The 55,368-nt window shown below is 44.8% G+C and carries 50 protein-coding genes; 27 read left to right on the top strand and 23 right to left on the bottom strand.

The annotated features are described in order from the left end of the window. From L9Q40_RS03870 to L9Q40_RS03850, 5 genes are all read left to right on the top strand, one after another. Nucleotides 1-2,073 (top strand): putative bifunctional diguanylate cyclase/phosphodiesterase (locus L9Q40_RS03870; RefSeq protein ID WP_498792132.1); only part of this gene is annotated, 2,073 nt, incomplete at its 5' end. A 212-nt stretch (nucleotides 2,074-2,285) separates the two neighbouring features. Beyond that, complete coding sequence (locus tag L9Q40_RS03865) at nucleotides 2,286-3,479, top strand: glycine C-acetyltransferase (RefSeq protein ID WP_498792130.1); 1,194 nt, start codon at nucleotides 2,286-2,288, stop codon at nucleotides 3,477-3,479. 168 nt (nucleotides 3,480-3,647) lie between these two features. Continuing rightward, nucleotides 3,648-4,679 (top strand): L-threonine 3-dehydrogenase, encoded by a 1,032-nt coding sequence (gene tdh / locus L9Q40_RS03860; RefSeq protein WP_014234946.1) that lies wholly within the window; start codon nucleotides 3,648-3,650, stop codon nucleotides 4,677-4,679. Nucleotides 4,680-5,014: 335 nt separating this feature from the next. Continuing rightward, nucleotides 5,015-5,431 carry a hypothetical protein gene (locus L9Q40_RS03855; RefSeq protein WP_498792127.1) on the top strand — a complete coding sequence of 139 codons (417 nt, stop codon included), beginning with the start codon at nucleotides 5,015-5,017 and terminating at the stop codon, nucleotides 5,429-5,431. Nucleotides 5,432-5,455: 24 nt separating this feature from the next. After that, the gene (locus L9Q40_RS03850; RefSeq protein WP_498792125.1) at nucleotides 5,456-6,100 is read left to right on the top strand and encodes an alginate lyase family protein; all 645 of its coding nucleotides are present in this window, start codon (nucleotides 5,456-5,458) and stop codon (nucleotides 6,098-6,100) included. Nucleotides 6,101-6,301: 201 nt separating this feature from the next. On the opposite strand, the gene L9Q40_RS03845 is transcribed toward L9Q40_RS03850, so the two are convergent. Continuing rightward, nucleotides 6,302-6,502 (bottom strand): hypothetical protein, encoded by a 201-nt coding sequence (locus L9Q40_RS03845; protein ID WP_498792123.1) that lies wholly within the window; start codon nucleotides 6,500-6,502, stop codon nucleotides 6,302-6,304. Between the two features lie 561 nt (nucleotides 6,503-7,063). On the opposite strand from L9Q40_RS03845, the gene L9Q40_RS03840 reads away from it, so the two are divergent. After that, a complete protein-coding gene (locus L9Q40_RS03840) occupies nucleotides 7,064-7,276 on the top strand; it encodes a cold-shock protein (RefSeq protein ID WP_425315146.1) in 213 nt (70 codons plus the stop codon). Between the two features lie 77 nt (nucleotides 7,277-7,353). Here L9Q40_RS03840 and L9Q40_RS03835 read toward each other — a convergent pair whose 3' ends face one another. Then, nucleotides 7,354-7,791: a DUF3859 domain-containing protein gene (locus tag L9Q40_RS03835; RefSeq protein ID WP_024372648.1), complete on the bottom strand. Its 438-nt coding sequence runs from the start codon at nucleotides 7,789-7,791 to the stop codon at nucleotides 7,354-7,356. A 345-nt stretch (nucleotides 7,792-8,136) separates the two neighbouring features. On the opposite strand from L9Q40_RS03835, the gene L9Q40_RS03830 reads away from it, so the two are divergent. Further along, nucleotides 8,137-8,856, top strand: a complete 720-nt coding sequence (locus L9Q40_RS03830; RefSeq protein ID WP_498792121.1) for a carbonic anhydrase — start codon at nucleotides 8,137-8,139, stop codon at nucleotides 8,854-8,856. A 60-nt stretch (nucleotides 8,857-8,916) separates the two neighbouring features. Here L9Q40_RS03830 and L9Q40_RS03825 read toward each other — a convergent pair whose 3' ends face one another. Beyond that, on the bottom strand, nucleotides 8,917-10,020 hold the full coding sequence (locus L9Q40_RS03825) for a mechanosensitive ion channel family protein (RefSeq protein ID WP_020333436.1): 1,104 nt from the start codon (nucleotides 10,018-10,020) through the stop codon (nucleotides 8,917-8,919). 226 nt (nucleotides 10,021-10,246) lie between these two features. Here L9Q40_RS03825 and L9Q40_RS03820 point away from each other — a divergent pair, with 226 nt between their 5' ends. Further along, nucleotides 10,247-10,594 carry a helix-turn-helix domain-containing protein gene (locus L9Q40_RS03820; RefSeq protein ID WP_014234940.1) on the top strand — a complete coding sequence of 116 codons (348 nt, stop codon included), beginning with the start codon at nucleotides 10,247-10,249 and terminating at the stop codon, nucleotides 10,592-10,594. 114 nt (nucleotides 10,595-10,708) lie between these two features. Here L9Q40_RS03820 and lldD read toward each other — a convergent pair whose 3' ends face one another. Together lldD and L9Q40_RS03810 are read right to left on the bottom strand one after the other, a co-directional pair. Further along, nucleotides 10,709-11,851: an FMN-dependent L-lactate dehydrogenase LldD gene (gene lldD, locus L9Q40_RS03815; RefSeq protein WP_498792119.1), complete on the bottom strand. Its 1,143-nt coding sequence runs from the start codon at nucleotides 11,849-11,851 to the stop codon at nucleotides 10,709-10,711. Nucleotides 11,852-12,150: 299 nt separating this feature from the next. Next, a complete protein-coding gene (locus L9Q40_RS03810; RefSeq protein ID WP_498792117.1) occupies nucleotides 12,151-13,842 on the bottom strand; it encodes an L-lactate permease in 1,692 nt (563 codons plus the stop codon). 163 nt (nucleotides 13,843-14,005) lie between these two features. Here L9Q40_RS03810 and L9Q40_RS03805 point away from each other — a divergent pair, with 163 nt between their 5' ends. After that, the gene (locus L9Q40_RS03805) at nucleotides 14,006-14,905 is read left to right on the top strand and encodes a LysR family transcriptional regulator (RefSeq protein WP_014234937.1); all 900 of its coding nucleotides are present in this window, start codon (nucleotides 14,006-14,008) and stop codon (nucleotides 14,903-14,905) included. Between the two features lie 166 nt (nucleotides 14,906-15,071). Beyond that, on the top strand, nucleotides 15,072-17,105 hold the full coding sequence (locus L9Q40_RS03800) for a prolyl oligopeptidase family serine peptidase (RefSeq protein ID WP_498792115.1): 2,034 nt from the start codon (nucleotides 15,072-15,074) through the stop codon (nucleotides 17,103-17,105). Nucleotides 17,106-17,335: 230 nt separating this feature from the next. On the opposite strand, the gene L9Q40_RS03795 is transcribed toward L9Q40_RS03800, so the two are convergent. Beyond that, complete coding sequence (locus L9Q40_RS03795) at nucleotides 17,336-17,833, bottom strand: hypothetical protein (protein ID WP_498792113.1); 498 nt, start codon at nucleotides 17,831-17,833, stop codon at nucleotides 17,336-17,338. Nucleotides 17,834-18,028: 195 nt separating this feature from the next. Between L9Q40_RS03795 and L9Q40_RS03790 the strand changes: the two genes are divergently transcribed. Further along, the gene (locus L9Q40_RS03790) at nucleotides 18,029-20,389 is read left to right on the top strand and encodes a Lon protease family protein (RefSeq protein ID WP_498792111.1); all 2,361 of its coding nucleotides are present in this window, start codon (nucleotides 18,029-18,031) and stop codon (nucleotides 20,387-20,389) included. Between the two features lie 115 nt (nucleotides 20,390-20,504). Here the strand turns inward: L9Q40_RS03790 and L9Q40_RS03785 are convergent, their stop codons facing one another. Further along, nucleotides 20,505-21,239 carry a flagellar brake protein gene (locus tag L9Q40_RS03785; protein WP_243978782.1) on the bottom strand — a complete coding sequence of 245 codons (735 nt, stop codon included), beginning with the start codon at nucleotides 21,237-21,239 and terminating at the stop codon, nucleotides 20,505-20,507. Nucleotides 21,240-21,368: 129 nt separating this feature from the next. Between L9Q40_RS03785 and L9Q40_RS03780 the strand changes: the two genes are divergently transcribed. Together L9Q40_RS03780 and L9Q40_RS03775 are read left to right on the top strand one after the other, a co-directional pair. Next, on the top strand, nucleotides 21,369-21,644 hold the full coding sequence (locus L9Q40_RS03780) for a GNAT family N-acetyltransferase (protein ID WP_020333428.1): 276 nt from the start codon (nucleotides 21,369-21,371) through the stop codon (nucleotides 21,642-21,644). Nucleotides 21,645-21,652: 8 nt separating this feature from the next. After that, nucleotides 21,653-22,630, top strand: a complete 978-nt coding sequence (locus tag L9Q40_RS03775) for a phosphotransferase (protein WP_498792109.1) — start codon at nucleotides 21,653-21,655, stop codon at nucleotides 22,628-22,630. 26 nt (nucleotides 22,631-22,656) lie between these two features. Here L9Q40_RS03775 and L9Q40_RS03770 read toward each other — a convergent pair whose 3' ends face one another. Beyond that, entirely contained in the window at nucleotides 22,657-23,157 is a 501-nt protein-coding gene (locus tag L9Q40_RS03770) for a GNAT family N-acetyltransferase (RefSeq protein ID WP_498792107.1), read from the bottom strand. A gap of 388 nt (nucleotides 23,158-23,545) precedes the next feature. Here L9Q40_RS03770 and napG point away from each other — a divergent pair, with 388 nt between their 5' ends. From napG to L9Q40_RS03755, 3 genes are all read left to right on the top strand, one after another. Next, nucleotides 23,546-24,316, top strand: coding sequence for a ferredoxin-type protein NapG (napG, locus tag L9Q40_RS03765; protein ID WP_014234929.1), 771 nt, complete (start codon nucleotides 23,546-23,548; stop codon nucleotides 24,314-24,316). Continuing rightward, nucleotides 24,316-25,170 (top strand): quinol dehydrogenase ferredoxin subunit NapH, encoded by an 855-nt coding sequence (gene napH, locus L9Q40_RS03760; RefSeq protein WP_065298112.1) that lies wholly within the window; start codon nucleotides 24,316-24,318, stop codon nucleotides 25,168-25,170. Before napG ends, napH begins: the two co-directional genes overlap by 1 nt. A gap of 357 nt (nucleotides 25,171-25,527) precedes the next feature. Further along, nucleotides 25,528-26,709: an MFS transporter gene (locus L9Q40_RS03755; protein WP_239946720.1), complete on the top strand. Its 1,182-nt coding sequence runs from the start codon at nucleotides 25,528-25,530 to the stop codon at nucleotides 26,707-26,709. A 106-nt stretch (nucleotides 26,710-26,815) separates the two neighbouring features. Here the strand turns inward: L9Q40_RS03755 and L9Q40_RS03750 are convergent, their stop codons facing one another. From L9Q40_RS03750 to deoD, 7 genes are all read right to left on the bottom strand, one after another. Then, nucleotides 26,816-27,364: an ECF-type riboflavin transporter substrate-binding protein gene (locus tag L9Q40_RS03750; protein ID WP_014234926.1), complete on the bottom strand. Its 549-nt coding sequence runs from the start codon at nucleotides 27,362-27,364 to the stop codon at nucleotides 26,816-26,818. A 226-nt stretch (nucleotides 27,365-27,590) separates the two neighbouring features. Continuing rightward, on the bottom strand, nucleotides 27,591-28,724 hold the full coding sequence (locus tag L9Q40_RS03745; protein WP_014234925.1) for an HlyD family secretion protein: 1,134 nt from the start codon (nucleotides 28,722-28,724) through the stop codon (nucleotides 27,591-27,593). Further along, nucleotides 28,724-29,101 carry a DUF3302 domain-containing protein gene (locus tag L9Q40_RS03740; RefSeq protein WP_498792103.1) on the bottom strand — a complete coding sequence of 126 codons (378 nt, stop codon included), beginning with the start codon at nucleotides 29,099-29,101 and terminating at the stop codon, nucleotides 28,724-28,726. The genes L9Q40_RS03745 and L9Q40_RS03740 overlap by 1 nt, the downstream gene beginning before the upstream one ends. A 404-nt stretch (nucleotides 29,102-29,505) precedes the next feature. Then, nucleotides 29,506-31,089 carry a GGDEF domain-containing protein gene (locus L9Q40_RS03735; protein ID WP_498792101.1) on the bottom strand — a complete coding sequence of 528 codons (1,584 nt, stop codon included), beginning with the start codon at nucleotides 31,087-31,089 and terminating at the stop codon, nucleotides 29,506-29,508. Next, nucleotides 31,073-32,557, bottom strand: coding sequence for a hypothetical protein (locus L9Q40_RS03730; RefSeq protein ID WP_498792099.1), 1,485 nt, complete (start codon nucleotides 32,555-32,557; stop codon nucleotides 31,073-31,075). Before L9Q40_RS03730 ends, L9Q40_RS03735 begins: the two co-directional genes overlap by 17 nt. A 147-nt stretch (nucleotides 32,558-32,704) precedes the next feature. Continuing rightward, nucleotides 32,705-34,174: a transposase gene (locus L9Q40_RS03725; RefSeq protein ID WP_498792097.1), complete on the bottom strand. Its 1,470-nt coding sequence runs from the start codon at nucleotides 34,172-34,174 to the stop codon at nucleotides 32,705-32,707. A 61-nt stretch (nucleotides 34,175-34,235) separates the two neighbouring features. Continuing rightward, nucleotides 34,236-34,946: a purine-nucleoside phosphorylase gene (gene deoD, locus L9Q40_RS03720; protein ID WP_014234920.1), complete on the bottom strand. Its 711-nt coding sequence runs from the start codon at nucleotides 34,944-34,946 to the stop codon at nucleotides 34,236-34,238. A gap of 398 nt (nucleotides 34,947-35,344) precedes the next feature. Here deoD and L9Q40_RS03715 point away from each other — a divergent pair, with 398 nt between their 5' ends. From L9Q40_RS03715 to L9Q40_RS03700, 4 genes are read left to right on the top strand one after another with little or no spacing between them, the layout of a single operon-like run. Continuing rightward, nucleotides 35,345-36,295, top strand: coding sequence for a YbgA family protein (locus tag L9Q40_RS03715; RefSeq protein ID WP_020333419.1), 951 nt, complete (start codon nucleotides 35,345-35,347; stop codon nucleotides 36,293-36,295). Continuing rightward, the gene (locus L9Q40_RS03710; RefSeq protein WP_498792095.1) at nucleotides 36,285-37,100 is read left to right on the top strand and encodes a MerR family transcriptional regulator; all 816 of its coding nucleotides are present in this window, start codon (nucleotides 36,285-36,287) and stop codon (nucleotides 37,098-37,100) included. Before L9Q40_RS03715 ends, L9Q40_RS03710 begins: the two co-directional genes overlap by 11 nt. A gap of 9 nt (nucleotides 37,101-37,109) precedes the next feature. Further along, on the top strand, nucleotides 37,110-38,525 hold the full coding sequence (gene phrB / locus L9Q40_RS03705; RefSeq protein WP_498792093.1) for a deoxyribodipyrimidine photo-lyase: 1,416 nt from the start codon (nucleotides 37,110-37,112) through the stop codon (nucleotides 38,523-38,525). Between the two features lie 6 nt (nucleotides 38,526-38,531). Beyond that, nucleotides 38,532-39,458 carry a L,D-transpeptidase family protein gene (locus L9Q40_RS03700; protein ID WP_498792091.1) on the top strand — a complete coding sequence of 309 codons (927 nt, stop codon included), beginning with the start codon at nucleotides 38,532-38,534 and terminating at the stop codon, nucleotides 39,456-39,458. Between the two features lie 21 nt (nucleotides 39,459-39,479). On the opposite strand, the gene L9Q40_RS03695 is transcribed toward L9Q40_RS03700, so the two are convergent. Then, nucleotides 39,480-39,728, bottom strand: coding sequence for an Lpp/OprI family alanine-zipper lipoprotein (locus L9Q40_RS03695; protein WP_264908456.1), 249 nt, complete (start codon nucleotides 39,726-39,728; stop codon nucleotides 39,480-39,482). 545 nt (nucleotides 39,729-40,273) lie between these two features. On the opposite strand from L9Q40_RS03695, the gene L9Q40_RS03690 reads away from it, so the two are divergent. Further along, complete coding sequence (locus tag L9Q40_RS03690; protein WP_014234914.1) at nucleotides 40,274-41,617, top strand: DEAD/DEAH box helicase; 1,344 nt, start codon at nucleotides 40,274-40,276, stop codon at nucleotides 41,615-41,617. A gap of 88 nt (nucleotides 41,618-41,705) precedes the next feature. Here the strand turns inward: L9Q40_RS03690 and L9Q40_RS03685 are convergent, their stop codons facing one another. Next, nucleotides 41,706-43,349: a methyl-accepting chemotaxis protein gene (locus L9Q40_RS03685; protein WP_498792088.1), complete on the bottom strand. Its 1,644-nt coding sequence runs from the start codon at nucleotides 43,347-43,349 to the stop codon at nucleotides 41,706-41,708. Nucleotides 43,350-43,697: 348 nt separating this feature from the next. Between L9Q40_RS03685 and L9Q40_RS03680 the strand changes: the two genes are divergently transcribed. The 4 genes from L9Q40_RS03680 (at nucleotide 43,698) to pstB (ending at nucleotide 47,248) form a co-directional block, all read left to right on the top strand. Next, nucleotides 43,698-44,519 carry a phosphate ABC transporter substrate-binding protein gene (locus L9Q40_RS03680; protein WP_263839092.1) on the top strand — a complete coding sequence of 274 codons (822 nt, stop codon included), beginning with the start codon at nucleotides 43,698-43,700 and terminating at the stop codon, nucleotides 44,517-44,519. 100 nt (nucleotides 44,520-44,619) lie between these two features. Further along, complete coding sequence (pstC, locus tag L9Q40_RS03675) at nucleotides 44,620-45,552, top strand: phosphate ABC transporter permease subunit PstC (protein WP_014234911.1); 933 nt, start codon at nucleotides 44,620-44,622, stop codon at nucleotides 45,550-45,552. 22 nt (nucleotides 45,553-45,574) lie between these two features. Beyond that, the gene (pstA, locus tag L9Q40_RS03670; RefSeq protein ID WP_014234910.1) at nucleotides 45,575-46,438 is read left to right on the top strand and encodes a phosphate ABC transporter permease PstA; all 864 of its coding nucleotides are present in this window, start codon (nucleotides 45,575-45,577) and stop codon (nucleotides 46,436-46,438) included. A 60-nt stretch (nucleotides 46,439-46,498) separates the two neighbouring features. Next, nucleotides 46,499-47,248, top strand: coding sequence for a phosphate ABC transporter ATP-binding protein PstB (gene pstB / locus L9Q40_RS03665; RefSeq protein ID WP_014234909.1), 750 nt, complete (start codon nucleotides 46,499-46,501; stop codon nucleotides 47,246-47,248). 75 nt (nucleotides 47,249-47,323) lie between these two features. On the opposite strand, the gene L9Q40_RS03660 is transcribed toward pstB, so the two are convergent. From L9Q40_RS03660 to L9Q40_RS03635, 6 genes are read right to left on the bottom strand one after another with little or no spacing between them, the layout of a single operon-like run. Further along, nucleotides 47,324-48,958: a BatD family protein gene (locus L9Q40_RS03660; protein WP_498792084.1), complete on the bottom strand. Its 1,635-nt coding sequence runs from the start codon at nucleotides 48,956-48,958 to the stop codon at nucleotides 47,324-47,326. A gap of 7 nt (nucleotides 48,959-48,965) precedes the next feature. After that, nucleotides 48,966-50,843 (bottom strand): vWA domain-containing protein, encoded by a 1,878-nt coding sequence (locus tag L9Q40_RS03655; protein WP_498792082.1) that lies wholly within the window; start codon nucleotides 50,841-50,843, stop codon nucleotides 48,966-48,968. Next, nucleotides 50,836-51,840: a vWA domain-containing protein gene (locus L9Q40_RS03650; RefSeq protein WP_498792080.1), complete on the bottom strand. Its 1,005-nt coding sequence runs from the start codon at nucleotides 51,838-51,840 to the stop codon at nucleotides 50,836-50,838. The genes L9Q40_RS03655 and L9Q40_RS03650 overlap by 8 nt, the downstream gene beginning before the upstream one ends. Then, entirely contained in the window at nucleotides 51,833-52,309 is a 477-nt protein-coding gene (locus L9Q40_RS03645; protein ID WP_498792078.1) for a DUF4381 domain-containing protein, read from the bottom strand. Before L9Q40_RS03645 ends, L9Q40_RS03650 begins: the two co-directional genes overlap by 8 nt. 28 nt (nucleotides 52,310-52,337) lie before the next feature. Further along, nucleotides 52,338-53,264 (bottom strand): DUF58 domain-containing protein, encoded by a 927-nt coding sequence (locus tag L9Q40_RS03640; protein ID WP_498792075.1) that lies wholly within the window; start codon nucleotides 53,262-53,264, stop codon nucleotides 52,338-52,340. Between the two features lie 15 nt (nucleotides 53,265-53,279). Continuing rightward, a complete protein-coding gene (locus L9Q40_RS03635) occupies nucleotides 53,280-54,236 on the bottom strand; it encodes an AAA family ATPase (RefSeq protein ID WP_014234903.1) in 957 nt (318 codons plus the stop codon). 246 nt (nucleotides 54,237-54,482) lie between these two features. Here L9Q40_RS03635 and L9Q40_RS03630 point away from each other — a divergent pair, with 246 nt between their 5' ends. Both L9Q40_RS03630 and L9Q40_RS03625 read left to right on the top strand, forming a co-directional pair. Beyond that, nucleotides 54,483-54,683 (top strand): restriction endonuclease subunit S domain-containing protein, encoded by a 201-nt coding sequence (locus L9Q40_RS03630; protein WP_014234902.1) that lies wholly within the window; start codon nucleotides 54,483-54,485, stop codon nucleotides 54,681-54,683. Nucleotides 54,684-54,866: 183 nt separating this feature from the next. After that, nucleotides 54,867-55,368 (top strand): LuxR C-terminal-related transcriptional regulator (locus L9Q40_RS03625; protein WP_498792072.1); only part of this gene is annotated, 502 nt, incomplete at its 3' end.

Genomic DNA, 55,368 nt, shown 5'->3' with positions numbered 1-55,368 from the left:
TTGGCTTCAGGTATGTCCATGGAGTATGGGTTAGGTGCAAGCCTGATCAATCTGAAACATCGTTTTGACAGTAAAATCTCCAGTAAAAAAATAAATAACACCCATATTTATAACAAGTTAACGCTGGTGGGCGGTGAGGGAACGATTATTATCTCCACAGATCCCCAGAATTTACAGCCGGTTGATGTTCATAAATTGATGATCGATCATGGTCATACAGAGGAGGTCTACGCATCTGACGAGGGTAACGGTACACTCATTCAAGTGGTCAAAAAAGTACAGTTTTCAGGAAAACAAGTCGCTTTTATTGTTGCAGACATCAACACAAGTGTTGTGATTGAGCAATTGACCAATCAAGAACACGAAGATAGCTATAGCCGAATGGTTCTCAATGTTAAAAACGTTGAGATCGTTGTGTGGGATTCAATAACAAAGAATTCTATAGATAATCAACACGAGAGTTCCCTAGAACCTAAAGAACTGACAAGTAAAATATATTTTGAAGTGCCAGTTGAACGCTATCACTTTAAATTGAGAGCCTGGTTTGAGCCTTTAAGTGAAAGTGATGTTCTTACCTCACGATTATTTATTATTGGCTTGAGTATTCTTGCTGTAATGATTGTTAGCGGTCTTTGTTACGCTTTCATCGCGAATAATAATAGAATTGAATTAAAAATAAAGCTTGAAGAAGAGAAAAAGCGTAAGGATATTCTTTCTAAACAAAACCAAAAGCTTACTAATGAAATAGAACGTCGTATCGCATCAGAAAAAGAGCTCGAATTCCAAGCGAAATATGACACCTTAACCAACTTGCCAAATCGTAGTTACGGTTCAGAGCGATTGGCGTTGGAATTGATCCGCGCTGCTCGTAGTGGCTCTAAAGTGTTGGTTATGTTTATCGATTTGGATCATTTTAAACAGATCAATGATTCCATGGGCCACTTTGTTGGTGATGAAATCCTTAAGCTTAGTGCGCAACGTTTACACGGTGTCGCGAGAAAAACCGACTTACTAGCCAGAATAGGCGGTGACGAATTTTTATTAGTGGTGCCTGACTTGCCTGATGGTGACACGGCTAAACGTGTCGCATCTAGTGTACTCACTGCTTTTGATGCGCCGTTGATGTGGAACAACCATGAGTTTTTCCTCACCAGTAGTATTGGAATGTCAGTGTTCCCTGATGATGGAGACACTGCGGAGCAGTTGTTGGCAAGTGCTGATATGGCAATGTATCGCGTTAAGCAAGATGGCCGAGATGCTTTCTGTTTTTATGATCAGAATATGAACCAGGATCTGCAACGCTATCTCGATTTGGAAAGCCGATTGCGTCACGCAATTTCTAATCAATTGTTGGAATTGTATTACCAGCCTATTGTTGAGCTGAAAACAGGCGAGATTGTTGGTGCAGAAGCATTAATGCGCTGGAAAGATGAAAAATACGGATTTGTTAATCCTGAAGAGTTTATCTCCATCGCTGAGAAAAATGGATTGATTCACCAAGTGGGTGAGTTTGCCATCCAGCAAGCTTGTCTGCGAGCAGCGCAGTGGCAATCAATTACACCTTTATTTATGTCGGTCAACTTCTCTAGTGTTCAGTTCCGTTATTGTGAAAAATTACTTGATTTGATAACTCAAAACTTAAGTGAATCGGGGCTCCCAGCCGATAAGTTTGATGTCGAAGTGACCGAAAGTTTACTGTTCAACCATGACCAAGAGTTATTGGACATGCTGAACAACTTGCGTTCATTGGGAACCAAACTGACTATTGATGATTTTGGTACGGGCTATTCGGCACTGAGTTACTTGCAGAAATTCCCATTTGATCGTCTGAAAATCGATCGAGCTTTCATGCAAAACGTGTTTGAAAATGAGTCGGATCAAGAACTGGTCAATGTAATTATCGCGATGGCAAAAGCACTCAATCTCAAAATTGTTGCTGAAGGAATCGAAGAGCGCCGACATGTCGATTATCTCAACAACCTAAACTGTGAGTTTGGACAAGGTTTCTACTATAGCCGCCCAGTACCCGCAGAGGAGTTCGAAGCCTTACTTAAGCAACCAAGCTGGTTGTAAATCCTTTCAATACAATGTTATAGCTAAGCATTGATGGCATTTGTGCTTCAAATTCATCAATGCTTTTCCACCTCAAGGGATAATCCCTCTTCCTGCTTTGAATTACACTACAATTAATTGATAAGTGATCGCCGGTGACGCCCGTCACACAAAGGCTAAACCAAATTCAAAACGAGTGAAAACTCGCCAACGTAATCAAGAAGGAATTGCGAATGTCTTCTGCATTTTACCAACAGATTCAACAGCAAATTGAAGAAGTGAAGGCTGAAGGTCTTTACAAAGCAGAACGTATTATTACGTCTCAACAGCAAGCTGCTGTGAAAATCTCAACCGGTGAAGAAGTACTGAACTTCTGTGCAAATAACTACTTAGGCCTTGCTAACCACCCTGCACTGATTGAAGCAGGTAAAGTGGGTATGGATGAGCATGGTTTTGGTATGGCATCAGTACGCTTTATTTGTGGTACTCAAGACATCCACAAAGAGCTAGAGCAGAAACTGTCTAAGTTCCTGGGTAAAGAAGACACAATTCTTTACACCTCTTGCTTTGACGCAAACGCAGGTCTGTTTGAAACCATTCTTGGTAAAGAAGATGCAGTTATCTCTGACGCACTAAACCATGCGTCTATCATTGATGGTGTTCGCCTGTGTAAAGCAATGCGCTTCCGTTACTCAAACAACAACATGGAAGAGCTAGAGCAACAACTGATTGCAGCAAAAGAGGCGGGTGCTCGCCACATTCTTATCGTAACGGACGGCGTGTTCTCGATGGACGGCGTGGTTGCGAACCTACCAGCTATCTGTGACCTAGCGGAAAAATACGGCGCGTTAACTATGGTTGATGACTCTCACGCGGTTGGCTTTATGGGCAAAACCGGTGCAGGCACGCACGAGCACCACAACGTGGTTGACCGTATCGACATCATCACTGGTACGCTTGGTAAAGCAATGGGCGGCGCTTCAGGCGGCTATACATCAGGTAAAGCAGAAGTGATCGACTGGCTACGTCAGCGTTCTCGTCCGTACCTATTCTCAAACTCGGTTGCACCAGCAATCGTAAATGCCTCTATCCGAGTTCTAGACCTGCTAGAAGAAAGTGGCGACCTACGTGACCGCCTGTGGGAAAACGCAGCGCATTTCCGTGCACGTATGGAAGCGGCTGGCTTCACGATGGGTGGTGCTGATCACGCAATCATCCCAATCATGCTTGGTGACGCGAAAGTTGCGGCTGAGTTCGCTGAGCGTGCACTAGAAAAAGGCATCTACGTAATCGGCTTCTCATTCCCTGTTGTACCAAAAGGTCAGGCGCGTATCCGTACTCAAATGTCAGCGGCGCACTCTCGTGAGCAGTTGGATCGTGCGATTGATGCGTTCATCCAGGTTGGTAAAGACATGGGCATTATTTAAGTTTCTGTATCTCTCTTGTTTCACGTGGGTTTATGACAAAGGCTTGCCCAAATCTCCCTCGGAGAAGGCTCGTTGGGTTAAGCCTTTTTACCCACGCTGTTGAGTGATAATGAAAGTTATAGAGAATTTTTTGTTGCGCACTGAGCGGAGCAATATTTGGTGAATACTATGAAAATTAAAGCATTATCAAAGCTAAAGCCTGAAGAAGGCATCTGGATGACTGAGGTGGAAAAACCTGAGGTTGGCCATAACGACATTCTGATCAAAATTAAGAAAACGGCTATCTGTGGTACAGACGTACACATCTACAACTGGGACGAGTGGTCACAAAAAACCATTCCAGTACCTATGGTTGTGGGTCACGAGTACGTGGGTGAAGTTGTAGCGATTGGTCAGGAAGTTCGTGGCTTTGAAATTGGTGATCGCGTATCTGGCGAAGGTCACATTACTTGTGGTCACTGCCGTAACTGTCGTGGTGGTCGTACACACCTTTGCCGTAATACCATCGGTGTAGGTGTAAACCGTGAAGGTGCATTTGCAGAATATCTGGTTATCCCAGCGTTCAATGCATTTAAGATTCCAGATGAGATTTCTGATGATCTAGCATCGATCTTCGACCCGTTTGGTAACGCGGTACACACCGCACTTTCTTTCGACCTAGTTGGTGAAGATGTGCTGATCACGGGTGCTGGTCCAATCGGCATCATGGCAGCTGCAGTTGCAAAACACGTTGGTGCACGTCACGTAGTCATCACAGACGTCAACGAGTACCGTCTGGAACTTGCTCGTAAGATGGGTGTAACTCGCGCAGTAAACGTAGCAGAAGAGAAGCTAGAAGATGTAATGGCTGAGTTGAACATGACAGAGGGCTTCGATGTTGGCCTTGAAATGTCTGGCAACCCTGCAGCGTTCAACTCAATGCTAACAACCATGAACCACGGTGGTCGTATTGCTCTGCTAGGTATTCCACCATCAGACATGGGTATCGACTGGAACCAAGTGATCTTCAAAGGTCTGGTTATCAAAGGTATCTACGGACGTGAGATGTTCGAAACTTGGTACAAGATGGCAAGCCTGATCCAATCAGGTCTGGATCTGTCGCCAATCATCACACACCACTACAAGATTGATGACTTCCAAGAAGGCTTCGACGTTATGCGTAGTGGTCAGTCTGGTAAAGTTATCCTAGATTGGGAATAATGAAAATTCGGGGAGGGCGTTAGTTATGATGAAGGTTGTCATACTGTTTAAATAAGCGCTTAGAGTATAAAATCTCCACTTTAGTCCTGTAAAATGCCCCAATTATTCCTTGGGGCATTTTTATTTTGTATTGCTGGGCGCAATTGCAAGTATGGCAGAGGATAAGGCATGTGATACCCAACAGGTGGCTATAGATGGCAGCCAAATTTGATTTCCCCTTAAAACTCCAAAGTTCATCGCACAACTTGCATATGAACTGGAATTAATTGAAACGCCTTTTTATTATTTATTTTCCGGATGGTTCTCATCTGAGGAAATAATAACAAGGAGCTTTCATGGCAACTCGTACCCTTACGACTCAACTTGCAACGCTGGCCATTGCCATCACCAGCACTTATGCCGTTGCAGCTGATTACCCTAACCTAATTGTTCATCAAGAAGCGACGAAGAGCCTTCAAGCTGACATCAAAACAAAAGCCCAAAGTTCTTTTCAGGATTGGATTCTGACACCGGCTAATCACGCGTTAGAACTTAAGCCGCAGCATTTTCCTCATGTTGCTTATGAGCGAAAAGATCTCAAAAAAGTAGTGGATGGTATCTATACTCTGACGTTGGCCTGGCATCTTAGTGAAGACGATAAGCAAAAGATAGTCTACCGAGAAAAAGCCAGCGAACTTATTGTCAGTATTGCTAACGCGATAAGTCCTAGTCCACATACCCCAAATGAATCGATTCTACTGCCTGTCTATTAAGCGTATTCAATCATCCGTTCAGAGATGTCTTGGGATGCACAACAAACGGTTAATGGATGGCTTAAGCGCCAAGCGGAATACTTTAAAAATTACAAGCTTACTGGCACATTGATCAAAAATAATTGGGAGAATGTTCGATTAGCAATCCTATTTGATTTGGCAATGCTACTTTCTGACGAGAGTTTGTATCAGTTCTCTGTTGAGGCTTTAAAAGCTTTTGTTGCGGTGAATATCGAGCCAGATGGAAAAACCAATGATTTCATGAATCGTGATGCTATAACTTATCACGCCTACAATCAGCAGTATTACGCACGAGTTTTGCGGACGGTTTATCTGTATAAAGGTGAAGAAGCTGCGCTAGAACTATACAAATATAAAGCTCAAGGCCACGGTAGTATTGAGGATGCATATCAGTTCTGGGTACCTTACTTCAAACAGCCCGCAGAGAAAACGCACATTGAATTTGTTAACACAGGCTGGAAGCCTGATTTGAAGCGCGGTGACGCCAGTAAGCCTTATGATCCAATAGGGACGGTTTATGCTATGGCACATATGATTGCCATGGAAAAAGAAGCCGCTGATTACATTAAAACTGTCATCCCAGATAAAGAACCACATACTCTGAGATTGAGTACTTGGCTGAACTATTCACTTCATTCTGGCCGATAATTTTTCAGCTATACTTATACGAATGTCAGGCTCGCTATTGTGGCGGGCCTTGTTGTTTGTGCACCGAGCATTAACCTGTACGTCTTCGCCGCTTAGATGTTGCTTTGCAGCAAGTTACTCGTTCGGAACCACTGAAATGTTTTTAATCAACCGTTTACATTCCAACGACCGGCTATTTGGTTGCCATTTTTTGCTCAGATGTTACCTCCAATGCGTTTCTTCTAGCTCTTTTTGAGATTTATCTAACAACGCCAATAGCCTTTCCACCTCTTTGTATTTCCCTGCGATGATGGCGCTGCGTAATTCGACCTGTAGAGCCTTTAATTTATCTAAGCCAGTCGGAGGTTTCACAAGACGACGTAAACCATCGGCTTGATCCAAAGATCTGATGTTATTGTTCATTTAAGCTCCCACTTCGATGGAGAACTATATCTCTTTCAGTTTGATGAGAAAAAACTTCTGCTGAACAATTGATACACTCATATTTGAAGTATTTTTTACGGAATACTTTTTCTATGAATGTTCGGCGTATTCGATTAAAAACCGTACTCTTCTTACAAGAAGGGCACATCCCATAAAGTTGCATATAAATTAGCCTTCTGACGAACTGACAAGAAATTTATTCATACTTATCTGAGTATGAAACTTGGTTATATACATTAGATTACTTTGCGTTTTTGTTTTTTGGTGTGATGTGCACCCCATAATTCAATGTTAAATAGGTGGTTAGATAAAGTTGGCAGAGTTAGGTTGAAGGTGGATTTCTGTTGGATTTTTACACAGGTTAGCCTAAATATTTTCTGTAATTTCTTGTCTATTGCCTATATTGAGCTAATGGTTACTTATAGTTTTATTTGTTTTTATTAATTGGCTTACTTTTAATTCAATATAAAACTTTAAAACAAAATGGCTCTTGTAATGGTGATAACAAGGTTAGTCATCCATAGTTCACCAAAGATGAAGATTGAGAATATGAGTACAGGAATAGTTAAGTGGTTCAATGGAGATAAAGGATTTGGCTTTATTACACCAGATGATGGCAGTAAAGATTTGTTCGTCCACCATTCGGAAATTAAAATGAGTGGTTATAAGTCGCTGGCGGATGGCCAGAAAGTAGAATACGAAGTTGGGCAAGGGCAAAAAGGTCCGTGTGCGACTAATGTTAAGCCTCTATAACTGAGTATTGAAGAGTAAGCAGGCTCATTAAGTGTCGCTATGAGTCTGCTTTTAGTGTTTTTTAAGCATAAGTCAGGTTAAAACCCTCGGCTTTTCCAGAACTGTCCTTCGTCACGAGCAACAACGTTGAATGTTTTTTCAGCGATTGTCTTACCTTGCATTTCTAGCGTCATTCGCCATTCACCTAAGTTGCTTTCTAATCCGTTAATCGGACACAGTAGCTGAATGGTATCGCCAAGATAGAAGTGCCAATCATTACTTCGTACATACACTTCTCCATCAAAAGGCGCGAGTACTTTACCCTTTTTATTGATAATGCCCGGATGATGGATGCAAAACTGTAAAAGCTGTCCTTTCGCTTTCTTAATATTGACGGTAAAGCCAAATTCAACCCCTTCATCGGCAGTAACCGTTTGGGTGAACGCTTTAATTTGAGGCAACTCTTTGGCTTTTGCATCCCAGAGGGAATAAATACCGTAGGATGTCATTTCTATAACTGGAGTACGTTTTGCCACTCATTGGTTCTCGCTCATGAATAATGCCGCGATTCTACCAAATACCTGCAGGGCTTCAAGCAAGGGCCTGTATCCCCACAAAAACAGACCACAATATGGTGAGGTTGTGTCTGAATTACTCGACGTCATTCTAAGCCTGATGTGATGGATGAGAAGACATCGATGCTTGTCTTTTTGTGACTTTCTGTGAAACAGAAGCTGGTGGGAGAACTATCAATTACATAACAAGAGGTCTTGCTCCCAAAGTTTATTTGCAATCATAGTTTTCGGACTATTCCGACAGGATCTTCTGAGATTAGTATAGCGAGGTTAAAAATACTTCGCTTGATGGAATAAGGTAAAACTATGAATAAGTCACATACAGCGCTAGGTTTATCTCTAGCATTAGTTGGTACAGCGCATGCTGCAAATTGGGGATATGAAGGAAATCATGGCCCTGAACATTGGGGGGAATTTGCTTCTGAATGTGCTCAGGGTAAAAACCAGAGCCCAATTGATATTCAGTCTACGGTTCAGGCGGAATTGGCCAAGCTGGAATTAGATTACAATGGTAAAGCTATTTCACTGACAAACAATGGCCATACGCTACAAACGAGTTTAGAAGGGGACAACAACCTCCTTGTTGACGGTCAGTCATTTAACCTCAAGCAATTCCACTTCCATACGCCATCAGAAAACCATGTAGATGGTAAATCTTATCCGTTAGAGGCGCATTATGTTCACGCAGATGAGCAAGGTAATCTTGCGGTAGTCGCGGTATTCTTCGAAGAAGGGGATTCAAACCCAGCGTTGACTAAGCTTTTAGATAAAGTCCCAGCAAAAGACAGTAACGTGACGATCAGTGCGCCATTTGATGCCAGCGCTCTGATCCCGAGTGAGAAGGATTACTATCGATTTAATGGCTCTTTGACGACGCCTCCATGCTCGGAAGGGGTGCGTTGGCTAGTGCTTAAAGATCCTCAGACGATTTCAGCAGAACAAATCGCGACATTTGAACAAGCCATGGGGGAAAATAATCGTCCAATTCAGCCATTGAATGCGCGCCTGATTTTAACCAAGCAATAACGGCTGCTAAACCATAATGAAAAAGCCCACTCAATTGAGTGGGCTTTGCTTTATTTAATATTAAAAGCCGTTTTCGTCTTGTTCTGTCTGATTGGCCATTTGAATCGGATCCAACTTAAGCGTTTGAGTTGGAAAGGCAATGTCTGCGTTGTGCTCTTTAATGATAGTGATCACTTGCAGTAAGACATCCTGCTTTACCTCATGGTAGCGCACCCAGTTGACCGTCTTTGTGAAGGTATAGATAAAGAAGTTCAACGATGATGGCCCGAAAGAATCGAAGTTCACGATGAGCGTTTGACGAGCGTCGATGTCTTTGTGAGCCTTAAGCATTTCCTTGATTGCATTGATGAGCTCTGGCACTTTTTCTGCGTCATCATAGCGAAGACCAATTTTTTCATAAATGCGTCGGTTAAGCATTCGCGACGGGTTTTCCACCACAATGCTACTAAAAACCGAGTTGGGAACGTAAAGCGGGCGTTTATCAAACGTGCGAATAATCGTCATGCGCCACCCGATGCGTTCAACTGTGCCCTCGATCTCTCTGTCTGGCGAGCGAACCCAGTCGCCAACTTTGAAGGGACGGTCGAAATAGATCATCAAACCACCAAAGAAGTTAGACAACAAATCTTTCGCGGCTAAACCCACAATTAAACCACCCACACCACCAAAGGTGAGCAGACCTGACAGAGATAGGCCAAACGCCTGCATGATCGTCAGAACGCCCAATGTGGCGAAGAACAAGCGAGCCACTTTCGCGATAGCCTGCACCGTCGTTTCGTCGCGTTTTTGGTGTTCGAGTACGTATTCTTCTACATTGGTGATTAGCCGCATCAAGGTCCAGACCAAGATGCTTATGATCAAAATGAGCTTGAGTGTGCTCAGCCAATCTATCTTATCGTTTAGCTCGCTTTCTAAAATAATGCCGAGAGATACGGTGGCGGGCCAACACCAGATGAGTGTACTCACCGGCGCTTTGAGAGCCTCAAGCAACATGTCATCCCAATGGAATGGTGTTTTCTCTACCAGGATGGCTAAACGTGAGCGAATTAATCGCCAAGCGATCCATGCAATAAAACTGGCGAGAGTGATAAATAGAACACTGCTGTTCCATTCTTCACCGTTGGTAAGAATATAGTTTTGAAGATCGATAAACCACTGTGACATAAGTAACTTTATTTCGAATGAGTCTTGGTGAGAAAGGTAGCAGATATTAAACGCTCACCCCAGAAATTTAACAAATATTGTATAGCACCGGCGTTATTGTCAGTAGAATAAGTAACATTACCTTACAGGGCTTGAACGTTTAATTATAAGTTCTTTGACTTATCGCTAACATTAAGCGGTGGCAAGTGTGAGAGGGTATTGCCACTTAAAATTAGCGGAGGCAGATATGGAATTTAAAGAGCAGGATAGAATTGCGCTCTATAACACTTGGATGTCACAAAAGGCCAAAATGCACATCACTCAAATGGATATGGCGAAGCGCCTCGGCGTGAGCTTGCATGAGTTTTCTGGCTTATTACGTGGTAGTTCACCCCTGACATTGGGTTTTGTAAAACAGCTATGCGAGCAGCTACATGTGCGCCCTAGTCAAGTGATTCCGACTCTAAATGAGCGAGAAATGTCTGCTATAGGTTCTGTACAACTGCAAAGCCGAGTAACGGTGGATGGCGATATTAGCAACGTATTTATCGAAGGCAACCAGGTGGTGATCGAATACGTGCATCAAGTGAGCTAGTTTTCGTAGCCCGGTCTCAATCACTATTTGAACGACGACTACGCTCTCCAGCCCTTAGCTAATTAGCTATAAAAAACGAGCCTTTGATGGCTCGTTTTTTATTGATGTATCGTATTAGCTCGGGATTTTCACTAATGACTCTTGTGAAAGGTCGGCAATCGTTTTAGCACCGGTTAACGTCATCGCTACACGCATTTCTTTGTCGTAAAGGTCAAGCAGGTTCTCTACACCAGTACCACCTTGTGCAGCCAGTGCGTAGACAAAAGAACGACCCAGAAGCGTACAGTCCGCGCCAAGAGCAAGCATGCGAACCACATCCAATCCAGTTCGAATACCAGAGTCAGCAAAAATCTTCAGGTCACCTTTAACCGCGTCTGCGATACTTGGCAGCGCTTTAGCGGTAGAAAGCACACCGTCCAGCTGACGACCACCGTGGTTAGATACGACGATACCATCGGCACCAAAGCGTACCGCGTCTTTTGCGTCTTCTTCATCCAGAATGCCTTTGATTACCATTGGGCCGTCCCAAAAGTCACGAATCCACTCTAGATCTTTCCAAGAAATTGAAGGGTCAAAGTTTGCGCCTAGCCAACCAATGTAATCTTCTAACTTCGTTGGTTCACCACGGTAAGTGGAAATGTTACCCAGGTCATGAGGTTTCCCCAGCATGCCTACATCCAGTGCCCAGCTCGGGTGACGCATCGCCTGAAATACGCGGCGCATTGCAGCATTAGGACCACTCATACCTGAGTGCATGTCGCGGTAGCGTGCACCAGGTACTGGCATATCTACCGTAAACACAAGCGTCGTCACGCCAGCCGCTTTTGCGCGCTCAAGAACGTTTTTCATAAAGCCGCGGTCTTTTAGCACGTATAGCTGAAACCACATTGGGCGTTCAATGGCAGGAGCGACTTCTTCAATCGGACAAACGGAAACCGTAGACATTGTGAAAGGAATGCCTTTTTTCTCTGCTGCTTTTGCTGCCTGCACTTCGCCACGGCGTGCGTACATGCCCGTCAAACCAACAGGAGCAAGTGCGATAGGCATGGCGAGTTTCTCACCAAAGATCTCGGTTTCCAGGCTTAAATCAGCCATATCACGTAGGACGCGTTGACGAAGTGCGACATCACCTAAATCGTCAGTATTGCGCTTCAGAGTACGTTCATCGTAAGAGCCGCCATCAATATAGTGGAATAAAAATGGAGGTAGCTTGGCTTTAGCGGCTGCGCGGTAATCGGTAGAAGCAGATATAATCATAATTGTGTCCTAGCGTTTATTCTAAGCAAAGTTGTGGAGCGTTGTTTCTCATCGCTACGGAGTAGCTGACGACATCAGAATACGGTTTAACAAAGAAGTACAACTATCAGATAGAGTAATTCTAGTAACCAATTTACATAATTGATTGAACAATCAGTCCAATTATTCAATCAGTTATGTAAAGTTATTGAAGGTGACACAGCTACCGGGGGAGATTTGCAGGTTAAATAACCTATGCAGGTAGTGTTGCTAATAGCTGTGTCAAAACCGTGCAGGGCGGCGACACCCTGCGCTTTTGTTTACTTCATCAAGAGATCTGTCATATTGAATCCGTAAATCAGTACCAAACCAATAATGCCCGTCATAACTAGGTAGTAGAACGTTGGGATAACGGTTTTACGTAGCGTCGCACCTTCACGTCCCAGCAGGCCTACTGTTGCTGATGCTGCTACGACGTTGTGAATCGCAATCATGTTACCCGCTGCTGCGCCTACCGCTTGAAGTGAAACGACAATTACACTTGAGATAGACAGCGTTTGAGCGACTTCAAACTGGAATTGGCTGAACATCATGTTTGATACCGTGTTCGAACCCGCGATGAACGCGCCCAGTGCACCAACCGTTGCGCTCAATGCAGGGAAGGCAGAGCCTACAAGGTCTGAGGCGAAGTTTGCGGTCGTTACCGGCATACTCGCAAGGTCGGCACCGTTGATACCTGAGTTAATGAAGATACGTACCATTGGAATGGTGAATACCAGTACGAAGCCAGCACCAATCAGTGTTTTGCTTGATTCGCCGAATGCTTCACGAAGTGGTTTCGCGCTGCCGCTTTGCAGTAGTGCCGCAAGTAGCGCAACAAACACCAGGATGCCACCAGGCAGGTATAGCGGTTGGATTGCAGCACTAACGCCCGCTTCACCAAGAATATTGCTGAAAGATAAGCTGATGCTTTGCAGGAAGCCCTTGAACTCAGCGCTTACACGGCTAGCAACAAGAATCACAGCCAACAATACGTAAGGAACCCAAGCCATTACTAGGCTCATTGGCTTAGCCGATTTTTCTTGAATGTTGATTTTCAGCGAGCCTAACCACTCTGTAGGCCACTTGTCTTCGCTTTCAAAATCCCATTTTGTTTTTGGTACCAGGAAGCCTTTTTTCGCTGCAGTTACCACGATTGCGAGACCAACAAGGCCACCAATCAGAGATGGGAACTCAGCACCTAAGAATACGCCAGTTAATGCGTAAGGAACCGTGAATGCGATACCAGCAAACAGAGCGAATGGCAGGATATCGAGCCCTTCTGTCCAGCTTCTGTTTTTACCGAAGAATCGTGTTAACATCACAGCCATTAACACTGGAATCATAGTACCAACAACCGCGTGGATAACCGCTACGTGAGCAGTAATGTCCTGTAGGTATGCTTCCCATGATGAGCCTTGGGTTACCAATGTCTCGGTAATATTATGTGAATCCAGTCCTTTATTGACACCGACGATGATCGGTGTGCCTACAGCGCCAAATGATACTGGTGTAGACTGAATCATCATGCCCATTAGCACGGCTGCCATTGCAGGGAAGCCAATCGCAACGAGTAAAGGCGCAGCAATCGCCGCTGGCGTACCGAAGCCAGATGCCCCTTCGATGAACGAGCCAAAACACCATGCAATGATGATCGTTTGAACACGGCGGTCGGCAGAGATATCGGTAAAGCCGTTACGGATAGTTGTGATCGCTCCAGTGTGTTTTAAAGTGTTGAGCAAGAAGATGGCGCCAAACACGATCCAGAGAACAGATACGGTAATTCCTAGACCTTGGAATACGGAGGCCAGTACGCGAGTAGCTGACATATCCCAAAACATTAGGGCGATGGCGACGGTAAGACCGAACGCAACAGGCATAGCTTTTTTTGCGGGCCAGTTGAGACCAACCAATAAAATGGCGGCCACAACAATTGGCGAAAATGCCACGAGGGCAAGTAGGGTTTCACTCATTTGTACATCCTTCGTTCGCAGACTTTTTTGAACGGTATGTTTCCGTTGTAGAGGCGACTTTTTGTTGTAATGGTTTTGTTAATTTGGCGTGAATCTACTCCTTTATTTTTTTTAGATATAGGGAAATAATGAAAATAATTAATTCCAAAAGTGACATAATCAAATGAGAGCAGACGACTTAATCCTATTTTCTCAGGTAATGGAACTGGGTAGTTTTAGTAAGGTTGCTGAGGCAAATAACCTTACAAATTCGGTAGTTAGTAAAAGAATTGCCAGATTGGAAGAAGAAATCGGCGCGCAGCTATTATATCGAACAACACGCAAATTGACCCTGACGGAAGCGGGGAAGGTGTTATTACATAGTGCTAAAAATGTGAAGCAAGCCACTCAGGAGGCTATGGATGCAGTTGCAGGCTTTGGAGAGAATGTAAGCGGACATATTAAGATGTCCGTGCCGTCTATTTCTGGGGACTTGATTCTAGCTGATGCAGTTGCCGAATTTTGCAACCTTCATCCCGGGTTAACGGTCGATATGTCGCTCGATAATCGCTTCGTTGATCTCGTGGCTGATGGTTACGATCTGGTGATTCGTACCGGATACCTTGAAGACTCCAGCCTAATTGCACGCCATATTCTCGACTCTCAATGGGTGGTGTGTGCTTCTCCTTCTTATATAGCCAAAAATGGCAAACCAGTAGAACCGATTGATTTGACGCGTCATAACTGTTTTCAATATGCCTATCAAACCACAGGTGCTTCCGATTGGGAGTTTAAGAGTGATGAAGGCAACTACATTGTTAAAGTGTCGGGCAGTTTTTCTACTGATAACGCCACCGCGCTTCGCAAAGCGGCGCTGGGTGGCCATGGTATCGCCTACGTACCAAGGTGCTTGGTGTATCACGATATTCGTAATGGCCAGCTGGTGGATATTTTTCCTGAATTGGTTGGCAAAAAACTGGGCATTTATGCGGTGTATCCATTTACTCGCCAGCCACCCAATAAAGTAAAATTATTAATTGAGCACATCCGTGATCGTTACTTAACGATTTCACACTATTTTTAGTGGCTTGGAGTTCATGTCGTCTTCAAGGCAAATTGCGTGTTAAGTATCAATTTAATAAATGTTTCAATCTTTTAGTTGAAATCAAACGTTAGCGCCCTAAGGTATGTGTTGAGAATTAGTCTCAATTAAAACTAAAACAAAATTAAAGTGGAGTAACACGGACGTTATGCATTATCCAAAAACTCGCAAAGATTCTGTCGTGGACAGCTATTTCGGACACGATATCGCCGATCCTTATCGCTGGTTAGAAGATGATCGCAGTGAAGAAACGGCAAACTGGGTCTCAAGCCAAAACGCAGTGACTTTTGATTTACTGGGTCAGATCCCTTATCGCCAGAAAATTCGCGATCTGGTCGCTAGCAGCCAAAACTATGAGAAATACTCACAGCCATTTGTGCGCGGTGAGTACACCTATTTTTATAAAAATGATGGTTTGCAAAACCAAAGCGTACTTTACCGTCGTAAAGGAGAGGGTGAGGCAGAAGTATTTTTAGATCCTAATACTTTTTCTGAAGAGGGGACCACTTCTCTTGGTGAAGTGAGCTTTTCAAAAGACAACCGTTTAGTCGCGTATTCTATCTCTGAAGGTGGCAGTGACTGGCGAAAGATCTTTGTGATTGATGCGGAAACTAAAACACAGTTGGAGCCTGAAATTGTCGACGCGAAATTTACCTCCATTTCCTGGTTGGGCAGCAAAGGTTTCTACTATTCCAGCTACGATAAGCCAGAAGGCAGTGAACTGTCAGCGCGTACTGAGCAGCATAAACTTTACTATCATGAGCTAGGGACTTCACAAGCTGAAGATAAAGTCGTGTTTGGCGCATTGGACTCTCAGACACATCGCTATGTATTCGCTACGACGACAACGGATGATCGCTACTTAATTATCTCTGGTGCGGAATCAACTTCTGGCAACCGCTTGTTTTATATCGACCTGAACTCAGCAGCACAAGAGATTGTGACGTTACGCGAAACTACACAAGGCGATACGCACCTTATTGATAATCAAGATGCAACTCTGCTGTTTTACACCAACCTCGATGCGCCAAATGGCAAAGTCGTCAGTTACAACACGCAAACCTCACAATGGGTAGAGGTTATTGCAGAGCAAGAGCAGCCGTTAGAAGTGGGTAAAGGCGGTGGCTATCTGTTTGCTACTTACATGGTTGATGTTCTGTCGAAAGTACAGCAGTACAACTACCAAGGTGAATGGATTCGTGATGTTGAATTACCGAGCGAAGGCACGGCATATGGTTTAGCAGGGAAGAAAGAAGAAACTACGCTTTACTACACTTTCACCAATTACGTCACTCCGCCGACGATTTTCTCTTTTGATGTGGAAACTGGTGAATCACAGCTTTATCAAGAATCTAAAGCGCCATTTGATCGCAATGACTATGAGTCGAAGCAGGTTTTCTACACCTCAAAAGACGGTACACAAGTACCGATGATCATCTCCTATAAAAAAGGCACCAAGTTCGACGGTACTGCGCCGACCATGCTTTACGGTTATGGTGGTTTTAATATCAGCCTGACGCCAATGTTCTCTGGTAATGTAGCCAACTGGCTCGAGTTAGGGGGCATTTATGCCGTAGCGAATATGCGAGGCGGTGGTGAATATGGAAAGGCATGGCACAATGCCGGAACCCAGTTGCAAAAGCAGAACGTGTTTGACGACTTTATCGCTGCAGCTGAATATTTGATCGAGAACGACTACACAAGTTCAGAACGCTTGGCGATTCGTGGTGGTTCGAATGGCGGGTTGTTGGTCGGTGCGTGTATGACTCAACGTCCAGAGCTGTTCAAAGTGGCACTGCCTGCTGTGGGAGTGCTTGATATGCTTCGATACCATACATTCACTTCTGGAGAAGGCTGGAAGTACGACTTTGGTACGTCTGCGCAAAGTGAAGAGATGTTCCAGTATCTGCTTGGTTACTCGCCTGTACATAATGTGAAAGAGGGCGTGCAATACCCTGCAACGCTGGTGACCACTGCAGATCACGATGATCGTGTGGTGCCTGCTCACTCCTACAAATTCATTGCCGAACTGCAAGATAAACATCAGGGCGAAAATCCAGTATTGATTCGAATCGATGTGAATGCAGGGCACGGTGCGGGCATGCCGCTCAGTAAACAAATCGATCTGACTACCGATATCTATGCGTTCACCCTATACAATATGGGCATCGAGTCAGTATAACGACCGATGAGTTAGAAGAATAAAAAATGCCGCGACAAAATCGCGGCATTTTTCATGGTTGGGGGAACTCAAGTCATACTGTTAACAGTATATTGAATCAGATTGACTAAGTCTGACTCGTTGAACCAACCAGTCTCGGCGGCCAAACCGAAAGGCAGCTATGCCCATTTTCAGTAATTCAAAAGTTTTCTGGCCAGTTTATGCATCGCTTCGGAACCAGAGGTTGAGGCTTAATTATAGAGACGCATATTAGCTGATTCGCCAGATATCATTGCCTGCAAATGCAAAAATTGTTCGTGTGCATGAGTCACGTGTTGTAATTCAATCATCCATTCCGCGTTACGTTGCGCGGTACAAAATGCTGCCATGTGTGCAAGTAAGTCTTCACTTTGCTGCGCGAGCAGGTGACTTAAGCGCTCAATCAGATCATGGCTTTCCAATTGTAAGAACTGAAATAATGCATACGTTTGGTTGAGTGCTGAAAAAGCTGCACGTTGCGAACCGAGTCTATTGAGAATCTCCGACTGTGCCACGCTAGCATCACGTAGTCCGCTAATAAGACAAATAAATTGGCAGGGTTTGGTTTGTTCGTTTTCTAACGCTGAGTGGATGTGATTGGGTAAATGATTAAGTACATCTTCATATAAACGATGCGCTTCAGGCCAGTGACCCTGTCGTATTAATTGCCCAGCTTTCATGTAGCGCATCCAGCATTGCTCGATATCCATGTCCAACTCCCCAAATTAGATTGAATATGATATTAAATGAAAATGATTATCAATTGCAAGTGTGTGTTGTTGTCATTTTTTGTGGTTTAGTTGTTCATAAAGTGTTCGGTTAGACCGCGATGTAATGTAAATCACTTAAAATTAAACAAATAATCTCTACACTCAATTGAACACAATAAGAAAAAGGAAGCGGATATGGCAATACTAAGGCTAGAACCTAAGCAGTTGTATTCTGTAGCTGATCTAGAGAATATGCCATGTAAGTCTACCAAGGAATTACCTCCTATTGATGAAATCGTGGGGCAGGAGCGCGCTCAAAAGGCAGTTGAGTTTGCGATGTCAATCAAGGAGAAAGGGTACAATATTTACGCAATCGGTCAGAATGGTCTGGGTAAACGTACCATGATTTTGCGTTACTTAAATCGTCATCAACACGATGTAGAAGCGTTATTTGATTGGTGTTATGTCGCGAATTTTGAAGACACTCGCACACCTAAAGTATTGAAATTGCCTTGTGGTATCGGTAATAAGTTACGAGTTGATATTGAAGCCTTAATGGGCAAGTTGCTCAATGCATTACCATTGGCATTTGATAACGAAATGTACTTTAGCCGCGCTGATCGTTTAAAAAACCAACTTGCTAACAAGCAACAAAATGAGTTGGATCGTATTAGCAAAGAAGCGAAAGATAAAGGCATTAGCCTGACGATCACAACACAAGGTGACTACCAGTTCGTTGCGATGAATGGTGATGAGCTGCATACCGAAGAGTCGTTTGATGCACTGAGCAAAAAAGAGCAAGAACAATTCAGTGATGCCATTGATGAGTTGGAAGTGGCGTTGCGCTCTATGGTACGTGAACTCACCGAGTGGGAAGAAACCTTTAGTGATAAGATCAAAAAGCTTAATGATGAAGTGACACTGGATGTCATTACTCACTTCATTAAGACGCTTAAGGTTGATTACTCTGAATATCCAGAGATCAAAACCTATCTTACTGAACTTCAGAAAGACATTGTCGAGAACGCCGATATCTTTCTTGACCAAAGTGGTGAGCAAGGCGAAATAGCGACCGCGTCTTTAGATAAGAAGTTACCTCGCCGCTACAAAGTGAATGTACTGGTCAGTCGTTTTAACAGTGATTTCCCAATTGTTGTCGAAGAGAACCCTAATTATCACTCGCTATTTGGTTCAATTGAAACGGCAACGTTTAAAGGCACCGTGTTTACCGATTTCTCGCTCATCCGGGCAGGTAGTTTGCACAAAGCCAATGGCGGCGTCCTTTTGATGGATGCACAGAAAGTGCTGGAGCAGCCTTATGTATGGGATGGCCTAAAGCGTGCGATTCGATCGCGTCAGTTAAGCTTTACCTCACTAGAGAAAGAAGTAACGTTAACCGGTGCGGTTTCACTCGATCCAGAGCCGATTCCGTTAGATATCAAAATAATCCTGTTTGGTGATTACCGAACTTATCAGTTGTTACAGCACTACGATCCAGAATTTAGCGAGCTATTTCGTGTTACGGCCGATTTCGAAGATGAAATGAGCCGAACGCCTGAGTCTGAGCTGCACTATGCACGCTTTATTTCTAGTGTCGTCCACGATAACAATATGCTGCACTGCGACAAGAAAGCCATTGCCCGTATTATCGAATACAGCTCACGTTTGTCTGGAGACCAGTCCAAGCTGTCGCTGCATTCAGCCAACATTGCTAACTTGCTCCGAGAATCAAACTACGTTGCTCGTCAGGCCAACTCCAACATGATTCGAACCGGGCATGTACAGGAAGCGCTGAAGAATCAAGAAATGCGAGTGAGCCGCTTGCGTGACAGTGTGATGGAGTCTTATGTCAATGGTACTACGCTGATACGCACTGAAGGTTCCGCAGTCGGGCAAGTCAATGCATTGTCGGTGTTGAGTACCAGTGACTATATGTTTGGTGCACCAAACCGCATTACCGCGACCACTTGCTATGGTGACGGTGAGGTGATTGATATTGAACGCAGTGTTGATCTCGGTGGTAGCATTCACTCCAAAGGGGTCATGATCTTATCGGCGTATTTGTCGTCTGTGTTCGGTAAAAATGCACGTGTTCCACTTACGACTACTATCACCTTTGAGCAGTCTTACGGCGGGGTCGATGGAGACAGTGCCAGTATGGCCGAGCTGTGTGCGGTTGCTTCTGCGTTTTCAAAACAGCCAAACCGTCAGGATATCGCCATCACAGGTTCGATGAATCAGTTTGGTGAAGCGCAACCCATTGGCGGTGTAAACGAAAAGATTGAAGGCTTTTATGACGTGTGTGTCATCAAAGGTCGTCATAGCGGTCAAGGGGTAATTATTCCAGCGTCGAATGCTCATAACCTGATGTTGCGATCCGATATCGTCACAGCGGTAGAAAAAGGCGAGTTTCATATTTGGGCGATAGACCATGTCACCGAAGCGATTGAACTGTTTACCGGAAAAGTGGCCGGAGAACCAACAGAAGAAGGCTCTTATCCGATCGATACGATTTTTGGTATCGCTCAAGCTAAGCTTAATGCATTGAGAAAGTAGACCAAATCTCGCGGAAAAGAGATTCAGTATCTGACTGAATCAAAAAACAAAAAGGCACATTCAGTGCCTTTTTCTATTCTTGTGTTGCAAGAAAAACGATGAGACAAATGCTGAACTACTTTAATTTCAGTTTGGTTCCGTCAAATTTGAGATTGCTCAGTAAGCGCTTTGCATTGGATTTGCCTACGTCATCAAATTCCACGCCGTAACGGGAGTAATGAGTCGATTTTTGCAGGTTACAAATGCGGCCGTTGAGTGGGGCTAGCATGCGGCTATCCTCCGGCATAGTTACATCTAACGAAATGAAGTCACCAACCTGTAGCGGACGACTCATTGGAGAGGTCACGAAACGACAGCCACTTCGAGAAATGTCTCTTATCTCACATTCGTTGCGATGTGTTTCGAAGCGTACATGAGCTTTCAAATTGACTTCGTAACGAACTTCTTTCCTAAGCTGATACACTTGCATCGTATTTGGCAGGTTGAGAACCAATAATGGATAAGGTTCACCCAAGCGATGCTGGATTTGCGCTCTAAAAGGAATAATCGCACCTTCACCGCGCTGAGAGTACGCTTTGATGTTGATCCAGAATCCTTCTTGAAAGTAGAACTTGAGATCTTCTTCCGAAATATTTGGTAGCTCTACCAACGCGGTATGGTTGGAGTGACAGCCAATAAAGGTGCTGGTGGTTATAAACTTAGTTCCTACGGGCGTCGTCACGTTTAAAGAAACTTCGCTTCCGTGTTCCACCATTGCCATTGCATCGGTGCTGTTGAGTATTGTCGCCTGACGTTCTGGTTCCCTCTTACTTTGAGAAGGTCGTTTGCCATCTCCGGCACTAATTATCATATTTCTCATTATTATGGTCGAACCTGAAAAGGGACTGATATGAAATGACTGGGCTTCCTAGCGTGGTATTGATTTTATTCAGTGATATAGTTCGATTCAATAAGTTAACCGAAAATAAGGAAGTAAGTTATGCAAAAAGTGACGCACGACAGTGAAAGTGGCATCTTTTGGGTTGAACTTGAGCAAGGCTTTAGCGCTAAAGTTGTGTATCAACTGCAAGATGGCGCAATGCATATTACCTCGACCGTGGTTCCTGAAGAGCTAAGAGGTAAGGGTTGCGGAAAGGTGATGATGGAAGCCGTACTGCCAGAAATTGAATCATTGGGCTACAAAATCGTCCCGGTTTGTCCTTATGTCGGGCACTATATTGATAAAAATAAACAGTGGGCACATCTTTTGGCGTAGGAGGACAAATGATCAACCCTCTCTATGTGAACATTGGCAATGAGCTAGGTCTGGGTAATCTTGCTTCAGTCGAAGTGATTCAGTCACTTTGGGGAGGTTACGGTGAACTGGTGCGAGTGAAGTTCTCCAAGCGTTCAATCATTGTAAAACATGTGACGCTTCCCAAACCATCAGAGCACCCAAGAGGCTGGAATACCGATCGCTCCCATCAACGTAAACTGCACTCTTATCAGGTTGAGGTCAGTTGGTATGAACACTTTAGCCAATCTGTCGACGAACATTGTCGGATACCGAAAGGGTTAAAATGCTTTCAAACGGACAATGAATGGTTGATCGTTATGGAAGATCTCGCCGAGGCGGGGTTCACCAAAGTGATGGCTCAAGCGTCCAAAAAACATTTACGGGCTTGTCTTTCTTGGTTGGCGCATTTTCATGCCCGCTATATCGGGGTTTGCCACGATCAGCTATGGGATATTGGAACGTATTGGCATTTGGCAACGAGGCCAGATGAACTGGACGCGTTAGAAGATAAAGAGTTAAAACAAGCTACTTCGTTAATTGATAGCACACTTACCTGCGCAAAATATCAAACTATTGTTCATGGCGATGCTAAATTAGCCAACTTTTGTTTTGATGACACAGAGTCATTAGTTGCCGCAGTCGATTTTCAATATGTTGGCCATGGCTGTGCGATGAAGGACGTGGCGCTGTTTATGAGCAGTGCGGTCGAGCCAGATGCGTGTTCAGAAATGGAAATTTGGGTTCTTGATATCTACTTCGCAGAACTAAGGTATGCTCTTCAAATCTACCAGCCACAGCTTGATGCACAAGCGGTCGAGCAAGAGTGGCGTCCGTTGTTTCCTGTCGCCTGGGCTGACTTTCAGCGTTTTGTAAAAGGCTGGAGCCCAAAGCATTGGAAAATTAATCCCTACACTGAAGCGCTGACCGCGAGAGCGATTGCTTATCTGAAAGGCCAATCTGAATGAAAAAGCCTCCATGTGGAGGCTGAATTCTAATTCTTACTCGGTCTTATACGTGCCATGTAATAGGTATTGATGAACTCACCATCGCGGAAGGAACCATCAATTGCTTCGCCTTCGATCTCGAAGCCATGCTTTTTGTAAAGGCCGATGGCTGCGTCGTTGTCGGCGTTCACCTCTATTTGAATGCGTCTTACATTTAACCAGTTATCGGCTAACACTGTCACTGTCTCAATCAACTTACTGCCGACACCAAGGCCGTGAAAACGGTCGTGAACACCAATCCCAAAAGAAGCCGTATGTGACGTTCTTGGACGTTGTGAGTGATGAAAGCCGATATTGCCGACCACTTTTCCATCCACTTCAGCGACATAGCTGTAAACGCCAGCGGGCATGTTAGTCAACCTTTCCACCCACATGGCGATAGACGGGTTAGGGAGCTGCAGGGTTTCACGTTGCGCTTTAGGCTGGGAATAGATTTCAACGAGCGCTGCTGCGTCTTCAACCATGGTTGGACGTACGATTATTTCCATGCTTCTCTCCTATGTGCTTGTTTTTCCTTAATCTAACCACTGTTTTGGCTTTTGAATAGTACTTTTTAGACTTTAGTGAATTTATACGTTTAAAATTAGTGGATTATGTTAGTGGTGCTTTGAGTTTATATAGTGTTTTAGGGCTGGGAATACAGACAAGATTGAAAAGGTGTTGGATTTTTATACTGAAACTTTACGCGCTTATAGGCAATTGTGGCGAATTTGCTTTTAGCGGAGAAAGAGGGTTTTCAAACTGTGAAGTGGGTAGCCGCCTAGAGTTGATTTGAATCAAGAGAGGTTGGAGTTACCTCTTATGAGGTATGGGGAAGACGTACGTTTCGGGCTATTTATGCTTAACTTGATAAAGGAGCTTCTTTGAGGAAACGTGATGAAATCTTTCCCGTCAAAAATGTCCCAAAGTCGTCGCCGATTTTTGCGTGATACTGCTCGAACAGCAATGGGCGTTGGTGCTGCAGCCTGTGTATTGGGGCTACAGTCTTTGCAAAGTCAAGCTCGCGAAACCAAAGGGGTCCCAATCCGGCCACCGGGTGCTCTGCCAGAGGGCGACTTTGAATCTGCCTGCATACGCTGTGGGTTGTGCGTACAAGCATGCCCATACGATACGTTAAAGCTTGCTACGTTACTGTCTCCAGTCGCTACTGGCTCACCGTATTTCACTGCACGCGACATACCCTGCGAAATGTGTGATGACATTCCGTGTGTGGTCGCGTGTCCGAGTGGGGCTCTCGATCCTGAATTAACCAACATTGATGATGCCCGCATGGGAACCGCCGTTCTCATCGATCACGAAACGTGCCTTAACTGGCAAGGCTTACGTTGTGATGTTTGCTATCGAGTCTGTCCTCTTATTGACGAGGCGATTACTCTAGAAAAAATTCACAATGACCGCACAGGCTACCACGCCAAGCTAATCCCAACCGTTAATTCTGAGGTCTGTACAGGTTGTGGTAAATGTGAGCAGGCATGTGTACTGGATGTGTCTGCAATTAAGGTTGTGCCTACGGACTTAGCGAAAGGCAAAGTGGGCAGCCATTACAACTTCGGTTGGCAGGAAATAGATAAACCTTTAGAGAACGTGCTTCCAGAAGAGAACCCTGTACCGACAGGTGCACTTGAGTCTCTAAAAGGAGGTAAGTAATGGCTAAAAACTTAGCTCAAGATGCGGGTAAAGAGGCGATAGAAAAGCTTGGCTGGTGGCGAGCACACCGATTCCTAATCTTACGCAGGCTTTGCCAACTTACCATTATCGCGCTGTTTATGGCTGGGCCAACGCTAGGTGTTTTTTCGGGTAATCTTTCCTCTAGCATGTTGCTTGATACGGTTCCCATGAGCGATCCGCTGATCGTATTGCAGGCATTGGCTACTGGGCATGTACCGGAGTTTAATGTCTTGTTAGGGGTAGCCATCGTTATTGTGTTTTATGCGATTCTTGCGCCACGAGCATTTTGCGCATGGGTTTGTCCTTTGAATGTGGTGACAGACTTTGCTGCTTGGCTGCGGCGAAAACTGAATATTAAAGCGAGTTATCGCTGGTCTCCATCATTGCGCTACTGGTTAATTCCAGTTTTGATGTTAGGCAGTGCATTATCAGGCACGATTCTCTGGACATGGATAGACCCAGTGGCCGCGTTGCACCGAGGGCTTGTGTTTGGCATGGGAGCGGGTTGGGTTTTAGTTGGGCTCGTTTTTGTTCTGGATCTACTGCTGGTAGAACATGGGTGGTGTGGTCACCTGTGTCCTTTAGGAGCAACCTACGGTGTCATCGGCAGAAAGAGTATTCTCAGAGTTACTGCTGTACGACGTGAAGCTTGTACCAAATGCATGGATTGTTTTTACGTCTGCCCAGAACCAGAGGTTTTGAGGTTACCGTTAAAAGAAGGGGATCGCCGGGTGATGGATCAAAACTGCATCAGCTGCGGACGTTGTTTGGATGTGTGTCCGGAACACGTCTTTGAATTTAAAAATCGCCTGAGCGTAAAGAATATCGATTAAGCGTTATTTTACTTTTGCAGTAGATATACCCAAATGACTTCAAGATGCGGGATTCAGAGCGTTGTCACTGATACTAGTTCAAGGAAAATAATGCAGCGGAATAGCAAGCTCTTTCCAAGTTATTTGACGCAGAAATTGTGTCAGTGACACGCTCCCGAAGGGCGAGTTGTCTTGACTCACAGCCTTTGTTAACGATTTTTGATTTAGAACCACTAGATCTTCAAATCGTTGCCGCGTCTGAGCGCCAAGTCATTCTCGCTGAACCAAGTATCTCGAGGTTATTTGGGTATAATAATGATATTGCGAATTTGTTACATTTAGGGCTATGATGATGCCTTCATATCTAAAGGATGCATCATGAATACCTCTTCTCAAGGCTGGAGAACACCGCAAAACTTCTTATTGCTCATCTCCATAATCGTGCCAATCGCCTTTTCAACTTGGATGGCGCTGCTCAACAATTTCGTTATTGAAAAAGCAAACTTTGATGGCTCAGACATCGGTTTGTTACAAAGTGTACGTGAAGTGCCGGGCTTTTTGTCGTTTACCGCCGTATTTGTGCTGCTGTTTATTCGCGAGCAACGCTTCATGCTGGTCTCTCTGGCCATGCTGACATTAGGCACGGCAATAACAGGTTATTTTCCCACTCTGTACGGTTTACTTTTTACGACCTTGTTAATGTCCACCGGATTCCATTATTTCGAAACGTTGAAACAGTCTCTCTCGTTACAGTGGCTGTCTAAAGACGAAGCACCAGAAATGCTAGGTAAGTTCATTTCGGTAGGTGCTCTTGCCTCTCTGATTACCTATGGCGCGTTGTGGGTGATGCTAGAGCAACTTAAACTGGATTTTCAAACGGTTTATATGGTGATGGGCGGGATAGGCTTTGTGCTTATCTTGGTAATGGCATTTGCTTTCCCTCAGTTTAAATCCACAGTACCGCAGAACAAGAAGTTGGTATTGCGTAAACGCTATTGGCTCTACTACGCGCTGACGTTTATGAGTGGGGCTCGTCGCCAGATCTTCACCGTTTTTGCAGGATTCTTAATGGTCGAGAAGTTCGGTTATTCAGCGGCGGATATCACCTTACTGTTTTTGATTAACTACTTATTTAATTTCCTGTTTGCTAAACGAATTGGCCGATTTATTGGTGTTGTCGGAGAGCGTAAGGCGTTGATGTTTGAATACGTCGGTTTGATCTTTGTGTTTGTTGGCTACGGATTAGTTCAAACTGCGGAATGGGCAGCAGCGCTATACGTGGTTGATCATCTGTTCTTCGCTTTGGCACTAGCGATTAAAACGTACTTCCAAAAGATAGCTGATCCGGCAGATATGGCATCGACGGCGGGCGTAGCATTCACCATCAACCATATTGCTGCGGTTGTCATTCCAGTTACGTTTGGTGTTATCTGGCTGGTTTCACCTTCAAGTGTTTTCTACATTGGTGCTGGTATGGCGGCAGTGAGTTTGTTGTTTTCGCTCAACATTCCTGCCAAGCCAGAAGAAGGCAATGAAACTCGTGTGCTGAGATGGAGTTAAGATTTATTACGTCATCTGCTCACGATGATCTGATTTAACAATGGGATGCACTGGCATCCCATTTTTGTGTCCGAATAGAACGATATAAAGCTTAGTGCTAGTGTGATTAAGTCTCTGTTAGCTTGTCGCTGCCCTTATTGCGTTTAGCTATAGTTCGGATAATGAAGTAGCCAATAATAGAAATAAGTACCGTGTTGCCAGTGGCGATGATGAGCATCTGCGTTAGGACTTTATTAAAAGGTTCAGCATAAAAGATGGTGTCAAGATAGGCTGAGCAGCCATAGCCCAGAATATTACCAATCAGTGCGAGTACCACGAAAAGTATAACGTCTTGCCTGTCGAAGCCTCCGTCGTCTAAGCGGTGACGAGTTAGGTAGGGGAAGAGTCCCATAATCAGACCGACAACGCCAGAACCCGCCACCCAAGTTAACCATAAGCCCCAACCCGCGAACTGATCCGTGATCCAGTGGCCGATAATGCCCACCAAAAAACCGACAATAGGTCCGAATAACACCGAGTACACGGCTAATATCGCCATGGCTGGTTTTAGGGTTGTGTTAGCAAAGACAGGGACGCCAAACATAGGAAGGCCGCCGATACCGTAGAGTAAAGCGCCGCTAGCGATAACGATGAGAGTTTTGCCGAAAAGATTCATAGATAGCCTCTGCTTAATAGTCAGCGTTGAATATCGTTCACTTACATTACTTTGAATTATCGATAATTTTGCTGTTTATTACAGCTTAGCAGTAACCCAATTGATTGGGCTTTGGACGAGGTCGGTTTGAAAACAGTGTGTGATAAAACTCACGTATACGAAGGGTGCAGAAATAAAAAAGGAGCGGATATCCGCCCCTTTGTGAGTATGTAGCAAAGTCCATGTATTAATGGTCTAAGTACAGATAGTTTTGCCAGCTCTTCATGCGGATAAGTACTTTACGCATGATAGAAACATGGTGGAAGCTGTCTGAATAAACCGCGACTTCAACAGCTGTACCCATCGGAAGATGGAACTCACTCAAGTCATCGGTAATTTTGAGTTTGACAAACACTCGTCCACTCGTACGAAGTGCGTCTGTGCCCAACAGAGACCCACGTGCCTGGAATTGGCTTTCACCGATTGCTGGGATAACTTCAACCACTTCACCACGGAATACTCGGCCTGGGATCGCACGGAACATGAATTCAGCTTCAAAGCCGGGCTCTAGTCGTTGTAGTGAGTTTTGTCTGAAGGCCGCTGTGTAGAACTGGTTGGCTTCTGTATGAACAAAGGTCATTGCCGGAGCCAGTGGTAGAGGTACCGCCATCACGCCAGGACGTAAAGCAAGTTGGGTCACGTAGCCGTCGGTCGGAGCACGAACCACCGTTTGATCTAAATTGAACTCAGCTTTGCGTAATTCGGCAAGCAATTGAGCAACTTGGGTATTCTCTCCGCCTACTTCTGAATCTAGCGCAATTTGGGCTTGTTCTCTTTGTTGCAATGCGACTTCTAGCGTGGCTTCTGCCGCTTTGTAAGCCTGACGACGAGTATCTAGGTCTTGTTCAGTAAATGCGCCGCGATCAAACCCTCGTTGGTAGCGGTCGAACTCTCGCTTCGCTTTATCTCGTTCTGCTTGCGCCTTGATAATGCCTGCCTGTGCCTCTTGCACCCCAGATTCTAAACCTAAAGCCCCTTGGCTCGCTTCTTTTACTTTTGCTTCAAGACGCGCAACTTCGGCCTCAAAAGGTGTCGGATCGATTCTAAATAGTATATCGCCCGTCTTTAATGGTTCGTTTGGTTGTACCGGCACTTCGATTACACGACCACGAACACCAGAAACGATAGGTGTGGTCGGGTAGATCTGATTACCTATCTGAGTAAAGGGATGGTTGTAGTTCATAAGAAGCACGAGCGTGCCTATCAGTACAACGCCACCAAGGACAGCGGTTGGTACCGACCATTTGTTAAGTGGGATCTTGAAAATTTTGAAAATCGCGATACAAAAGGCTGTGTAAGTCAGGATCAACAATAAATCCATTATTTTTCCTCTTTACTTAGGTCAGCGGTAGGATTTTGCTGAGTTTGTTTCTTTAATACAGATATTTCATTTTTTAGCTCGTTTACTTCGTCAATGAGCTCTTCAAGACGATGATGAATATCGTGTGTTTCTTGTTCCAGTTGTTTAAAGCCCCAGCCTCGCTCTTTGCGCCATAATGTCGCCCAAATCCACAGGAAAGGCCACAAAGCGTGAAGTGTGAACAAACTTACCCAGCCAGCGTAATGAATCGCATCTTGATGTGGGTGTTCACGTTCTTTAGCAATTTCGTAGGGAATATCGTGAATGACGATGATTCCGTAGAAAATAACCAAAGCAACGAAAATGAGTATCCCAAGTGCAAAATAGTCTAGAAACATCTTATTTACCCGTGCTTGTTGCTATATGAAAAAAGTTACGTAAATGAGTTGCTTAAGTATTTGATACAAATATAAATGAATCAAGTATTTTTGACGGTTATGCTCCGCTACTTCCAAGATGCTTTGTTCTGTCTCAAATAGTGCACATTGAGAGACAAAGTGGTTTAAAGTTTTTGTCCCTTTGCATAGGGATTGCAATCATCAATTGTCTGGAAGAATTACAGCCTTTTGATACGCCAGTTGTTTAAAACAACTTGTACCCTGAATAGTTAAGTAATAGACCTATATGGGAAGGAATGGAAACGCATTGCGGTACTTAGGAGAAGCAGCAGAGAAAATTACTGCTGCTATGTCGGCAATTACTTAAACGTTGACCGTTATGTCGCTTAAAAGCTGGGGATCATTTATAACTCGGTACAAACTTGGTTGCGGCCATTGGCTTTCGCGCGGTATAGCGCTTTATCGGCGCGATAAAAGGTACGCTGTGTATTTTCACCTTCTCGGTGGACAGTGACACCGATAGAAACCGTTAGGCCACGCTCACCTAGAATGTCACTCCAGCTATAGTGGTAAATTTGCTCTCGGTAGTTGTCTGCGTGGTTCTCTGCATACTCTAACTTATCGTCTTCAAGGATGACGAGAAACTCTTCACCACCAAAGCGGATGCATGAAGCGCCTGGAAAATTAAAGTAGTTAGCCAAATGCTTTGAAACGCTCTGGATGGCTTTGTCACCGACCAAATGGCTCAGTTCATCATTGATCGACTTGAAGTGGTCGATATCAATGACTAGGAGCGCAAAAGCTGTATCGCGAAGTAGTAAATCTTTCAGCTTCACTTCTAACCAGCGACGATTGTGTAAAGACGTTAATGGGTCGGTAAAAACGTCCTGCTGCAATTGAGCAACGGTATTCTTGTGTTGTTTTGTAGTCTCTTTGAGTTCTTTGTTTTCGATCTCTGACAAGATAAGTTTGAGCTGTAATTCAAAGCGATCCAGACGATGTAACTGAGCAGCGCCCAGATCGCTGATTGGGATACGTTTTACCAGTTCAGACTCAATATTAAATGCACGTTTTTCGCAATCAAGTGCGAGCTCAAACTTACCTTGAGAAGCACTAATTTTACTCATCACATTATAATATGTGCGGGCAAGCATCGCGGAAGAGTGTTTCTTAATTCGCTTAGCAACGGAATCCATAATTAAGTTGGCTAAAGCGGTATTGCCACTCCCATTCAGACAGTATGCCGTCTCCATTTTGACCATCGCAGACAACCAAAACGTTGTGGAGCTGCCCGAAGTATACTGGACACTAGAAAGTGCAAGTAAAGCGTTTGAATAGTCATGGTTCAATTGATGCAGTTTGGCTCGATAAAGGTGAATTTGGCCTGCGAGGTTTTTATCACTGACCAGAATACTGAGCTCTTCACATTCAGTGAGTAGCTCCAAAGCATCATCTGTGTGTTTTAGACAGATGTAACATGCGAGCATGTATAGCTTATAGCGTAAACGCAAGGAACGGCTGCTGATCGCATGGTCTATTGCCTCGATTTTTTTGTAAAAACGCAATGCACGTTCGTGATCCCCATAGGCATCACACAAGTTACCCATACCGACTATCGCTAATACATACTCGTCTATAAAGCCGTAATCAACCGCGATATATGTTGATTTAATATACTCGATCATCGCTGAATCATAATCACCGACATCAACCAGATGTTCACATAAACTCGACTTTACCGACAAAATATCCTCGGCATTCGCAGGTAGGGTGAGATGTTCCAAGGCTTGTCTGAGTTCGGCAATACTGTCGCTTAGCTGTCTTATCTCTTGGCGATACTCTGCACTGATAATATAACAATGTGCTTTTTCGAGACGGGTTTCGGCGATGTGCTCTCGAATATGTTTCCACAGTGCTATCGCATCTTCACCAGTCACCGATGATGGGTCAATGCCAGCCTGAGTCACTTTATTAAGCAATTGTTCCATTTTTCATTACCTCTATGTGGCTTTCTTCCAATTGCTCTAATGTGAACGGGAAAGTCAGAATATCTTGTAGATACAGTGTGGGCGTTGGTCCTTTCAGACCTTGCCGTTCCCATGGATAAATTTTAATCATGGACTGAACCGTCTTATACAGCGCTTCTGCAGCCTGGCCTTTATCTGCTATCAACATAGCCAACCGATCAGTAGAAAGTCGAGAAACTAAATCGCTTGGTGTGGTTAGAGAGTGGACGAGTTCGGTACAGGCATCCAAAAAAGCAGGGTCGGCATGACGGATCATGATAATTGCGTGATTCGATTGTTTAAGCTCACTTTTGAACAGAACAAGTTGCTCCCACCAGTAGGTTTCGGAAACAACGTTGGAGAGGTGCTTCTCAGGGTCATACTCATGCTGAGAACGAATATGGTTGATCAGCTTACGAGCACGCTGTTCAAGTTTACGCTTGGAGCTGTGCGCTTTATCCTGACTGAGTTGATGCCTTTGCTCTTTTAGCATTTTAAGCGAGTATTTACGGTACTTTTGGAAAGCCCGGAGCGCGGCTTCAAATTGTCCTCGTTCTTCGGCGACGCGTGACTGCTGATAGCAGATCTGACTCAGTAATTCACCGTTATCAAAGTGTCGGGCAGACTCTTCTGCTGCCATTAACAAGCTTGTCGCTCTTTCAGTGTTGTTGCGAAGTAGTTCTAGGCGAGCCCTGCTGATAAACGAATGCGCTTTCATCCAGGTAAGATCATGCTCCATGGCAATCTGATGCGCTTTTTTCGTTGCAACTTCAGCGGCGTCTAATCGCTCTAGTCCGAGTAAAGCCAGACCTTTGAAGTCCCATATTTCCGCTTTCCAGGTCGAATCGTCATGATCTTTGAGCGCGTCGATTGCGCCGTCAAGAACAGTCAACATTTTGACGTACTCGTTTATCAGGTAGTAATCCCATGCTAGTAAGATACGGGCTTTGCCTTCCAACCAGGCAATACGGACGTTGTTTGCCACTTTTACGGCTAATTCATGGGTTGATGCGGCAAGTTTATGTTCATTGGTGATACGCCAAACGTTACCGAGACCGATGAGTGACTCAATTTGGATTTCGATATTATCGACAAGGGCAGACTGTTCGAGTGCGTTAATCCAGTATTGTTGAGCTGAAAAATACTTGGCTTGTCCCCAGTACTGAAGCGCAAAGGTATGAAGAATCTCGGGAAGGTGGTCGTCGGTCTCTAGCTGGCTCTGCTTTTCGTAGGCAATTTTGATGAGCTTAAGACCTTGACGATAGTCCATGGAGCACCAGCTACAGTGTGCCATGATAACTAAGGCTTGGATCTCGCCTTCGATAAATAGCCCTTGTTCTGCGGTAACACGCAACTGCTCAGCTTTGCGCAGAGTGGAGTCAGGTTGAGATTTAATTTGCTCTTTAAGCAGAGCAAGCTCGTATTTTAGCTGGGTTTCGCTTCTATCCAACGTTTACATCCATGACTATCGAACTGGAATTGACACCTAAATATAATGTTTAGGTGCGCATTTCTTTACGAGAGCAGATCAAGTACTACTTCATAAATCATCAGGAGATCTCATCGATATCGTCATGGCTCCTAATGATTCAGACTTTTAGGATAGGAGCTGTTTAATCGTCAAAGGAGCGTCAGTAACTTCGAGCCTTTGAGCCGCAGTGAGACCTTCTTTATCTTGATAGCACAAATTATGCCAAGCTCTGAAGATGTCTAAAAGAGGTAATAGACCTCCAGGTCTTAATTTGCGACGCGGCTCGTTGATGAAGCTTTCAAAAAGTAGCTGGAATCGATTTTGATAGAATTGTATTTGGCGAGTTGTTGCCACATTGAACCATTTTTCAGGCTCATTATGATCACCTGCGAGGTAACAAATTCCTTTGCTGTTATCTCCTTGGTTTGAGATAGCCCAACGGTCTCGCCACCAACTCATGTAAGCAATATCAATTTTACCGAATGGTACTCGCATGTCCCATGCTGGATCTTCGTCGACGTACATTAAATCGATATTTTTTTCTTTAATCCGAGACAGACATACGCTCAATGCCGCAGAGCGAAGCAGGGGATCCTGAGGCATGTAGATAGACACGCGTTTGCTTGGGCTGCACATATCGAGGACATGTAAATAATGGGCGTACGAAGTATAAGGTGGTCGAATAATCGCGCCTTTTGATGGGTAATGAAACACGGCCAGATTCCCAAGCGGATCTTCGACATTACCGCGAGCCAAAATGGTCTGGTATTTTTGGTCGATGCGTTCACGAAGTTTGCTTGAAGGCGCGGCTGGTGGCTCGCTGGCTTCTGCTGTGTACTCTTGTGAGACAAAACGAGATACCTGATCGTACGGGTTATGATCAACGCTACCCGTTGGCTCTTCATCAGAAGCGTAGTTAACGTGTTGGCAGAGAATATAACCGGAATGCGCTTCACCGGAGACGATCCAGTATACGCCGTTGTTACTCTTCGGCTGTAAAGCAATGTAATTCGACGCTAATTCGTAGCGATTTGCATGGTTTACCCAGCGTGCATCAATCGTCGCTAATTTACGGCGACAGCGACTCGCAATATGATCTACATGATCATAAAACGTTTTCGGGTTGATACTGAGTTTGCGGCAGATCTCGCGGACAGAGTAACCTGTGAATAGCAGCGCCATCAGGTTCTCTTGGAACTGTAGCTTTTTGTTCGCACCGGACCACTTATCGACGAAGGTACTTTGGCACGCTTTACAACGGTAACGCTGGCGATCGCCACTGTAACCGAACGCGTGGTAGAGGTGTTTATGAGTATGGACAGAGAGCCCGAAGTTATCGCAGTCATTATTGCGACAAGCAGGTAGGCCGTCACTATGAACGTGCCGCAGACGATGAAGTTCGTTCACGACATCGCGATTGTTAAGTAAGGGGGGGAAAGCTCCACATTCACGGCATACCATCGCCGGACGCTTAGGGTTAGCATGTTGCAGAACGTAACGTTTTGCATCACTCAATCCAAAGTTGTCACACGCCAATGTTTTACAAAAGTTGAGTTGTAACCCATCTGCATCTTTTGGCAGTTCGCCGTTAGACACGATCGCCCCCTCTGGGTAATTCGGGCAGCCAGTCAGGCACTGGCTGCAAATAACAAATGACTTAGATGTTGATTGCGGTTTCTAGTGCAACTTTCATCATGTCGTTGAATGACTTTTGACGCTCTTCTGAGCTTAGCTTTTCGCCACGGATAATGTGGTCAGAAACCGTTAGGATAGTCAGTGCTTTAGCACCTAAATCAGCAGCTACGCCGTAAATACCAGCCGCTTCCATATCTACACCTAGGATACCCAGTTTTTCCATCTTTTCGAAGATGTCTGCTTCTGGTGTGTAGAACAGGTCAGCAGAGAACACGTTACCCACTTTAACTGGTACTTCTTGCTGGCGAGCTTGTTTTACCGCTTCTTCTAGCAGACCGTAGTCAGCAATTGCCGCGAAGTCGTGGTTGTTAAAACGGATACGGTTAACTTTTGAGTCTGTAGAAGCACCCATACCGATAACAACGTCCATCAGGTTTACATCGTCACGAACAGCACCACAGCTACCAACACGGATAACGTTTTTCACGCCGTACTCAGCGATCAACTCGTGTACGTAGATGCAGCATGATGGGATACCCATACCGTGGCCCATAACTGATACTTTTTTGCCTTTGTAAGTGCCAGTGAAGCCGAACATGTTTCGAACGTCACAAACTTGCTTCACATCTTCCAGGAACGTTTCTGCAATGTATTTAGCTCGCAAAGGATCGCCAGGCATTAGAACTGTTTCAGCGAAATCACCTGGTTGTGCGTTGATGTGTGGGGTTGCCATAAGTGCTCTCCAAAGTTTTGTTTGATAAAACAGACCCTAGTATAGATGCCTGTTACCAATTCTGTTGAATTCGTTCGTTTTCGTTGAGGCAATAATATCGGGGAGTACACCTTACCCTTGAGAGGTTGGTCACAAAAAGCGCCCTTATGGAAGCTAGTACCAATCATTATAACTAAATCTGTTGAAAGCAAAAAGGCAATCGATTTGCTCGACGCAGGTTTGTTGACGGCGCACACAAAATCGTTGGTTTTAGCGGAAATTCTTTTTTGATTCTCGGTGATCGAAATTCAAATTAGCTAAGTAAAACGATTAAATTGTACAATTTATTTTCTTGTACAATGAAAGCTAACTTGCTATAAGTTATACAACAAAACCTTTTGTATAGGGATGGCGTTATTATGGAATCTTCAATCAAAGTTGGTATCAGTTCTTGTGTACTTGGTGAGCGTGTTCGTTTTGATTCTGGCCACAAGGTCAGTAACTTTGTGACCAAAGAGCTCAGCAATTACTTCGATTTCGTTTCTGTTTGTCCAGAGGTTGGCGTTGGCATGCCTGTACCTCGACCTACTATTCGTCTGATTTCTGATGCAGAACGAGTCGCGTTGGTTGAAACAAAAAATCCTGAGAATGACCACACGGACAACATGCTGGCGTACTCGGCTAATAAAGTAGATGAGTTACAGGAGCAGCAGCTATGTGGCTACATTGTGTGTGCCAAGTCGCCTACTTGTGGCATGGAACGGGTTAAAGTTTACAGCAAGAATAATGCTTCTAAAGAAGGGGTGGGGCTGTACACGCAAACGCTAATGCAAAAGATGCCATGGTTGCCAGTTGAAGAAGATGGCCGCTTAAATGATCCTGTGCTTAAAGAGAATTTCATCACTCGCGTTTACTGCCTGAATGACTTTTATCAATCCATGGCCGGTGAGCCGACCCGTGGCAAAATTATTGATTTCCACTCTCGTTATAAGTTAACGCTAATGGCCCACCATCCAGAATCATACCGAGCGTTGGGCCGTTTAGTGGCAGAAGTTGCCAACTACGAGATTGAAGATTTTTATGCAGAGTATCGTTTGGGGCTAATGAAGGCACTTTCGAACCGTGCCAGTCGAAAAAATAACACCAATGTATTGATGCACCTTCAGGGTTACTTTAAACGTGCCTTAACTAAAGACGAAAAAGAAGAGTTAGCGACGGTGATTCACGATTATCGCACGGGCCTATTGCCTTTGCTCGCACCGCTAACACTGATTAAACACTATCTAAATACTTACCCAGACGAGTATTTACAGAAACAGAAATTTTTAGAGCCGCACCCGCAGGAGATGAGATTACGTTATGGTTTGTAGTTCAGAAGGAAAACTGTACGCAATTAGAGATGTTGCAGAGATAACCGGAATAAAGCCCGTCACTTTGCGAGCTTGGCAAAGGCGATACAATTTGATTCAGCCGCAGCGGACAGATAAAGGACATCGTTTGTATCGCCAGCAGGATATTGACACGATTAAAGAGATACAAAGTTGGCTGGCGAAAGGCATCGCAATTGGCAAGGTGAAAGGCCTGCTGGGCAAAGCCGATGAGTTAGACATGAGCGCTGAGCCTGCGACTTTAGAAGAAGTGGAAACGCTGCTTTCTGCTTTATCTGATCTGAATCATGCCAAGACGGAGAGTGTACTGTCATCGGTAATGAAGGAATATCCTCTCAATTTAGTCGTTGAGCAGTTTATTGAGCCGGTATTTGAAGCGTTAGATCTCGTGAAAGTATCGCTGCGCTCAATACAGATGGGGTTGTTCCAGACATGCCTGATCAAACGGTTGGCCCTTATCGTTGACTCTGAAAACAAGGCATCTTCAAAAGGAAAGTGTTTGCTGGTTTGCTTTGAACAAACCCGAGAAGCAGAGAACTGGATTCAAGCCGCAATACGTTGTGAGCAAGGTTATCACACAACCTTAATTGCTAACGTTAATGACATTTCAGGCTTGGCAGAACATCAGGTTGTCGATCGTTATCAACGTATATTTCTGTTTTCTAATAAAGCACTACCAGCCAAACAGGTTGAGGTGTTAAAAGCGATGCGAAAGCAATTTCCCAACCAGATTCAATGTTCAGAAGTCATAGAGAATCTTCATTTTGAACAGGCAGAGAATAGCTAAGGAGACATCATGATTCTGGTATGGTTTCGACGTGATTTAAGAACGTTAGACCACACGGCTTTGCAAGCAGCCCTGGACTCTGGGCAGCCTGTCGTCGCCTGTTTTATTGCGACGCCTCAGCAGTGGCAATCGCACGATATGGCTCCGATGCAGGCGGATTTAATTGCTCGTCGCTTAGAGCACCTGAACCAAGAGCTAGCAGAGCTGAACATTCCGTTTTTGTATGCAGAAGTCGACAATTTCTCCGGTTGCAGCGCCGTGATCGGCCGTTGGGTGAAAGCCCTAAATGCCACGAGCGTCATGGCAAATATCCATTATGAAGTGAACGAGCAGGAGCTTGATCGAGAAGTCTCTGATGCATTAAACCAGTCAGGTGTGCGCTTTGAGTTGTTCCATGATAAGTGCGTTCATGCACCAACAACGGTTTTGAACAAGCAGGGCGACTACTTTAAGGTGTTTAGTCCCTTCAAACGAGCCTGGTTGCAGAAGTTTCAATTACCAAGAGTTGCAAAACCCTATCCCCAATCACCGCTTTCACCGCAAGTATTGAAAGCGATAGAGGGTGAGTGTTTTGATGATGATTTTACGTTCAGTTACCCACGTGAATCTAGCGAGCATTGGTTTGCTTCAACGAGTGACATACTGAATCAGTTAAGAACGTTTGCGCGTGAGCGAAGTGATGAATACCGCGAGCAGCGTGACTTCCCGGCCATTGATGGCACCAGTCAACTCTCTCCTTATTTGGCCATTGGCGCTTTATCACCAAGACAATGTATTGCCAGATTGTTCGCTGAGAATGAGCAATCGGATTTATCGGAAGGCAAAGCAACATGGTTAAGTGAAATTATTTGGCGTGAGTTCTACCAACACTTGTTGGTGTTTGAACCAAAGCTTGTCAAAGGCAAAGGGTTTATTGATTGGGAAGACAAGATTCAGTGGTCTTACGACGAGAAGGCGTTTGAGCGCTGGAAGACCGGCACTACAGGTTACCCAATTGTAGACGCCGCAATGCGTCAGTTGAACCAAACTGGCTGGATGCACAATCGCTTACGCATGATAGTCGCGAGCTTCCTGACGAAAGATCTTCACATTGATTGGCGCTGGGGTGAAAAGTACTTTATGAGTCAGCTTGTCGATGGTGATTTTGCCGCTAATAATGGAGGGTGGCAATGGTCTGCGTCGACCGGTTGTGATGGTCAGCCTTATTTCCGAATTTTTAATCCTGTTAGTCAGGGAGAAAAGTTCGATGCTGATGGATGCTTTTTGCGTCATTGGGTGCCAGAAATAAAGAGCGTACCGAACAAGTTCCTCCATAAACCATGGACTTGGGAAGGCTTTTCTTTACTGGATTATCACACTCCGATGGTTGATCATAAAGCAGAAAGAGAGATAACCTTACGGCTCTTTAAAAGTGCCAAGGAATAGAGTGAAATGCTTAGCAAGAAGCGGTCGATGAGTATCGCGAAACGAACCCTGTTATCAGTCTCATTGTCATTAGTGAGTGGATTGTCATTCGCTAAGATGTACGAGTTACCTTCAGACAGCAGTCGTCTTATTGGTCGTATTGAAAACCACGTTGTGCAAAACGGGGAAACCATGGCCAATATTGCTAAGTTATATGACGTCGGTATGCTGGGTTTAATGGCTGCTAACAAAGGCGTAGACCCTTTCCTTCCTCAAGAAGGGCATGTTCTTACTGTTCCTACCCAACTCATTCTGCCGGATGTTCCTCATCAAGGTATCGTTATCAATCTGGCCGAGCTACGTTTGTACTACTTCCCGTCTGACGAAAACGTCGTGCACGTATTCCCGGTTGGGATTGGACGTATAGGGCGTGACACTCCGGTGATGTCAACCAGTGTCAGTCAAAAGCGTCCTAATCCGACATGGACACCGCCAGCTTCTATTCGTGCTGAATACAAAGCAAAAGGCATCGACTTACCGGCGGTTGTTCCTGCTGGTCCTGATAATCCATTAGGTATGTTCGCGCTGCGTTTGGCCTACGGGAATGGCGAATACCTGATTCATGGTACCAACAAAGATTTTGGTATTGGTATGCGCGTCAGTGCGGGCTGTATCCGTATGGAACCGAGTGACATTGAATGGCTGTTTGAACAAGTACGCCGAGGCGAAAAAGTCAGGGTGATTAACCAACCGGTTAAAGTGGCATTAGAGCCAGACAGAAGCGTTTTCATTGAAGCACACGAACCATTAACTCGAAGTAACGGTAAGAAAGATGAACTGGAATTACCCAAAGAGCTGGGCTGGTGGTTGAGTGAATTTGGTATAAAAGATGTGAAGGCAAAAGCTGTGATTGCCGCGCAGAATGGAGTACCGGTAGAAATAACCGCGCCGTGAGGCGCGGCATAACACGATCACTTACTTAGTGTAAGATTGAGCGATGTTGTCGATACGCTCATTTGCACGTGCTGCTTCTTCTTGAGCAGACATTGCAGCGTCTTTAGACATGCGAACGTCAGATTTAAGAGATTGTACATCTTGGTTTAGCATACTAACCTGGTTGCTTAACTCGTCTAGTTTAGTAGCTGTTGCTGCATCATCAGAAGAAGCACAACCTGCTAGTAAAAGTACTGAAGTTGCTGCAGCTGCGATCAACGTTTTGTTCATATAAGAACTCCTTGCTTATAGTTAAAGTCTCGCTCCATAGTTTTTATTAGAGGCGAGGTTAAAAGTGGAAACATTGTATCAGTACATGATGTAGCAAAAGTCAAAAAAATCCAAGAATTTCATGGAGTACCTGACGTTAACTTTTACCTGAGCCTAACAAAAAGCAATAGTCAACCTTTCATTGGCTCCCACAACAGTCCATTTAGCAGGTATTTTTGCCACCTTCCTGATATCAATAATTTAGACGATATTGACGCAAATGAAAGCTTCTATCTGCAAATAAACGCAATATGCATGGATCAGTCCGAAAAAATCTGCGTTATCAATATCACAGCCATGTATTGATGCACTTAAGTTTAGGGCATAGTTCGCTGCTGTGCAGCTTTAACTTAATTGAGCCTAAAAAGTACCTTTATCTTATCTTCAATAATTAGTTTGTGTGATCTCTATCTATACTCCTATGATTTGCGGTATTATAGCGGGCTTTTATTTTTTGCTACGTTAGAGCGGAATGACATTACACAGCGCTCATATTGACTGATTTATTGGAGAATACTTTGCAATTTAAAGATCTAGGCCTAGACAACCGATTGTTGAAGAACCTAAAACACTACGATTTCAAAAAAGCGACTGAGATCCAACAGCAAGCAATTCCTGTTGCGATTGCAGGCAAGGATCTATTGGCATCTTCGAAAACGGGTTCGGGCAAGACTTTGGCGTTTGTATTGCCGATGCTTCACAAGTCACTTAAGACAAAATCATTTTCTGCGAAAGACCCTCGAGCTGTCATTCTGGCGCCAACGCGTGAATTGGCTAAACAAGTATATGGTGAGCTTCGCTCGATGCTTGCTGGCTTGTCTTACGAAGCAGCTTTAATTCTTGGTGGCGAAAACTTTAACGATCAGGTGAAAGCGCTGCGTCGTTACCCTAAATTCATCGTTGCAACACCAGGGCGCTTAGCTGACCACTTAGAGCACCGTTCTTTATACCTTGAAGGTTTAGAAACCCTGATTCTGGATGAAGCGGACCGTATGTTGGATCTGGGCTTCGCACCAGAGCTTCGCCGTATTCATAATGCCGCTAAACACCGTCGTCGTCAGACTTTGATGTTCTCTGCAACGCTCGATCACGCGGAAGTAAACAGCATTGCCTCGGAGATGCTGAATGCACCAAAACGTATTTCTATCGGTGTTTCTAACGAAGAGCACAAAGATATCACGCAGAAATTCTACTTGTGTGATCACCTAGATCACAAAGAAGCGATTCTTGAACGTGTCCTTGCAGAAGCCGAATACCGTCAGGTCATCATCTTTACCGCAACACGAGATGATACTGAGCGCCTTACTGCGAAGCTGAACGAGAAAAAACTCAAGGCAGTAGCACTGAGTGGTAACTTAAACCAGACGCAACGTAATACCATTATGAGCCAGTTTGAGCGCGCGGTGTTTAAGATTCTTGTCACCACTGACGTAGCCTCTCGTGGTTTGGACATCGCGACAGTGACGCACGTTATTAACTTTGATATGCCTAAGCACACGGAAGAATACGTTCACCGTGTTGGCCGTACTGGCCGTGCAGGTAATAAAGGCGATGCGATTTCGCTTGTTGGTCCAAAAGACTGGGATAGCTTTAAACGTGTTGAAGCATACCTGCAGCAAGATTTGTCGTTCTCCGTTTTCGAAGACTTAAAAGGCAAGTTCAAAGGGCTGAAGCCACGCAAGCCTGATATGCGTAATAAGAAAGGCGCGACGAAAAAAGCACGTCCTCAAGCTAAGAAAGTTGCGAAGAAGCCAGTTAAGCGCGACAAGACTTTCTACAAAACTGTGTCTGTTGGTGATGATGTTTTCATCCCTAAAAAGAAGCCAGCAGAACCTAAAGCAGAAGATTAATTTCTAGATTCTTAATGCTGTTTTAAGCAAGAAAAAGCTCCGCAAATCGCGGAGCTTTTTGATATTTCTAAGTCAGAAAAACCAGCAACTAAATCTGGAATTGTTTCAGTTCCTGTTGCTGCTTTTCTGCTAAGCCAGACAGCTCTTGCGCCGCTGCCGCTGACTGAGTAATGCCTGTGACGTTCTCGCTGACCAGTTGATAGATGTTTGACAGGTTATTGTTGATGTCTGTTGTGACCTGCTTCTGCTCTTCTGAGGCTGTCGCTACGTGCGTGTTAATGGTGTTTAATTCAGAGATAGACTGACTGATGTTATTTAATGAAAGGCTGACTTCTTCAGCGATAGCTTGGTTGTCTTTTAACATAGCCAGGCTAGAGTGCATGCTTTCGTTTGCTGTTCCGGATTGTAGCTGAAGTTCCTCAATGATGACCTGGATTTCTTTGGTGGATTCTTGAGTTCTGGCCGCGAGCATTCGCACTTCATCCGCCACGACTGCAAAGCCACGTCCACTTGCCCCTGCACGAGCGGCTTCTATCGCGGCATTTAGTGCCAGTAAATTCGTTTGCTCAGAAATGCCTTCTATTACCTCTATAACGCGTCCAATTTGCTCTGACTGTTCTTTTAACGAAGTGACAACTACTGCTGCAGCATTGAGTTGTTCAGCCATTTTTGCGCTTGCACGCGTGCTCTCTTCGAACATGTTTAAGCTTTCTGTGGCAAGCTGTCGAGCTTCTGTTGACGCGGTGTCAGCCGACTGGGCATTGTTAGATACTTCAGTCGCAGCCGATTCCAATTGGTTAATCGCTGAGGCCACTTGTTCGACTTCCTGCTTTTCATGATCGGAATTGACACTGCTTTGTGTCATGACCGTGGCTAGCTCGGTAGATGCGGAAGCGACATCTTCGCTGATACGCACTAGTGATCTGACTGTGTTACGCAGCTGTTCGATAGTCTGATTCACATCTTGAGCAAGCTGGGATACTTCGTTGTTGCCAATTTCCTCAGCGTTGACGAGCAGGTTGCCTTTTGCTACTTCACGCATCGTGCTTTGCAAGTTACGAATTGGTGTCACAATATAGTTGGCTAAGATCCAGCTAATCAGAGATGCGACTAACAGTATCAATGCGATGGTAATGGTACTTTGGGTCAATGTATCAGAGTGCACTTTTCCGTTGGCTTGGACGTCGCTGATTACGGTCTGATTGAGCTTTTCTGAAAGGTTGTCGATGGCGTTGATCATCTCTTCACCCGCGATGCGATAATTTACCATGGCTGCTTCGAAATTCTGGTTGAACTCTGAAGTGGTGTATTGGCTCGCGTGCTTTTGGGTAAGTAATGGCGTCATAGTGAGGCGTGTGAAATCCACATAATGGTTCATGGCTTCGCGCATGGCGTTCACTTCTGACTGCACTCCCGGCAGATCATTAATGGAATCTAAGAATTCACGGCTCTCAGCTTGTCGCTGCGACAACTCTTGATTAAGGGATTGAACATCTTCTGCACGAAATAGGCTGTAAATGGCTTTAATGCGCATTGCATAGGTGTTATCGACAATGGCGCTCAGGTCATCTTTATGAACGATAAGAGAGTGTGTGGACGTCGAAACCTTATTAAGTGCTTGATCTAGCTTACTTATCCCGACCGTAAGTCCTATAACAAGTAAAACAACAGTAAATAAAACAGGTAAAAATACCTGTAACTTAATAGATAGCGTGCTTAAAAATTGACGCATAATTACCCTCAATCTGAATGAATTATTATGTTTTTTATTATTAGATTTGGATTCTAATTGCTATCCTTTTAAAATCAATAGGTTGGAGCTTTTTATCTATGCTTTAATGTTATAAGAAAAGTTTAAGTTAGAAATAATTATTCAATTGGTAATTAAAATGTAGGTAATTGGTAAAGATGAATCAGAGGTGCATGTAAGCGCCAGATTAATCGTTCATTTCCCCTACAAAATGGATAATCTGTCATAGAGGCTTCAATTAAGTGAAACACAACTGTCACATTTGAGTTCTAAAGTGAGCACCGTTCAAGTGAAACACAACGGCAATAAAGCCACTTTAAGGAAATTGTGATGAAAAAGACAGTAATCGGTGCAATCGCACTTCTAGGCGCAATGGCAGTGACTCCTGTTTCTGCTAAAGAAACTATCTCTGCAGTGGGTTCTAGCAGCGTAACTCCACTGATGGAAGTTTTCTCTGAAACATACATGAAGACGAACCCTGAAGTATTTATCGAAGTTCAGGGCCCTGGTTCTTCTGCTGGTGTTAAAGCAGCAAAAAATGGTTCGGCTGACCTAGGTATGTCTTCTCGTAACCTAAAAGACTCAGAAAAAGAACCAACTCTTATCGAAGAAGTTGTTGCTCGTGACGGTATCGCGGTTGTTGTTAACCCACAAAACAACCTGAAAGGTCTGACTGCTGAGCAAGTAACTGCAATCTACAAAGGCGAAGTATCAAACTGGAAAGAAGTTGGTGGCGAAGACAAGCCAATCGTTGCAATCACTCGTGATACAGCTTCTGGTACTCGTGGCGCATTCGAAGACATCATGTCTCTAAAAATGAAAGTTTCTGGTAAGAAAGTTTCTGCTATCTCTCAACGTGCTCAAGTTGCTAACGGTAACGGCGCACTAAAAACTATGGTTGCTTCTAACCCATACGCAATCGGCTACATCTCACTAGGTACTGTAGACAACACAGTTCACGCACTAGCAATCGACAGTGTAGATGCAACAGTTGCTAACGTTAAAAACGGTTCTTACAAAGTAGCTCGTCCTTTCCTTGTGCTTTACAAAGAAGGCAAACCATCTGCTGAAACGCAAAAATTCCTAGATTGGATGCTAACTGAAGATGCTCAAAAGCTAGTTGACCAAAACGGTTACATCTCAGTTCACTAATCTTATCGTGACACTTAAGTTTGCTCAGCCCACTGTTTAGGGCTGAGCCTTTTCATCCATAGCGTTCATTGGCTAACAACCAGAACCGTGAGATTTTTAAATGACCATCGCAACAAATAGTGAAAAGCTTATGAATACTGACGCTAAAGCTATAAGCAAGCCAGGCCTACGCGAGAAACGTCGTGTAGACTGGAAAGAGCGTATCTTCCACGGCTTGTTCCTCACCAGTGCCGTTATCGGCATCGTATCATTGGCAGTAATTGCTTACTTTATTGTTCGAGAGAGTATTCCTGCATTTCAAGAAGTTGGGGTCTCGGGCATTGTTCTAGGTCAAAACTGGCTACCACCTGCACTTTACGGTGTTGCAACCATGATTGTTGCTTCCGTTGTTTCAACAGCTGGCGCAGTAATGGTTGGTGTTCCGGTTGGTGTTTTGACTGCAATCTTTATCGCTGAAATCGCGCCTAAGCGTTTGGCGGACGTCATTCGTCCGGCTGTAGAGCTGTTGGCAGGTATCCCTTCGGTGGTATATGGTTTCTTTGGTTTGGTTATCATCGTACCTTTGATCCAAAACATCTTTAACGTACCAGCAGGTAACACGATTCTTGCGGGTATCATCGTTCTTGGTGTGATGATTCTACCAACGGTAATTACCGTATCTGAAACGTCTATACGTGCTGTACCTCGTGCTTACAAAGAGGGCTCACTGGCTCTAGGCGCATCTAAAATCTACACGATTTTCAAATTGCTCGTTCCTGCGGCTCGTTCAGGGATTATGACCGGTGTGATTCTTGGTATCGGTCGTGCTTTGGGTGAGACGATGGCAATCATCATGGTGATGGGTAACGCACCGGCAATGCCAGAAGGCATTCTGGACTCTGCACGTACGCTAACCGCGAACATTGCTATTGAGATGTCTTACGCAAGTGGTGTTCACGCGAACGCACTTTACGCTACTGGTGTGGTACTGCTGGTCTTCATCATGTCGTTGAACGCTGTACTTCTTTACCTAAACCGAGAAAAAGCGAAGTAATCGCTCGTTAAAGGTGACAATTATGGATCGCGCAAAACTAAAACAAGCTCGCCAGTTCAAAGATAACGTCTTTAACGCTTTCGTTTGGATCTCGGCTGGATTAACGGTAGGATTTTTGTTCTGGATTATCTGGTACATCCTATCAAACGGTCTGCAACACGTAGATTGGAAATTCATTACTGATAACTACACTCGTACAGGTGATGAACACGGTATCTTCCCGATGATTGTGTCAACCATCTACATGGTTATTGCATCTATCGCTGTGGCAGCGCCACTCGGTATCATGACGGCAATCTATCTGACTGAATACGCAAAAGTCGGTAGCCGTTTAGTGAAAGTAATTCGATTCTGTACTGAATCCCTGGCAGGTATCCCGTCGATCATCTTCGGTCTGTTTGGTATGACTTTCTTCGTGGCAATTCTTGGTCTTGGTTTCTCGATTCTATCGGGTGCACTGACACTAAGTATTCTGATTCTTCCAGTTATCATCCGTACCACGGAAGAAGCACTAATGGCAGTGCCACAAACGTATCGTGAAGGCTCGTACGGCCTTGGCGCTTCTAAAATTTACACTATCTGGCGTTTGATTCTTCCGAGCGCAATGCCAGGTATCTTAACCTCGGTCATTCTTAGTATTGGTCGTGTCATTGGTGAGTCTGCTCCAGTATTCCTGACAGCAGGTATGGTGGCTCGTATTCCTGATTCTTTACTCGATTCAGGTCGTACGCTAACCGTTCACCTTTACAAACTCACTACCGAACTGTTTACCGTTGAGGAATGGAATCAGGCTTACGGTACGGCAACGGTGCTTATTGTGGTTGTTCTTTTGATCAACATGGTGACTAAACTGATTGCAAGACGTTTTAACACTGCAACTTACTAACAAAACAAATTAAGAACGCACGTTAAAAGACACGAATTTAAGATTTAAGAGATTAAGAACATGAACAAGTTTGATATTGAAAACCTAGACCTTTTTTACGGTGAAAACCAAGCACTGAAATCAATCAACCTGCCTATTCCAGTTCGTCAGGTAACGGCACTAATCGGCCCGTCAGGTTGTGGTAAGTCAACACTTCTGCGTTGTTTGAACCGTATGAACGACCTGATTGAAGGCGTAACCATTACTGGTAAGCTGGCGATGGATGGTGAAGACATCTACGGCAATATTGATGTCGCGGATCTTCGTATTAAAGTCGGTATGGTATTCCAGAAGCCAAACCCATTCCCAATGAGCATTTACGAGAACGTGGCTTATGGCTTACGTGCTCAAGGTGTCAAAGACAAAAAGTACATTGATGAAGTGGTTGAGCGTTCACTACGTGGCGCAGCACTTTGGGATGAAGTGAAAGATCGTCTTAAGTCGCACGCTTTTGGTCTTTCTGGTGGTCAGCAGCAGCGTTTGTGTATCGCACGCACAATCGCTATGGAACCTGATGTGATCCTTATGGACGAGCCAACTTCAGCACTTGACCCAATTGCAACGCACAAAATCGAAGAATTGATGGAAGAGCTGAAGAAGAACTACACCATAGTTATCGTGACTCACTCAATGCAACAGGCGCGTCGTATTTCTGACCGCACTGCGTTCTTCCTGATGGGAGAACTGGTTGAGCACAACGATACGCAAGTGATCTTCAGTAGCCCACAAGATGACCGAACTCAAGGTTACGTAAACGGTGACTTCGGTTAATCAACAATATTTATTTGGCATAAATACATAACTATAAGCGATGGTAACTTTGCCCCTCTATATGAGGGGCTTTTTTTATAGCTTTTCAAGCTCAGGGCTAGGTTGAGTTTTTTTCGCCTTTGACAGCTTATTAATATTGGCGAGTAAAGAATCTGAATTCCAAGGTTGCTGCTCGGCACTGAAGCGGGCTTGATTCATCACTTCTAGATCGTGCTTCACTGCTTCCACGACTTCTGAATTCAACGATTCACGGTTTGCATCTAAATATTCGTTAATGGCTCTTTCAATTTTGGCGGCATCGCCTTGCTTGATAACTGCCTTAAGCCTGTCAACGTTCAGAGGAGCTTGCGAATTTATCTCTTGATTTTTACTTTCGTGAGGACGCTTTTTCCAAACCACAACCGTGATGATAGATGTTATTACCCACAGTCCTGCGAAGACAAAAGTGAGCACTCGCCACAGTTCACTGACGCCACCTTGCGTAGGAGGAGTCGCTGTCGTTGCTGGCAGAGTCGTTTCTGGCAAGGTGATCAAGCCCATATCACTTTGCTCTACATCCAGTTCAATGGCCTCTATCGTCGCCTTTTTGGCTTCGTCCTGAATGCTGTTCCACCAGTTTAGTGTATAACCGGGCAGGGAATAAGTGCCTACTTCCGTTGGTATGATCACTTGTTTCACCGTCATGACCAGAGTGCCATCTCGCGTCGTTGCAAACTGCGGTTGTTCTGGATACACACGCAGTGACGTTGGGTAATCCATATCAATTCGAGGTAAGAACTCTGCTTGGGTTCCACGCGCCTTGATTTGAATAGTGCGAGTGATGGAAGAGCCTTGCTTTACTTTATTCAGTTCATTTGGCGATAACTTGTTACCCTGGTCGTCTTGCCAACTTTGCGTCATCTCTAACGCTGAGGCTGGCAACCATTTCCCCTGAAACTCCGCAGGAATGGCTTTGACCGTAATCGGCATTTGTTCAATGTTGGTTTTGATTGGCATGACCTTGGTCGAACCCGTCAGGCTATCACCGTAAATGTACGAACCTGTCAGCTGTGGACCATTTAACGTGTAAGTGCCGGCAGTATCCGCGGTCAAACGAAAAGATTGCTCTACAACCGTCACTTCAAGCCCATCCATGACTTGCTGACCTTGTTGCATTTCTCCAACGGGTTCGAGTTTCATCCCGTCAATGCTAGGTGGAATGATCTTAGGGTTGTCCAAGCGACGAGTATCCGCTTTGATAATGAGCCGCATACGTAAGTTCGCCGATTGCTGCGGGTATAAAGTATGGTTGTCGACGCTCATTGAGAAGCTGAACAGATCGTCGAGATCAGGTTCCGTTTGACTCGCGGTTACTCGCAATTTAATTGGCTCAGTACTCATTCCGTCCACGGTAAAGCTAGGAATGGTTAACACTCCTTCTTTCATCGGAGCGATAGAGATGCTCCACTCGGTACGTAAATATTTACGACCGTTAATATTATTGCTGGAGCGGCCGTAGCGAGGTTGCCCTAAGAAAAAGTCTTTATCTAATACACTGAAATCGATCGCATCGGAACTCAACTCCGTGTCAGCCATGATTCTCAGGTTGATGACTTCGTTTTTCACGGCTTGAGTTTTGTTGACACTCGCTTCGAGACTTTGAGCCATTGCTGAAATACTCGATAACAGGCTGGTCAAAAAAATAAAAACCAGCATTACGCCTTTTTTCATCACAGGCTTACCACTCCTTTTGCGATTGTTGCGGACGTTGTTTTTGCTGCGCTTGCAGCTGCATTTGTGCACGAATCAGAAAGCTTGGATCGCGCGCGCTTTCTACTGCCTCCAGACGGCGGAATTCAGGATCATCCTGCTGTGATTGGTCTGGTTGAGCCTGAACCTTCATCGGCTGACCGTCTTGCTCAGACGTATTGTCGTCTTTTTGATGGTTGCTTTTTGACTCTTTTTGTTGGTTTCCCTTTTTATTTTCAGTGTCTTGACGATTTTGTGACTGTTGTCCTTGCTCCTGATCCTGATCATTTTGAGACTGTTGCTGCTGTTGCTGCTGTTGCTGCTGTTGCTGCTGTTGCTGCTGTTGCTGCTGTTGCTGCTGTTGCTGCTGTTGCTGCTGTTGCTGCTGTTGCTGCTGTTGCTGCTGTTGCTGCTGTTGCTGCTGTTGCTGCTGTTGCTGCTGTTGCTGCTGTTGCTGCTGTTGCTGCTGTTGCTGCTGTTGCTGCTGTTGCTGCTGTTGCTGCTGTTGCTGCTGTTGCTGCTGCTGCTGTTGCTTCAATTTCTCCTCTACTACCGAGAGGTTTTTCTTCGCTGAGTCGAAATCGGGTTTTTCTTTGATCAATTCTTTGTATAGGTCCGTAGCTTCTTCGAGCTGACCATTTTGCGCAAGAGCATTCGCGAGGTTATAACGCCCTTCAAATGATGGATTGTCAGAAAACGCTTTGATTGCCATTTCATAATCTCCGCTTTGGTAACTCGCTGCACCTTTCCAATTTGGATCGGTAAACACGCTTTTGGCTTTTTCAAATTCGCCTTTTTGATAGAGCTCGGCACCTTGCTGGTTTTCATTTAAGAAGGGGTTTGCTTCAACCTTAGCAGTCCAGGTCAATGGCGTAAGTCCGGCGATAAATAGCCAAATGACGCCGCGACGGAAAAGCAAAGCAGCAGGAAGTAACAGCAACGGTAATAACCAAAAACCATTATTCATTCTCGATCCAGTTTGCACTTCTTCGTTTTGTTTCGCGGCAAAGCTATTGCCCATTTGATTGGTAAAATCAGCAATAGTTTCGACATCCCGGTTGTTATATTGAATCGGAATAAATAGTCCGCCAGTTTGATTGGCGAGCGTCTGCAGGTTTTTTAAATTTGTTTTCGCGACTACCGTTGTCCCTTGGCTATTCTTGAGCAGGGAGCCATTTGGCAGCGCAATTGGTGCACCATTTGCTGTGCCTATTGCAAGGACCGATACACGGAATTTTTTACCTTTTAGCAGGTTAAGTGAGTTGGTTAGTTCAGCATCGTCAAGATCGTCGGCTAATACAATAATGTCACCTTGATTGGTTCCTGCTTGCGAAAACTGATTTAACGCCAACTGAATTGCAGATGGTAGGTTAGCCCCTTGAAAAGGCATCAAGTCAGGGGATAAATTCTCGATAATGCCAGCTAACGTGTTTGAGTCGGTTGTGAGCGGGCTCAAGCTGTACGCATCGCCAGCGTAGGCGACAAGCCCAGTTGCACCTTCTTTCCAGTTAGGCAGTAAGTCTAGAGCTTTATAGCGAGTTTGCGCTAATCGGTCTGGTTTGACATCCGTTGCATACATGGATCGCGACATATCGAGAACCAAAATGCGGTTTTGACTCAATTTAAAGCTTGGGCGTTCATTCGATTGCCAACTTGGGCCTGCCAGTGCAATACAAGCTAAGGCCCAGGTGACTCCCCAAACGGTAAAGGTGTGCTTTGATTGCACAGCGTTTCCCAACACTTTCGCTAAATGAGGAGCAATAAGCGTTGTTCTTTTGTCCGTCAATTTTTTATTTAGCGTGAGCGCGATGGGGATCGCGATCAGTCCAGTCAGCCAAAGTGGGTGGAGGAAAATAAACTCAGCCATGTTTTCTCCTTAGGAAGAATAGCAACACAGATAGTCCCAATGCTGCGCTCAGTGGGTAGCGGAACCATTCGGATTGAGGACGCCACGTTTGTGTGTCGCTGGAGACAGGTTCTAATTGATTAATCGTTTCGTAGATGCTCTCAAGCTGCTCGGCATCTCTTGCGCGGAAGTATTGACCACCCGTGACTTCGGCAATTTGGGTCAGGGTCTTTTCATCGAGATCGGCTGCGGTATCGACTTTTCGCGTCATAAAAAACTCTTTGACCATCATTTCACCCGCACCCACGCCCACGGTATAAATCGTCGCGTTGTATTTCTTGGCGATTTCCGCCGCCTCAATAGGGTCCAATACGCCTGCGGTATTTCCGCCGTCACTGAGCAAAACCATAACTCGCTGAGGTGCGTTACTATCGACAAATGTTTTGGTCCCTAAACCAATACCGTCACCCATTGCGGTGCTTTGCCCAACTAATCCAATAACGGTTTGGTTGATTTGTTGTATGACTGCTTGTCGATCTGCGGTAAGGGATGTTTGTAAATAGGCATGATCGCCAAACAATACAACACCTAAGCGATCGCCTTTACGCTTCGCGACGAAATCAGATAAGACTTTTTTTACAGCGGTAAGCCGGTCGGTAAACTCACCGTCCAAATTCATGTCTTCTTTTTGCATTGAACCTGAAAGGTCAACGACCAACATTAAGTCTCGATATTTCGGTTGAAACTCTATTGGATCGCCAAACCAAACTGGTCGTGCACAGGCAATGATTAGTAACGTCCATATAGCAATGGACAAGGTCTTTTGCAGCTTTTGTTTCGGCTTGTTGCTGTGTGTATTGTCTGGTAAATAAGCCAGTTTAATCTCTGCTTGCTGGCTTTCTCGTGGTAACAGCTTGTAAACAAGCAAAGGTAGGGGCAGTAAAATCAGTGCCCACCACCAGACAAATTCAATATTCAACCATTGGCTAAGGCCGGTTGCTAAGGTTTGCTCAGTCACGAATGTTGGCCTTTTTCTTCGGTGGCAAAGCGTAGCTGACCCAGAAAACACAGTCTTCAATTAAATCCTGGTGCTCTCCCTGAGGGGATTTCTGATATAAGGCGGCCTGCCATTGTTGTTGTTTATCTAAGAATCGACTCTCTTCGGTATGGTTATCAAGAAATTCATACCAAGCCGCGCCAGTGAGCGGTGCAATATCTTCGCGAGGAAAGTAACTCAACGCTGCCTGACGTAAAATCTCTAAAGCAGAAGATGGGGTATGAGGCGTGACTGAGTTTGTCAGAAGCTTCAGTGCTGTTCGTTTAGCGAGAAGACGTTTAGTACGCCATTTGAAATAGAGATATACGCCTAAAATCGTTAACACAATACCTGTCATCAGTGCCCACCACCCCCAAGCGAGTGGCAACCAATCCGGAGCATTAGGTAAAATTAAAGGTTCTAGGTTTAAGCTTTGGTTATTTGTTGTCATTGTTATTACTGCTATTAGAAGAAGGCTGCTAGCTTAGTTGCTGGATTAATGGAGAGCCACTAGAGAGGCTGTTAAATGGAATCGCCATCGAATGGCATAGTTGTTTGATGGATTCCTGATGAGCGGTAAAGTGCGATTCGAGCTCACTTCTCTCTCCTTTGGAACCAAAGTTGAACCACTGACTACGACGACCATCAGACGCTTTTACTTGTCCTCGGAAGTCCGTCTCTCCCTTTTCTAATGGGTCAAAAAACTGAATGGCTCGAACAGAGTTGTGTTGTTTCAGACGACGCAATTGAGTCAGTTCTTTTTCACCCGTTTGTGAGAAATCACTCAGCAAAATTAGCTCACTGCCTTTAGGTGTGAGCGTGTGGAGTGTTTCGAATACTTGTGAATAAGGCATCGAACGGCGTCCATTTTCTTCTAAGAGCGACAGCTGTTCATTATGTATGTTTAGAATGGCATGAAGGATCCGCAATCCCTGTTTTTGTAGGGAAGACGGACGAAACTCCAGGCATTGATGCCCGTCATCAATGACAGCCCCAATGCGGTCTTTCTTGGCCAGCGTTAGCCAGATTAATACACTGGCAAAATGGGCCAGTTGAACGGACTTCAGTACATACTTTGAGCCAAAGTAAAGACTTGAGCTCAAGTCGATGTATAAAATCACCGCTTGCTCTTTGTCTTCGGCGAACAATTTAGTGTGCGCTTTGCCCGTGCGTGCGGTGACGCGCCAATCAATACTGCGAATGTCATCTCCGGCCTGATATTGGCGTACTTCCATAAAGTCCATACCACGACCTTTCTGCCGACTGGTATGGCTACCGCTCATCTGTGACCAAATACTTTGCGCTGGTGGTAACCATCGGATCGATTGGGTCCGATGATGCAGCAGTTCTTCTAAGGTTAATGTCACTCCATTCGCATGGGGTGGCAATGGCTCTTTTGCTGACATATTACTCACCCAACTTTATGCGCTGCCAACAAGGTTAAGTAGCTTATCAATGACCTGATTGGCACTTATGCCTTCAGCTTGTGCGTGGTAGCTCAGTAGCAAACGGTGACGCAGCACTGGGTATGCCATCGTTTGTACGTCTTCGGGAGAAACAAAGTCTCGTCCTTTTAACCAAGCATGAGCACGAGCACATCGGTCTAACGCAATCGTCGCTCGAGGGCTGACACCCATTGCTAACCACTTATCCAGTTCGCTGTCATACTCGCTGGCTTGACGTGTCGCCATCACCAGACGCACGATGTATTGCTCGATGGTTTCTGCCATATGAATATCGAGCACCTCTTTACGCGCGGTGAAGATATCTTGTTGGCTGATACTTGGACGTTCGATTGCGGCTTCGCCTTTTGCTTCCCCACGGTTGATACGCAATATTGCCAGTTCGTGTTCGGCATCCGGATAATTCACTTCCAGATGCAATAAGAATCGGTCTAACTGGGCTTCCGGAAGTGGGTAAGTCCCTTCTTGTTCGATCGGGTTCTGCGTTGCCATGACTAAGAATAGTTCAGGCAAAGCATAGGTGTGGCGCCCGGCGGTTACTTGTTTCTCGGCCATGGCTTCAAGCATGGCGGCCTGAACTTTTGCGGGCGCACGGTTAATCTCGTCGGCCAGAATGAGTGAGTTGAAGATAGGACCAGACTGAAACGTAAATTCTCCAGTTTCTGGTCGGAAGATATCCGTGCCGGTTAAATCGGCAGGCAACAAATCTGGGGTGAACTGAATACGGTGGAAATCACCTTCTACGCAGTCGGACAATGATTTGACTGCTCGGGTTTTTGCGAGTCCTGGAGGCCCTTCAACCAAAATGTGCCCGTCAGCGAGCAGGGCAATCAACAGCTGTTTAACCAAGTCCTGTTGGCCAATGATTTGAGACTCGAGGTATCGTTGAAGCGTTTCGAAGTTAGATTTATGCATGTTGTGGACTCTCGATATCCATTTGAGTTGATTATCAGTATTGGTCATTTACTTTGTAGAAAAAGTTCCCAGTAAGACCTTGAAACTTATCTTTTCAATATTGGGTCATTGACAAGTATTACAAGCTTTAAGCTGGGTTAGCCGTGCAGAGGAATGGCGGTAATGAGATGCTTGGTAGCGTGAAGCCGTAGACTTAGATAGAATAAAGACAGTTAATAGTTCAATGAATATATTTAGGTAAGTACTATGAATGATTTCGAACAAGAGCTAGAGCAAATGTCTCAAGAGGTCTCTCAGGAAGAAGAAGTGAAGCTACCTTCGCTAGAAGAGCAGAAAGCGATTGCAGCTGAGCTTAAAAAGCTAGAAGCGGAAGGCAAACTGACTCCTGAGATTCTAGAGCAGTATTTCGGCAAGTTTAACCAAAAGAATGCCGTGCCAATTCACTAAATTCTTCAGGAAAAGGGAGTGTTTACTCCCTTTTTCATGCTCACCCGTCAATTTGCAACTAAAACCATTCTATATCAATATGTTAGGTGGCTCGTATTAGTCATTTTCATACTTGACATTGTTGACGCTCTAACCAAATCTATTGTGTAGTTCAATCTATACGGCTAGAGGAATGTTTAGGGAATGGAGTATCACACTAAAGGGGATATCATTTTAATTACTGAGAGAAGTCTACAATCATCGCTGTTGAAGGATGTGTTGGAAACGGAACTCGGTATAAGCGTTATTTTGATAATTCCAGAAAACCTTACCAGCCGATCTCTTAAAGGTCTGCCCATTTCAGCCATTATTTTAGACTTTAGTATTCTGACAGAAGAAACGTTATCGCTATATCGAGACTTCAAAGAGTCACAACTTAAGAGTGTCCAGGAAATCCTGATTAACTGTGACAGAGCCATCTCTACAGAAGATCTCTTCATCTGGAATAGTTTAGTCGGCATTTTTTATACTTCAGATGACGTCCAAACTCTGCAAGTCGGTATAGATAAGATCTTGCAAGGTGACATGTGGTTTAGCCGCAAGTTTTCCCAGCAGTACATTACTCACCTTCGTCAGAACAGCAAGCCAGTATACAAGCATGCCCCAAGCATTTTAACGAGAAGAGAGATGCAAATAATCACTTTTC

Source organism: Allocatenococcus thiocycli (assembly GCF_921292965.1).
Taxonomy (GTDB): domain Bacteria; phylum Pseudomonadota; class Gammaproteobacteria; order Enterobacterales; family Vibrionaceae; genus Vibrio; species Vibrio natriegens.
Note: the sequence above shows the minus strand (reverse complement) of the source record. Positions and strands in the feature narration are given on the sequence as shown.

Bases quoted from the DNA above. Each gene is read 5' to 3' on its own strand.
- deoD (WP_014234920.1), bottom strand. From the start codon at position 34,946: ATGGCAACCCCACACATCAACGCACAACCAGGTGATTTCGCTGAAACA.
- pstA (WP_014234910.1), top strand. From the start codon at position 45,575: ATGGATCGCGCAAAACTAAAACAAGCTCGCCAGTTCAAAGATAACGTC.
- L9Q40_RS03750 (WP_014234926.1), bottom strand. From the start codon at position 27,364: ATGAATCTTTTCGGCAAAACTCTCATCGTTATCGCTAGCGGCGCTTTA.
- L9Q40_RS03640 (WP_498792075.1), bottom strand. From the start codon at position 53,264: ATGTCAGCAAAAGAGCCATTGCCACCCCATGCGAATGGAGTGACATTA.
- L9Q40_RS03785 (WP_243978782.1), bottom strand. From the start codon at position 21,239: ATGATAATTAGTGCCGGAGATGGCAAACGACCTTCTCAAAGTAAGAGG.
- L9Q40_RS03630 (WP_014234902.1), top strand. From the start codon at position 54,483: ATGAATGATTTCGAACAAGAGCTAGAGCAAATGTCTCAAGAGGTCTCT.
- L9Q40_RS03660 (WP_498792084.1), bottom strand. From the start codon at position 48,958: ATGAAAAAAGGCGTAATGCTGGTTTTTATTTTTTTGACCAGCCTGTTA.
- L9Q40_RS03635 (WP_014234903.1), bottom strand. From the start codon at position 54,236: ATGCATAAATCTAACTTCGAAACGCTTCAACGATACCTCGAGTCTCAA.
- tdh (WP_014234946.1), top strand. From the start codon at position 3,648: ATGAAAATTAAAGCATTATCAAAGCTAAAGCCTGAAGAAGGCATCTGG.
- napH (WP_065298112.1), top strand. From the start codon at position 24,316: ATGGCTAAAAACTTAGCTCAAGATGCGGGTAAAGAGGCGATAGAAAAG.
- L9Q40_RS03855 (WP_498792127.1), top strand. From the start codon at position 5,015: ATGGCAACTCGTACCCTTACGACTCAACTTGCAACGCTGGCCATTGCC.
- L9Q40_RS03680 (WP_263839092.1), top strand. From the start codon at position 43,698: ATGAAAAAGACAGTAATCGGTGCAATCGCACTTCTAGGCGCAATGGCA.
- L9Q40_RS03695 (WP_264908456.1), bottom strand. From the start codon at position 39,728: ATGAACAAAACGTTGATCGCAGCTGCAGCAACTTCAGTACTTTTACTA.
- pstB (WP_014234909.1), top strand. From the start codon at position 46,499: ATGAACAAGTTTGATATTGAAAACCTAGACCTTTTTTACGGTGAAAAC.
- L9Q40_RS03685 (WP_498792088.1), bottom strand. From the start codon at position 43,349: ATGCGTCAATTTTTAAGCACGCTATCTATTAAGTTACAGGTATTTTTA.
- L9Q40_RS03745 (WP_014234925.1), bottom strand. From the start codon at position 28,724: ATGGATTTATTGTTGATCCTGACTTACACAGCCTTTTGTATCGCGATT.
- L9Q40_RS03790 (WP_498792111.1), top strand. From the start codon at position 18,029: ATGGCAATACTAAGGCTAGAACCTAAGCAGTTGTATTCTGTAGCTGAT.
- L9Q40_RS03655 (WP_498792082.1), bottom strand. From the start codon at position 50,843: ATGGCTGAGTTTATTTTCCTCCACCCACTTTGGCTGACTGGACTGATC.
- L9Q40_RS03850 (WP_498792125.1), top strand. From the start codon at position 5,456: ATGTCTTGGGATGCACAACAAACGGTTAATGGATGGCTTAAGCGCCAA.
- L9Q40_RS03715 (WP_020333419.1), top strand. From the start codon at position 35,345: ATGGAATCTTCAATCAAAGTTGGTATCAGTTCTTGTGTACTTGGTGAG.
- L9Q40_RS03755 (WP_239946720.1), top strand. From the start codon at position 25,528: ATGAATACCTCTTCTCAAGGCTGGAGAACACCGCAAAACTTCTTATTG.
- L9Q40_RS03845 (WP_498792123.1), bottom strand. From the start codon at position 6,502: ATGAACAATAACATCAGATCTTTGGATCAAGCCGATGGTTTACGTCGT.
- L9Q40_RS03645 (WP_498792078.1), bottom strand. From the start codon at position 52,309: ATGACAACAAATAACCAAAGCTTAAACCTAGAACCTTTAATTTTACCT.
- L9Q40_RS03820 (WP_014234940.1), top strand. From the start codon at position 10,247: ATGGAATTTAAAGAGCAGGATAGAATTGCGCTCTATAACACTTGGATG.
- L9Q40_RS03775 (WP_498792109.1), top strand. From the start codon at position 21,653: ATGATCAACCCTCTCTATGTGAACATTGGCAATGAGCTAGGTCTGGGT.
- L9Q40_RS03810 (WP_498792117.1), bottom strand. From the start codon at position 13,842: ATGAGTGAAACCCTACTTGCCCTCGTGGCATTTTCGCCAATTGTTGTG.
- pstC (WP_014234911.1), top strand. From the start codon at position 44,620: ATGACCATCGCAACAAATAGTGAAAAGCTTATGAATACTGACGCTAAA.
- L9Q40_RS03710 (WP_498792095.1), top strand. From the start codon at position 36,285: ATGGTTTGTAGTTCAGAAGGAAAACTGTACGCAATTAGAGATGTTGCA.
- L9Q40_RS03830 (WP_498792121.1), top strand. From the start codon at position 8,137: ATGAATAAGTCACATACAGCGCTAGGTTTATCTCTAGCATTAGTTGGT.
- L9Q40_RS03800 (WP_498792115.1), top strand. From the start codon at position 15,072: ATGCATTATCCAAAAACTCGCAAAGATTCTGTCGTGGACAGCTATTTC.
- L9Q40_RS03770 (WP_498792107.1), bottom strand. From the start codon at position 23,157: ATGGAAATAATCGTACGTCCAACCATGGTTGAAGACGCAGCAGCGCTC.
- L9Q40_RS03780 (WP_020333428.1), top strand. From the start codon at position 21,369: ATGCAAAAAGTGACGCACGACAGTGAAAGTGGCATCTTTTGGGTTGAA.
- L9Q40_RS03735 (WP_498792101.1), bottom strand. From the start codon at position 31,089: ATGGAACAATTGCTTAATAAAGTGACTCAGGCTGGCATTGACCCATCA.
- L9Q40_RS03805 (WP_014234937.1), top strand. From the start codon at position 14,006: ATGAGAGCAGACGACTTAATCCTATTTTCTCAGGTAATGGAACTGGGT.
- L9Q40_RS03740 (WP_498792103.1), bottom strand. From the start codon at position 29,101: ATGTTTCTAGACTATTTTGCACTTGGGATACTCATTTTCGTTGCTTTG.
- phrB (WP_498792093.1), top strand. From the start codon at position 37,110: ATGATTCTGGTATGGTTTCGACGTGATTTAAGAACGTTAGACCACACG.
- L9Q40_RS03700 (WP_498792091.1), top strand. From the start codon at position 38,532: ATGCTTAGCAAGAAGCGGTCGATGAGTATCGCGAAACGAACCCTGTTA.
- L9Q40_RS03825 (WP_020333436.1), bottom strand. From the start codon at position 10,020: ATGTCACAGTGGTTTATCGATCTTCAAAACTATATTCTTACCAACGGT.
- napG (WP_014234929.1), top strand. From the start codon at position 23,546: ATGAAATCTTTCCCGTCAAAAATGTCCCAAAGTCGTCGCCGATTTTTG.
- L9Q40_RS03795 (WP_498792113.1), bottom strand. From the start codon at position 17,833: ATGGATATCGAGCAATGCTGGATGCGCTACATGAAAGCTGGGCAATTA.
- L9Q40_RS03865 (WP_498792130.1), top strand. From the start codon at position 2,286: ATGTCTTCTGCATTTTACCAACAGATTCAACAGCAAATTGAAGAAGTG.
- lldD (WP_498792119.1), bottom strand. From the start codon at position 11,851: ATGATTATATCTGCTTCTACCGATTACCGCGCAGCCGCTAAAGCCAAG.